This window comes from Proteus myxofaciens ATCC 19692 (assembly GCF_001654855.1).
GTDB classification, from domain to species: domain Bacteria; phylum Pseudomonadota; class Gammaproteobacteria; order Enterobacterales; family Enterobacteriaceae; genus Proteus; species Proteus myxofaciens.
Genome location: NZ_LXEN01000154.1, coordinates 1 through 57,671 on the forward strand (window position 1 = coordinate 1; position 57,671 = coordinate 57,671).

Below are 57,671 nucleotides of genomic sequence, written 5' to 3' on the forward strand. Positions count from 1 at the left end.
GAATTATTTCTTTATTAATAATCAAATATTGTTATGTCGCTAGCATATTTCTATATCGCTTTTTATTTTTATTGTAAAAATAAATTTGATTGATATATTTAATTGGAGATGAATTGTTACGTTCATCTTATTGTAATTACAGGGCGTGATTATAATATTAAAGATGCATTAAATTATTTTGACAAGGATGTTATATGTATAATATATCAAAGTTATTAGAAATGTGGGGGGCATGGATTGTTAATAATCCTAATATACTAATTTTATTTATTGATATTAATAAAGAAATAATTCCTGAGCGCATCAGAAAAAGAGAGGTATGTAGTATTCATCAATTATTAATTATAAATTCTTTAATATCTAAACTGATGAAAAAGAATAAAAATGATTATAATCTTCTTATTGATTACTATGTTAATGGAAAAACATTTATTCAATTATCGAAACTACACAATTGTTCGGATACTTACATTGGAAAGAAACTAAAAAAAATTGAAGGTGTAATTGAAGGTATGCTGATTTTTTTAGATATCCAACCTGATTTTTATAATATATGAAAATAAAGCTTTACGATCGTAAATAAAAGATTAATCTAGCAATGACTCTCTAGAAAGATATATAAGAAACATATTTTTCTTTATTAAGAGTACAAGTTAGCAGGAAGCTAACATAGTAATGATTAATATCAAATCCAAGGAGTGGAATTATGTCTACAAAAAATCCTATCGTTTTAGTACACGGTTTAGCTGGCTTCGATGATCTTGTTGGTTACCCTTATTTCTTCGGTATTACAAAAGCATTAAAGAGAGATGGGCATCGCGTTTTTACAGCGTCACTTTCTGCATTTAATTCTAATGAAGTGCGCGGTGAACAGCTATGGGAATTTGTGCAAAAAGTATTAAAAGAAACGAAGAGTAAAAAAGTAAACTTAATTGGTCATAGTCAAGGCCCATTAGCTTGTCGTTATGTTGCAGCGCTTCATCCTGAAAGTGTTGCCTCAGTAACTTCTGTTAATGGTGTTAATCATGGCTCTGAAATTGCTGATTTAGTGCGTCGTATTTTACATAAAGATAGCATGCCTGAATATATCGCTAATACAGTAACGAACGCCATTGGTACAATTATTTCTGTATTTTCAGGTAAAGCAAGTAATTCACAAAATGCAATTGCTTCACTAGAAGCACTCACAACAGAAAATGTAGCAGCATTTAATAAAAAATATCCACAAGGATTACCAACGGTACGTGGTGGTGAAGGCCCAGAGATAGTAAATGGTGTTTATTACTATTGTTTTGGCAGTTATATCCAAAGCTTTCTTGCAGGAAATAAAAGCAATCTTCTAGACCCAACTCATGCCGCAATGTGTGTATTAGGTGCTTTTCTTAATGAGAAGCAAAATGATGGTTTAGTAGGGCGTTCAAGTATGCGATTAGGTAAGTTAATTAAGGACACTTATAACCAAGATCATATTGATATGGTTAATCAAGTTGCAGGTGCTGTTAGTGGAAGAGAAGATATTGTCGCAATTTATACTCGCCATGCTAAATTTTTAGAGAGTAAAAATCTTTAAAATAGAATAAAATTTTTAAATAAATATTATTTATAGATGTAATTTAGTGGCACTTAATAATATATTAAGTGCCACTTTTTATGTTTATAATTAAGAATTATTTTCATTATAAACGGAAACAGAAATGTTATATCCTAATAAATAAAGTGCTTGTTCTAAATTATCTATTTTAGAGCTTTGATTAATATCGACTAATCGCTCAAGCTGAGCACTTGTTAAATTCATTTTTCTAGCAAGTACCGATTTTTTTGTTTTTGTCTCTAATATTGCATTGTGTAATGCTATTTTTAAGCAACTAACAACAGGTAAATAAACAATAAAGTCACCAGGTTGTGCGGGTGATGGAGAAGGAATAAGCGTTTTACCAGAAATAAACTCATCAAGACCTGCATGTAAAATATCAGAAGCCTCTAGTTCTATATCGTCCTCTGTATAAGCAACAGCATGTACATTATCAAAATCACGATAAGTGATTTCATAGGTTTCACTTTCTTCATCAAAACTTGCTACTGCAGGATAATTAAACATAAATGACCTTGTTAAGTGAAAATATTGTATAACGTATAAGAACATTTTATTAATAATAATGCAGTTTTTGTAATTAGTATAAAAAATCAGCACAATTATCTAATTGATATTCAATAATAAGTTTATGATTAAACCATACTTAGCAGATTTTATCTTTATTTCTGCTTAAAATTAAAAAAATGAAAATATGAATATGTAGCCATAATAATAGATAAATTGAGTTTTTGATTAAAAATAAGCCAGTATTATTGGTTCTATTCAATGTCTTTTAGGAAGGAATATTTATGTACCCTGTTGATTTACATGCCCACACTATTGCAAGCACTCATGCCTACAGTACGGTTAGTGAATATTTTCAAGAAGCGAAGCGTAAAGGGATTAAGCTATTTGCTATTACTGACCATGGCCCTGATATGGATGATGCACCACATGAATGGCATTTTTCTAATTTACCTGTGATCCCAAGAATTGTTGATGATGTTGGTATTTTATATGGTATAGAAGCAAATATTAAAAATATTAAAGGTGAAACGGATTGCAGTGAGAAAATGGCAAGTAAATTAGATATTGTACTTGCTGGATTTCATGATCCTGTAATGAAATCTCTTGGCCTCGCTGATAATACAAAAGCATTAATTGCAACAATAAATAGTGGTTTAGTGCAAGTTATTACACACCCTGGTAATCCTAAATACCCTATAGATATAAAAGCAGTGGCTAAAGCCGCCGCGAACAGTAATGTCGCCTTGGAAATGAATAACTCATCTTTTATTCATTCAAGAGTAGGGAGTGAGAAAAACTGCATTGAAATCGCAAAAGCAGTAAAAGAGGTAGGTGGTTTTATTGCACTAGGCTCTGATTCTCATATTGCGTCTTCATTAGGAAATTTTGATCGAGTACTTGATGTATTAGCACAAGTCGAATTTCCTCATGAGCGAATTTTAAATAAAACACCACAGCGATTACTTGAGTTCTTACAATCTCACGGTAAAAAAAATATTCCTGAATTTAGTGATTTTTAATTGGAGCTATTTATTTAATATCTTATCAATGAGTTAATTTCTCGCCCAAGAAAGGGCGAGATTATCAAGCATTAATAATTTGGTAAAGGGGTAACATAGCTGCTCCCCATGATGCGCTTTCAGCTCCCATATTTGAATGCGTTAACTTAACTCGAGGTCTTTCTTTATCAAGTCGCTGATCAAGATATAATTCAATATCTTGTACTAAACGTTTTGTAATGAGTTTTGGCATTGAGCCACCAAGAATAATTAATTGCGGATCTAGCCATGCTAAGCATCCCATTACAGTTTGTTCAACTTGTTGTTGTGCGCGTTTATACCAAGTTTCGATAATGGGATGATTATTTTTTATTAATTCAGGGAGTTTTTCTTCTTCAAATCCAGCCTCGTTGATAGCACCAAGTAGATCTTTATAAGAAGGGCGAGGTTCTCCTGTTGGAAATGCCATGCCAACTTCACCTGCATTTTTAAAACCACCTCGTAAAATCTTGTTATCTGCAATTATTCCTGCACCAATACCATATCCTAATTCTATTAAGGTAATATCTTGATATTCATTCCATTGACCAGAATATAATTCACCGATGGCAGAGGCATTAGCATTATTTTCTATCCATGCTGACCAAGGTAAATTTTCTTCAAAGGCCATTTGTAGATCGATATCTCGCCAGCTTTCAAGCCATGTAACACACTGCCTTTTTTTACCATCTTGTTTTAAAAAACCAGGAACTGCATAGCCAATACCAAGAATACGTGCATGTTGTAATTTTAATTTTTTGAGTGTTTTATCAACCATCTTTTTTATTTGTGTAAGTGTAATATCAAGAGGTTGATTTTCTCTATGTATCTCTGAGTGACTAAAAAGCTTTTTTCCACAAAAATCAACAAGTGTGATATCAATAAATCCTGCACTAAAAGAAATACCAATTGAACAGGCACCGCCAGGATTAAGCTTTAGGGGAAGTGAAGGCTGGCCTCGTTGACCCATATTTTTTTCACCTTCAATAATTAAGCCTGAAAATAGTAATTCTCGACACTGTTGTGTTATAGCGCCAGGTGTTAGCCCCGCTAATTTTGATAATTCAGCTCGTGTAATAGGAGCATGACGTCTGATTAATTCGAGTAATAATTGTTGTGTCGGTTTTAAATCGACTATTTCAGGGCTCGTTGTCATTGTTATTTCCGTAAATTAGCTAATATTATTCCCAACGTAATCCAGCATCTTCAATAATTGACTGTAAATAGGGTATATCATCATGACTGATAATATCGATAAGTCCATATTGGAGCCAATTTATAATTTCACTTCGACAATCATGTCCAAATTTAAGAAGATAATTTTCTAGAGGAAATATACCATTTTTGCATTCATGTAAATATAACCTTACACCAAGACCGGCTTCTTTATAACGAACAAGATCATCAATATGTGTATATTCATATTCAATACAGACACAACTGGCGTTAGATCCTTTTACTGCTGCAAGTTGATCGTTATATCTTTCTAATGTCACCACTTGTAAGGCTAATTCTGGAATTTGTTTTTTTACTTGGTTAATTAAAACATGATTAAACCCCAATAACTGAATGTAGGATATAGCCTCAGGTATTGAGTTTAATAGTGTAACGAGATGATAAATAAGATCTTCGGTGCGTCTTCTTTGTTTTATTTCAACAATTAAACCGACATCATGATGAATAGCCCAGAGTAGTACATCACTTAATAATGGTATAGGTGTACCAGCAAAATTAGGATGAAATTTAATACCAAAATCATAACGTTGCAATTGTGAGTATGTCATTAATTCGACATATCCAGTGCCTGTTGACACTCTATCAATACGATCATCATGTATCACTACAAGCTGATTATCAGCAGTTAAACGGATGTCTATTTCAATACAATGCGTACCAGCATTTAAGGCGCCAACAAATGCTGGCATGGTATTTTCTGGGTATTGACTACTGTAGCCTCGATGACTATTGGCCAATATAATACCTTGATCTGCACGATGAAAATCAAAAGTCATAAAATATATCCTTTTTTTGTTAATTAAATTTAGCATTTAAATTTAGTTATCTAAAATGATATTTTCGATGGATTTCTATTTTATTATTAACTATATGAAATTAAATGAAATATAATTTTATTTTTTCTCTATTTTCATTTTAATGGGTTTTGTCACATTTTTTTAATATTTAATGTGTAAATTTAACTTGGTTAATTTCATTTAGGAATGCTATGCATGTCTACGTTAATACTTAATAATATTACGAAGCAATTTGGTGACTTTTATGCTGCTCGAGATATTAGCTTTAAAGCTGAGGAAGGGGAGTTTGTCACGTTATTAGGCCCTAGTGGCTGCGGAAAAACGACGCTTTTAAAGATGATTGGTGGATTTCATCAACCTGATAAAGGAGAGATTATTCTTAATGGCAAACAAATTAATCATTTACCACCAGAAAAAAGAAATACAGCAATGTGTTTCCAGTCTTATGCTTTATTTCCACATTTAAATGTTTCTCATAATATATGTTTTGGTTTGAAACAAAAAAGGATCTCGATAAAAGAACAGCAAGAACGATTAAAAATAGCGTTAAAACAAGTAGGGTTAGAAGATCAACGTCTTAAAATGCCAGCGCAACTTTCAGGAGGACAACAACAAAGAGTGGCTTTAGCAAGAGCGATGATTATTAGACCTGATTTAGTATTATTTGATGAGCCATTATCGAATTTAGATGCAAAATTACGTGAAAGTGTACGTTTTGAGATAAAAGAGTTACAGCGTTTATATGGATTAACGTCTATTTACGTTACACATGATCAATCTGAAGCATTATCGATGTCTGATAAAATTATTGTTCTAAATCAAGGAGGTATTGCTCAAATTGGTTCACCAGAAGATATTTATTATCACCCCGCTAATCGGTTTGTCGCTGATTTCATTGGTGCAGCTAATATTGATATCGCAGATATTTTTCCTGCCATTCAACCAAATTATTATCATGTAAATTGCACTTTAGGGAAGTTTTATGTCAAATCACTCACGCCACCAGCATCAACAAAATGCTATATCTGTTGGCGACCTGAAGATGCCCAATATATTGCTAACCCATCACAATTAGAAAATACGTTTTCTTTGTTTATAAATAAAATCGATTTTCTTGGTAATTTAACGCAAGCATGGGCTTCTAATAAAAACAACACATTATCAGTTCGCTTGCAGTTGATAAAGAAACCACCAATTATCTTAGATTCATGTGCCACATTCTACCTCCCTGAAGAGGCAATTCATTTCCTTGAACCTGTTAAGGAGAATTTATCATGAATTGGCGCAATGAGATAAAAGCATGGCTGCTCCTTTTAAGTGGTTTAGGTACTATTTTGTTATTAATGGGGTCAACTTTTTATGTTGTAATCGCACAAAGTATTGGTTATTTCAATATGACTGGAGATAGTCAGTTTTCGTTAGAGTACTGGCTAAATATTATCTCTGAACCTGTTTTGCTTAGCGCTTTAATTTATACCGTTAAAGTATCTGTTTTAGGCTCGTTTGGCGCTGTATTACTGTCTTATCCCATTGCATTATGGTTACGAAAACCGCTTTATGCCAAAGAAGTTGTTATTGGCATACTTCGAGCGCCCATGTTTATTCCTGGATTAGTGGCTGCCTTCTTATTTGTTAATATTATTGCCTATCATGGTGTTATTAATGGCGTGTTACAGTCATTAGGTATTATTGATGCACCTTTACGCATGCAAAATGATGATTTTGGATGGGGTGTTATTATATTACAGATTTGGAAGAGTCTGCCTTTTGCCTTGATATTAGTTGGTGGTGCCGTTAATTCTATTCGAGATGATATTTTAGATGCAGCAAGTAATTTTGGTGCTAACCGTTGGCGTCGCTTCATTGATGTAATTTTTCCTCTAACCTTACCTGCTGTACAAGTTTCCCTTATTTTAATTTTTATTGGTGCTGTGGGGGATTTTGCCTTTTTCTCTATTGCTGGTCCTCGAAATACGTATTCTCTTGCGCGTTTTATGCAAGCTAGCGCAATGGAATATGGTGAGTGGAATAATGCCGCTGTTATTGCAGTGATTATTATGGTTATTTCTGCAATAGGAACATTGCTGATTGCAACTGTTTTAACACCTTTATCTAGGAAAAAGGGAGAGGTGAAATGAAAACAGTAAACGGTAATAAAGTGATAAAAATTTCTCTGATCTTCTTCCTTATTGTCAATATTATTTGGTTAGGTTTACCTTTTTCGATGGCAATTCTTTGGTCATTAGTGGATCCTCAACACCCTTGGAGTTATCCCGATTTATTTCCACCAGTACTTTCATTTGAACGTTGGCGATTAATGTGGGAACAAACGTCACTTTCTCAAGCATTATTTAATAGTTATACCATTGCACCTACCGTTTCTATATTAAGTGTTATTTTAGCAATACCAACTGCATATGCTTTTGGTCGAATTCAATTTCGCGGAAGAGCTATTGCACAGATGCTAACGCTTATTCCATTAGTGATGCCAGGAATGATTATTGGCATATTTTTTAGTGCAATGTTAATTACTCTGGATATCAGTTCTCCTTTTATTAGTATTGTTATTGGTCATACTGTTTTAACGTTACCTTATTCAATCCGAATTATGTCAGCTGGATTTCAGTCTATTCCGCAAGATATTATCGATGCATCAAGAGATATGGGTGCTAGTTATTGGCGGACTTTTTGCCATGCCTTTTTACCGATGTTAAAGCCTAGCTTATTGGCATCACTCATTTTTTGTTTAGTACGAAGTCTTGAAGAATTTAGTATTTCGTTTGTATTAGGCTCCCCAGATTTTATAACCGTACCAACAATTCTTTATTCTTTTTTAGGCTATTCCTTTGTTAGGCCTGATGCGGCCGTCGTTTCAATGATCCTTGTTATTCCTAATGTGATATTAATGATAATTATTGAATTACTGTTGAAAGGAAATTATCTGTCACAATCGACTGGCAAGGCATAAAGCAACTTGGAGTAATGAATATGAAAGTAAGTCATTTAGTCTTATTGCTAGGAATATTTGCTTGTCGTGCTGTTTATGCTCAAGAGAATACAACCTCAGCACAAACTACATCTTCTTTAGAGAAATCCGATTGGAATGAAGTGGTTAAACAAGCACAAAAAGAAGGGGGATTAGTATTTAATATCTGGTATTTACAACCACAATGGCGTGCTTTTGTTAAGCCATTTGAAGAGGAATATGGAATTAAAATTACTATTCCTGAAGGCACTATCGACGGCAATATGAATAAGTTGCTAGCTGAATCTAAAAGAGAAACAGGAAAAATGGATGTTATGGCTCTCTCTGTTTCGCAGTTACCGATAATAATAAAAGCAAATGCTATTAGACAGTTAACTTGGCTTCCGGGTTATGAATCAAGTATCAATTATATACAAAGCATTGATACACAAGGTTATGCCGTTGCTTTTTGGGGTAATCAAACGGGTTTTGCTTATGATCCACAACAAATAGGCAATACTCAATTACCGCAAACACTTAATGAATTACAGCAGTTTATAGAGACTCATCCGCGACGTTTTGGATATAACGATCCTAATAATGGTGGTGCAGGAGAAGCGTTTATTCAACGTATTGTCACGCTAAAAAGTGGTGAGTTTGATAGTCATGCAAAAGACATTGATGCAAATGTTATAAAAGGTTGGTCTAAAGGATGGTCGTGGTTTGTTGATAATAAAGACAAGCTAACACAAACCGCATCAGGTGCCGATAGCCTTACACGTTTAAATGATGGTGAGCTGATACTTGTGCCAGCTTGGGAAGATCACTTAAGAGGGCTACAACGGAGTGGTGCAATTACATCAAGATTAGAGTTTTACATACCGCAATTTGGTATGCCAGGGGGCGGAAATGTGGTGGTGATGGCAAATAATAGTCCACATCCTGCTGCTTGTGCTGTTTTTATTAATTGGCTCATTCAACCTAGTACTCAACTCGCTTTAAAAGAGACATTTGGTACAGTGCCAATGATAAAAGAAATGCCTGAAACACGTCGTAATAGTCAGGCAGAAGAAGTTCAGTTTTATGGTAAAGAGTACAGTATGCAGTTTAGAAAAGAGTTTGTGCGTAACGTAACGATGAAATAGTGCACTCGCGTTATAAATATTAAATCATCATTAAATTAATCATTTTTAATTTTTATATTAAGACACATAAAACTTAATGGGTTTTAGTGGTTTTATGTACGCGCTATTTATTTAGCATGTACTCACATTCTTAGTCTTCATTTATATGAAAAGGATATTTTAATAATGAAAAAGATAAATCGTTTTAAATGCCAATCTGTCGCATTATCGATGATTTTGGCAACAGGCCTATGTTATGTAGCACAGGTAAAGGCGGATGTTAGTGATTGTATACCATGGGAAAGACAGTACGATGAATTATTTTTAGTTGGTAAAGAAGACCGAGTTATTACCGTTCGACATCGTGGTGATTTTACGACAACAGTTCCTGAAAATAGCTTGGCTGCATTTCGTCTTTCTTATGATAAATGTCGTGCAGCTATTGAAACGGATGTTCGAATACTTAATGATGGCAGCTTAGTGGTTTTTCACGATGTTAATATCGGAAAAATGCTAGTGCCTGGATATAATGCAATTGATAATACACCGAGTAATCCCCTGTTAAAAACGATGTCACTCGAAGAATTACAGAAATTAAAGCTCGTAAATATTGCAGGTAAAGTCACAGATCAATCGGTTCCTACTGTTAAAGAAATGCTTGAGGATTACCTTAAATATGGTGGTCGCTCTTTAATCTATCTTGAAGTGAAAGATCCTGCCGCTATTTTAAAAACAGCAAAAGTTGTAACTGATCTTTCTAAAAAAGATAATTCAATTTTAAAAAGAGTCATTATCAAATTTAATATGGCAGAGTTTCCTACACCTAATTTATGGATTGCAGGATTACAGTCTGTGGGTGCAGATGAAAGGATCATGGCTAACCCCGTTATTAGTCCAGGTGCGATGAAGAAAATTGATCAACTGCCACGTATTCCTGAAATACCAAATCGTGGATTCTCGGATAATACCAGTCGAGCCGTTGCTTGGTGGGCATTAAGTGATATTCAGCGTTGTCCGACAATTGAAGTTGTTATTAAAGATTCGTCAGGGTTTGATAAAGTGATGCTGAAAACCTCTAAACAGGGTGGATACTATGCTCCAACAGAGGTGTCGATAGGAAATACTTATTCAGGTATCACAACGACTATGGCACGCTTGGTTGCGATTGTTAAAGAATACAAAAAGCCACTGGGAGTTTTTGTTCCGGTTCCTGATTATATTCTTTGGAGTAATGGTGTCATTATGGGAACGACTGTACCAAGCTTATTTACTAAAAAGCAGTTTGATATCAATGCTGCTTTTTATCATAACACTTCAGAATGTTGTTATGCACTTACAGATAGGTTTGCACCGGGTGAAACGGATGACTATAGAGAAAATGTTGCTTGGCAACAAAGTTTAAAAGTCAATATTATCACAGCAGATGATACAGATAGTATTGATACTTACTTTGAAGAAGAGGGACTCCTTGATACTTTTGCGATACCCCATCCAACAAAGCCAAGCCCTAAAATGCATTCTAAACTTTCTTGGGATCTTGGATTTGTCGAAAAACCTAAAGAACAATTTGTTCGTATAAAAGTCTGGAAAGGTGAAAATGCGAGTGAAGATAAATGGGGGAAAGGATATCCTATTTGTTTATGGGACAATCCACATTCAGACTCATATGCTTGGATTTATACCTGTGAAACAGATGCCGCTAATAAGGCTATTGAAGCAGGGTATTCGCGTGATTTAGTCACCCGTGTTGTACAAAATGATACTTGGAGTAAAGAATACGGTGATCTTATTCAAATTACTTCACCGCGAATAGAAATCGTTGATGGTAAAGAAAAAAATGTACTTTGGTGTCTAAATGGTCGATTAGACTACGAGAAAAAAAGTATGAGTTGGGTTAAAGAGTGTGATCCTGCAAATAAGAATACACTTTTTATTCGTACAGATTCAGTTAGTTATGGTTCAATCGCATCTTCAACGATGCATGAAGTTCCCATATATTTGGCAGGCGCTACTTTTGGATGGAAAGAATATAATGGTCTTCTTTATAGTAGAGTCACGGCTTCATATTTGGGTGATGTTGGTAAATGGGGTGAATGGAAAATAGATCCATCTCCAGTTGATGAGGTAGAAGAGTAAGTTACTTACTAAATATTTATTCGGCCACCGGTTTAAATAAGGTGGCCGAAACCAATACTACTATTGGTTGATATTACAGACTAAAAATTGTTAATGCCTTTTTTAATCTATCAGACTGAGTTTGCAATAAGTCTAATGAACTCACTAAATCTCTAGTCATTGTTGAATTTGCTTGTGTTGTTTGATCAAGTTGATTAATGGCATCTTCTATTTGAGCAATGCCGTTTGATTGTTCATTAGTAGAGGTAGAAATATCGTTAATTGTATGATTAATCTGCTCAGTTTTTTGTGATATATCAACCATATTATCATTGGCATCAGCGGTTAACTCAAAACATTGATTAATTTTTTTACTTGAATTAGCGATAAGCACTTTAATTTCTTTAGAGGCAAGATTACAGCTTATTGAAAGCTCGCGCACTTCTTTGGCAACGACAGCAAAACCTTTACCATGTTCACCCACTCTTGCAGCTTCAACGGCAGCGTTTAATGCTAATAAATTAGTTTGAAAGGCAATATTATCAATAGTGGAGGTAATATCATTAATTTTTTCAGCAAATGCGACTACATCATGCATATTTTCAACAACATTTGATAATTTTTCATGGCTTTGATGAACCATAGCATCTGTTTTTGTCACTAGTTCACATGAACTATGTGTATTTTCTGCATGTTGTTTTGAAGTAACACTTAGTTGTCTAATGCCTGCTGATGTTTCAAGTACTGCGGCTGATTGTTGTTCTACACGTACAGCTAAATTGTTGTTCATTACGGCGATATCATTGAGTTCGGAATTTATATTGTTCGCACTTTGGCTGATATCATGAACAATAACTTTTATCTGATCCTTCATTTTATCAATATTAAAAATCAGTTGTTTAATTTCACTTAGCCCTTTGATATTAATGTTAGTTGATAGGTTTCCATCACTAATATCCTTTATACCTTGTATTACCTTATCTAAAGGTGAAATGAAATATTTACGCAAAATTATCTGAACTAACAAAGAAACAATAACAATCAAAATGGCGATAATAATTAGGCTATAGATAATTTTTTTATACAAAGCCTCGCTATGCTCAAGTGATATCGTATAACGATTTTTGAGTTGCTGGTGGTAATTATGATAAGCATTTTCAAAGTCATCTTGAAAAGATTGAGTTGGCTGATTTAAATACTCATAAGTCATGCCATTTTCAAGAAAGCCTAAAAATTCAATGAGTGCTGAATTCAGTGCATTATATTTTTTTTCTAATTGTTCAATATAATTTTTGTCTTCAGCAAGATAGGGGGCTGTTTTAAATGCATTCCAGCTAGAGGTGACTTGTTCTATTTTTTCTTTACTTTTGTCTAATAAAGCTGTGATATCAGTATCTGCGGTTGCCATTTTATTTATTATCAACAAATGACGAGAGCTTGCTCTATTTAATGTATTACGAGTCTGAAGTAAGTTTTCCCATGTACCATTTAAAAGTGAATCTTGTGTATAAATGAGATCTAACTCATTTAAATTTTTTCTATAATCGTTGATTGAAGAGATAAACAATATACAGGCTAAAATAAGTAATCCGATCAACGAGCTAGTCATTAGCCAAACTAAAGTAGTTGTTTTCAAACTAGATATATTAAAAGAATGGTTTAGCAAATAACGTTGTTTTAAGATCTTAAACATAAAGAGTTATTTCCTTTTATCATAAAAATACAACGACTAATTTATTGATTTTTCTATGTTATATTTTTACTTCCTGTAAATTTGATGGATAAAAAAAAGAGTAAAAAAATAATGGTAGGGTAGAAAAACTCTTTAATTTAGTACCATATATCCTTTTTCAAATACTAAAAAATAGTATCGGCATTTTATAAATATTCTTTATGGTTATTTATAAGTCTGATTAATTTATATTCTATATAAAAAATGTGTGAGAAATATTTTCATATTAATCATCATGTTATGATTTATTCCATAGTGAAAAGAAAAAATCAACTTATAAAAAATCATATAAAAATTATGATAAAGAAGGCTTATTGTTGTAGTGAATAAGAAAACAATAAGGAAATATGAGGAGATAAAGCGGAAATAAAATAATTTCCGCTTTGTTAATTTCTTTATATTTGTTGTATGGAGGATGTTATGTTAATAAAAAGATAAAATTTAAATAACTCAATATAATTAAAGAGAAATACCTGAAAATGACATAAAACCAAGTGACATTAATCCAACGGTAAGGAATGTCGCACCTAATCCTCTCAACCCTTTAGGAATATCGGAATATTTCATTTTTTCACGTAGCCCAGATAAGGCAACAATAGCAAGCAACCACCCAATACCACAACCTGCACCATAAGTAATAGATTCAGTGAAAGTATAGTCTCGTTCAACCATAAAAATAGTTGCACCAAAAATAGCACAATGTATTGTTAATAAAGGTAAAAATATTCCTAACGAATGATAAAGAGAAGGAATAAATTTATCTAAAAACATCTCTAGTATTTGAACTAAAGCGGCTAAAACACCAATAAAAGTAATATATCTTAAAAAGCTAAGATCAATGCCTTCAACAATAGCATCTTTTTTTAAGATAAAATGATAGATTAAATTATTAATAGGTGTCGCAATGACTAATAAAGCGGTCACTGTTAAACCTAATTTAAATGAGGTTTTTACTTCTTTAGAGACAGCTAGAAAAGTACACATACCTAAAAAGAAACTTAAAGCCATGTTTTCAATAAACGTCGCTCTAATAAAGATATTTAGGTGATTTTCTATCATAAATCCTCCCTTATGTATGCTTTTTTATTAATTCTAATAAAAACATTGTGTTAATGTAAGGGTAATATTAATTATATTTCTATTTTTATAGTAAATATTTATTTATTCACTATGAAAATATAAAATAAAATCATTACTTATCAGTGTGTTATGATGAGATAGATATGAAAATAAGGCATTTAATTTATTTTTATATTAGAAAATATAAAAATATGGGTTTATGTTAGTAAAAATATTTCTATTTGAGTCTTGTTTAGATGATTAAACTATTTTTTTCATATATTTTAATTTTTATTACTGGAAAATATAATAAAATATAACATATTTAATTTTATGTGAAATTGAAAATAATGAGTCAAAAAAAATTTATTACTGCTTCTGAGCGTAATCATAAAAAACACATTAGATGGGAATAAAAAGATAGGATAAATTCAAAAATTAAGAAGAAAGGGGCTAATTGCCCCTTTTTATTAGAAAATACCGGTGAACGGATTCCAAGTTTGGTCACCTTTCAATTCTTTTCTATAATATGCATAGTTCGCGGTAATTGCCCATAATGCATTTAGAACAATACTAATTGCGTTAATAATATTGTCATTAATGCCTAAGGATTCGATTATAAGGCTAACAACAAGAATGATGACGACATTAACGGCAAATAAGGTTAATCCTTTTCTCCATAAGCCTAGAATAAGGAAATAAATAAAACCAAAGAAAAATGCCCAAATATTAAATCCAACTAGGATACGTTTTCCAAATGGAAGACTTTTATAAGCTGCTTTGTATTCAGGGGATTTAGGACTGCCATTTTTTTCAAAGAACTCAAAGCGCTCTTGCCATTTAGCTGAATATTCTCGATTTTGATTCATCATAGTTTCTTTTAAATATGTTAAGAAAAGTAGGGTAGCTTTTAATGTTAAAGTGGCATTTTTACATAAATAGTAATCCCAAACAATATAAATTTATTAAGATCAAATCAAAAATTATATCTCTATAATATTAGATTAAATAAATACTTAACTTTAAATTTTAACAATAATCTTATAGTAAAAATATTATTTTATGTTGATGTGCTAAAGGGGATATTTTAAACATTATCTTCTAAGATATGAGGAAAATGATATGAATATTTATCTAAAAATGAATGGAAGATAAGAAATCTGAATTACGCTTTATTTCAGATTTCTTATTTCTAAATGATATAAAGAAATTAACGTACAACTAATACTGATGTATTAGCGTAGCTAACAACAGACGATGCTGTTGAGCCCAATAAATAGCTTTTCATTCCTGGATTGCGAGAGCCAATAATAATAAGTTCAGCTTGTATTTTTTGGGCTGTTTCTAAGATTTTTTCACGAGGATTACCAATGGCAACATAAAATTGTATAGTGCTATTTGGAATTTCAACATGAGAAACTCCCTCTTTTAATGTTGATAATGCAATTTCGATACGTTGTTTATCGCTTGCTAGTCTATCTTGACCAACAAAGGCAAATCCTACAAAGGATTCATAACTTGGAATAACAGATAAAAAATGAATGTTAAGTTCATCAGCACAAGATAGCGATTTCAGATGTGAAACTACTTTGTCTAATAGACCAAGTTCTGTAAAATCCACAGGTACTAAAATAGTTTTTGTCATAGTGGCTCCTAATTTACCTTATATTATGATTAGGACTTTTAATTTCTATTCTGTATAATGTTCACTTGATCAATTTTATCAGCTAAATTCGAAAACGACACAAAAACACTATAAAAAAACAATTATTTTTATAATTTGAGAGATAAACACTATTTTTATGAAATAATTGAAATGTTTCAATGGATTGCACCCAAAAAAATGTTATTAAATTTAATAAAGATAAGTGAATAATAAAGTAGCAGATAAGCTTAGTAATCATTTGAAAATAATTAATTGCTTTGTTTGTTTTAATTTATATTTAAAATTAATTACACTAAATTTATCTTTAACATACTTTTATTGTTATATAATTTATTATCATTATTTATTACAAAGCATAAATAATTAAAAATAAAACGATGAACAAGATGTTTTTTTTATAAATTCATCTATATCAATAGGTTATGATATTTTTGTTATTATTTGCAATAAAGAGTATTCTTAATGATAATCAATCTTATTTTGTTTTAAATTACAAAAATAATTATTGGAAATGAGAGTTGTTATTATTTTTATTTAAAGTCATTTAAAAGAAAAAATAAATTAATTTGTAATGAAAAAGCTATATTTTTATTTTTAAGTATGCATAATGTCGGTAATGTTAATTTTGGTTACTAGGAAAGTTAAATATGTTACATCAAGATATGATTAATAAATTAAATGAACAGCTGAATTTAGAGTTTTATTCAGCAAATCTTTACTTACAAATGAGTGCTTGGTGCGATGATAAAGGATTTGAAGGCGCAGCTAATTTTTTAAAAGCACACTCTAAAGAAGAAATGGAGCATATGCAGCGCTTATTTAACTATTTAAGTGATACTGGCGCTATGCCATTACTTGGTGCAATTGATGCTCCACCATCAGAGTTTTTATCGTTATCTGATTTATTTGAAAAAACATACGAACATGAAAAGTTTATTACTGCTGAAATCAATAAACTTGCACATCTAGCAATGACAACACAAGATTACTCAACATTTAACTTCTTACAATGGTATGTTGCAGAGCAACACGAAGAAGAAAAATTATTTAAATCTGTTCTTGATAAATTTGCTATGGTTGGTGAAAGCGGTAAAGCATTATTCCTGTTAGATAAAGATTTAAATAGATTATCAGTAGAAACGCACATTTAATAATTGATAACTCATTGATTAGTAATCTTTAATTAATTTGTAGTATTGATAATACTTTATGCCTCGCTAAATTTAAATAGCGAGGCATTTTTATATTTGTCATTACTAACAAAATCTATATAAATAGATATTAAATCGTAATTTACTAATAAAATATTTATTATTCCCATATTTATTAAGGTTATTTTTTTGCTTGTTATTTGAACGCTTTTTAATTTGGCTTATGGCGTGATTTTGCAGTGTATTGAAGTGTTTAGAGTGTCAATAATCGTATTATCTTTTTTCGAAGTGTAAAAGAGGGTGATATTTGAAACAGAACTTGCTTTAAATAAGATATATTTGAGTGCTAGTTCACAACCTTTTATTTCTACTCAGGATAAACCGAGATCTTGAAATAAAATTATTATAGAATATTTAAACAAATAAAATAATCACCTGTAATTTGAGAGGACATTATGTCAATTAAAAGAATTAAAACATCATGGGGTAAATTATCTGCTATCGCAGTTTTATTCCTAGGTATGTCATGCCAACAAGCTTTAGCTCACGCACATCTAAAATCACAATTACCAGCAGAAGGTGCTTCTATTGAACAAGCTCAAGCACCTAAAGTTATCACCTTAGATTTCTCTGAAGGTATTGAACTTGCATTTAGTAAAGTCAAAGTGATGGATTCTAAAGGTAAAGAAATTACTGTCGGTAAATTAAGTTTAGATCCTGTAAATAACACCAAACTGTTATTACCTTTAGAAAGTAAATTAGCAGAGGGTGATTATTCAGTGGATTGGAGTGTTGTTTCTGTTGATGGGCATAAAACAAAAGGTTCTTATCAATTTAGCGTAAAATAATGACTCCTGAAGACGTTTATATTTTATGTCGTTTCTTCCATTTTGTGGCAGTCATGTTTATGTTCGGACTGAGCTTATCGGCTGCCATTCTTGCAAAAGATAATTTTGTACCTTTAATACAGGTTCGTCTACGTCCAGCACTTGCAATTAGCACAGTTACTGTTTTTATTACGACTTATTTATGGATGATGACGCAATCTGGCATGATGGGTGATGGATGGAGCGATTCATGGTCAGCTGATATATGGAAAGCAGTATTAGGGACCGCTTTTGGTCAAATTTGGCAATGGCAGTTACTATTAGCAACGCTTGCTTTGCTCACTCTTTTTATTCGCCAGCGTAATATCCGAAACATCGGCCTATTATTAATTGCAACTTGCATGCTGATTTTACATGCCTTCACGGGGCATAGTGCTATGTTCAATGGTGCTGAGTCTGTCATATATAAAGTCAATCAAAGCATTCATCTTTTAAGCGCAGCATATTGGTTTGGTGGCTTATGGCCGTTTGTCGTCTGCTTACAGTTTTTAAGAAATAAAGAAGAGCTTGCTGAAGGTATGATAAAGCCAATTATTGGCACAATGAAACGATTCTCTATTTTTGGTCATATCGCTGTTTTACTGGTTATTGTCAGTGGCATTGTTAGCGCTGTGATGTTGATACCAGGTTGGCCTAAATTCCAATCTATTTCCGATTATCAAAGCATGCTGTGGTTGAAGATAGCTTTTGTTGGTCTAATGCTAATCCTAGCAGTAGTTAATCGTTATATTCTAGTTCCTCATATTCGCAAAAAAAATAATTTTCAGTGGTTGTTAATTAATAGTTGGTTTGAACTATTACTTGGCACTATGGTTATTTTTGTTGTTGCTATTTTTGCGATTAACTCTCCTACCTAGAGTGTTATATAATCGTAAGAAATCAAACTGATTATAAGTGAGAAATAACATGAAACGTTTATTTTTAACGGGTATGTTAATGTTTTTTTCGTTTCAAGCTTTCAGCGCACCGATTTCAACGGTAAGTAAGCTTCAATTTGGTGATAATTGGCCCTTTACTCGAGAAGAGGTGATGCTTAATTGCCGTAGTGATGGTGCATGGTTTGTCATTAATCCCGCAACATTAGTTCAGTATCCCCTCAATGATATAGCCATGGAGCAAATGAAAAGTGGCAAAGTTAATGCCCAGTTAATTGATATTATCGTTTTACCTGATCCTAATAACGCTGAAGAGAAAAAATCGCTAGATCCTATCAAACGTGAATTTAGCTCGTTGTGCACTAAAAATTAAACAATTGTTTAATTTTTGCGTATGTTGATTTTTTTCTTTTATTACATTGAGTTATAAAAATCGATGACAGATGAAAGAATTTTTTTAGTTAAATATGTGCAAATGTTAAAAGTTTACTGGAATTTTACATATTGTTAGCTATTCTTTAACAAGATAGATCGAGGAAGTTATAGGGAAGATAAGTATCAGTATTGTTTATATCTTTCAATCGATAATCTAGCATAAGTAACATCCAGCAGTAATTTTAGCGCACGGCTCACAATATAGAGCCTTTTCCCTAAGCCAGGTAAATGATTTACCTGGCTTTTTTTATCACTTAACATCGTATCAAGCCACTTTTAAGATCCAGTGATGATTTTCTTTATCATAAGCATGGCGATAAAGTAGGATATTTTTATCCTTCAATTGCGCTGGAATACTTGTATTATCATCCCATCCATCTAATTGCATACAAAATTCTTTGTCATAATCGCATGGGATATGGATATAAATTAGTTGGTTATCACCAGAATGTTTTAATGTCACATCTTCGATTTCATAATTCGCAATCTTTAATATAGTCTTATTCATAGCTAAGCTCCAATGCAGGTTTTTTATTGAGTTATGTTATATATACAGCAGGTTGTCGTGAGTATTGAGTTGTAAGGTACTTTTATGAAATGGTAAAAATACGTTGCACTGAATATTTCTCGAACGACCATTTTGAAGCATAGTATAAATGGAAACTATTTCCAAAATATTTTTGTCGAATAAAAAAAGCGGATCATTTTTTGTGATCCGCTTTAAATAAACTAATACTAAATAGCTACTTATTTAAGGTTTTGGAATTGCAGTTCCCCATTCATCCCAATCTTTAGGCTCTTTACTATTTAAAATAAAGTTTTGCTCTTGTTCCGCTTTGGCTTGCAATGGTGTGGATGGCGGTGTTGCAAAGGTAATACCTCCACGAATAAATTGCTTGAAGGTACCACTACGGATAACGCCACCAGTTAGGCCAAATGAGAAGTTATAGCCAGAAGAGAGCCAGAACTCGCTATTATTACGTACAAGATACTTATATTTATTACTAATTCTTATATGAATAAGTACTCTATCAGACATATTACCAAGCTCTAAACTGGTCACTGCACCCACTTCGAGACCTCGATAATAAATAGGTGTACCTATTTGTACTGAGCCTGCTTCTGTTGCATTTAAAATAAGATTTAGCCCATCGAGATAGCGAGAGTCCGTAATATTTGCGGTCTGTAATTCAAATTGACGATAAACAGCCCCATGACCAGGCTCTGCTTTTATATAAGGTTGAATTAACGAGTCTAAATTGTCTAAACCAGAGGCCGTTAATTCAGGTGTTACTACTGCAAAGCGACTGCCTGAGCGTGCAAAATTTTTCACGTATTCAGGATATAGTACTGCGGATACGCTAACCGCTTTTCTATCAGGAGTGAGTGCTAGAGATTCAACTTGCCCAATATCGATACCTAAATAACGGATTGGCATACCTTCTGAAAGTTTACTTGCATCATAAGTTTTCAAAGTGATTTGTGCGCCAATTGCTCTTGCACTAGTTTCTGAAGGATAAAGCTTATATCGAGAGGCATTGTTATTAATATTCTCGAAATTATCAAAGCTAATAGCGCCTTTTAATGCTCGGTTGAGTGGTGTTGCTTCAACAGTAACTCCTGAGCCGTTGACGGAAACTTTTGCAGCGCCTTCAGTCCAAAAAACGCTTTTTTCTGTTACCAGATGACGATAAGGTTTAGAAATATAGACATCAATATCAAATTCATCAATTAAAGGGCGTACATCCGTTATTTCACCAACCTGGAATTTGTTATAAAGAACAACAGAGCCTTTTTGAATACCAGGAAGGCTTGATGCTTTCAAAGTGAGTGTAACAGGGAGCTCATTTCCTTCAATACTTGCTTTTGCATAAAAATCATTACGATATAGACGATATTGCTCTTTGGCTTTTCCTTTGTTTCCTTGAATTAGATGAATTCCACCTTCTAACCATTCTTGAGGCGTTGCGCCTTGTATATCAATGCCATTTAGTCCCATATTGACGTTAATTCGGCTATTGGCAACGAACTTACTATTTTCGTAGATGTAATCTTTATATTCAGGTGAAATAATTGCATCAAAAATAACGCCATCATCACTAATATTTCTCTGAATAATTTGCCCAATAGTAATTCCCCTAAAGAGAATAGGTTGACCGGCATCCACTCCCCAGCTTTCTTCGCTAGTTAGAGAAAGAATGAGTCCGTCATCGCCATACAGTGCTTTTCCTGCCTCAATTGATGTTGCTGATTGCAATACAAATTGCTGATCTTTTTGTGCAATTGGACTATTTTCAGGTGAGTCAAAAGCAATTGCGCCATTAATTAAAGCAGAAACGCTTTCCATTTTAATAGACATACCACTTTTTAAGTTAAAACTACCTTGAAAACCTGATACGTTCCAAAAGTGGCTATCTTGACGAATGAGGTGTGTATATTGTTTATCGATACTTAACTCAATAAAAATACCTTGGTTATCAGGGCGAATAGTATAGCTATATACTTTTCCTACAGGTACTTTACGATAGTAAACTTGAGAATCGATATTTAAAGAACCCAAATTTTCAGCTGTTAATGTCACTAATTGCTGGTTTTTATCAATGTTAGCTTGAGGGCGAACCTCTTGTGCGACAAAGTTAGTTTCTTTTGCGCCATCGCCAGGAAGCATACTGATATAATTACCTCCCACTAGTGCATCTAAACCTGAAACACCTGATAAACTCGCTTTTGGCGTTACTAGCCAAAATTGAGTATTTTTTCTCAGTGCTGTAGCAACATTTTTACGTACGTTTGCAGTGACAATGACACGCCGTAAATCATTGCTTAATGTCACATCATTAACTAAGCCAACATCAACACCTTGATAGCGAATAGGCGTACGGCCTGAAACAATGCCTGATGCAGACTGAAAATCAATAGTTATTTCAACGCCTTTATCTTGCCAATGTTGAAAAACTAACCAGCTGGCAATAAAGATAGCAATAACAGGCAGTAGCCAAAATGCAGAAATTCTACGCTTGCGTCGTATTTCTGCTTGTGCTTCCTGAACGTCGTTTTCTTCTTGTTGCATAAATATCCCATAGTAAACGACTATCCAGCCATTCTACGGCAAGGATAGTAAGAATAACTGCTGAACCAAAGTAAAAAGCAGCAGGCCCCATAGTAAAGGCCATTAGTTGGTCTCTGTTAATGAGTGTCATCATCAGGCCAATAACAAACAGATCAAGCATTGACCATCGACCTATCCACGAAACAAAACGATATAATTTCATACGTAGCAATGGATGAATTCGTAAGTTAAATTGAATGCTGATTAATAAGAAAAGCATAATAATAACTTTGAAGAAGGGAACAAAGATACTGGCAATAAAAACAATAATAGCGATTGGCGTATTACCAGATTCTATCAGGGAAATAACACCTGAAAAAATGGTATCTTCATGTCTCTGACCATTTAAATAAAAAATGGAAATAGGTAATAGGTTTGCAGGAAGAAGTAAAAGCATCGAAGCAATAAGTGCGGCCCATGTTTTTTGTAAACTCATTGGTTGTCGTACGCTGTAACCAGAATAGCAGCGAGGGCAAGACGTATGCATAGATGGTGCTTTTTTAAAGTGATAATGACAAGCATGACAGGTTGCAGGGCTAGTAACAGATTCATTTTGCGGATAAAAGCGCTGCCAAAGCGAATCCATATTAATGTGAATCAGCATAAGAAGGCTTAAGACCATTAATGAAACAAAAGCGATTAAGCCATTGCCTATATAAACTGTTGCGTAATCACCTAGCTTAATGGCTGCAACGCCAAGCCCAATAACATAAACATCAAGCATTACCCATTCTTTCAATTTCCCTAGCATCAAAAGAACAGGGCGTAAATTAAAACGTAATCGTGCGCCAAGATGAAGATATAAAATGGCGATAGGTAGGCTAAGTGGTGCCGCTATAGCACAAAAGGCAACCATTGTTGCAGTAAGAGGTGAGCCTTGTTCTGACATTAATCGAACACCATCAATAACATTCGCTGTTATCATAGTACCTAATAAATGGATTTTAATAAGTGGTTGAGTAAATGCGATGGAAGCTAATATCAGCATAGTGATTGATAAGATTAATAATCGTGTTAATGACCAATCTCTAGAAGAAGCGAGTTTTGCTTGGCACTGTGGGCAATAGGCATCCTCTGCGCGTTTTAACAAGAGAGGGAGTGTAACTAAACAGTCACATTCTGGACAATGTATGGCTCTTTTTACTGTTGCCTTTACTTTACTCATTAATTGCCTATGCTGTTTTCTTAAGACTTATCGATTGATTAAATTAAAAAAAAGTATCTATACTCAAGCATTAATACGTTATCATTTTTATCATCTTAGTGCTTTTATTTTGTGAAGCGAGATAGTCTATTTTTTACTTATACTAGAAACAATTCGCATTTTTTTGTCTGTGTATTGAAAACTGTATATTCAACCACAAGATAAAATAGGCTAAATTACAAGTATGTTATCTATTTTAGTTAGACGAATAGGGTTTTATGATGCCAAAAACACTTTTTTATCAGGAACTCACTGATAATTTGTCAGCATTGTTGTCTGGTGAAAATGATCTCATCGCATCACTTGCTAATACCAGCGCGCTTCTTTTCGAGAAGCTAGAATCGATAAATTGGGTGGGATTCTATCTTAATGATGGCGACTCACTCGTTCTTGGTCCCTTTCAAGGTAAAATAGCTTGTGTAAGGATTGGTTTAGGAAAAGGAGTTTGTGGAACAGCATTCTCAGAGAACAAAATTTTAAGAGTAGATGATGTTCATCAATTCAGTGGACACATTGCATGTGATAGCGCAAGTCAGTCTGAAATTGTGCTGCCTTTAGAGGTGAATGGACAAATAATCGGCGTTCTCGATATTGATAGCCCTATTTTTACACGTTTTGATAAAAAAGATGAAAATGGGCTGAAAGCGTTGTGTGACGTGCTCTGTGAGCATTTAAAAACTTGTCATACAGCAAAATATTGCGAATTTTATGTAAGTTAACAGGCGTTTGCCATAGAAATTGTTGGCAACACTATTATAATGTCGCTTGTTCATGCCTGCGCTGGTTGGCAAAACCGTTGTAATCAGGAAATTTCATGGAAAATCAACCTAAGTTGAACAGTAGTAAAGAAATCATCGCTTTTTTAGCGGAACGTTTCCCTAAGTGTTTTATCGCTGAGGGCGAAGCTCGACCTTTGAAAGTCGGCATTTTTCAAGATCTTGTTGAACATCTTAAAGATGAAACTCAACTGAGTAAGACACAGTTACGTTCTGCCTTACGCTTGTATACCTCAAGTTGGCGCTACCTTTATGGAGTTAAAGAAGGAGCAAAACGTGTCGATTTGGAAGGTAATGACTGCGGCGAGCTGGAAGTTGAGCATATTGAACATGCTCGTACACAATTAGCTGAAGCTAAAGCACGTGTTCAAGCTCAACGAGCTGAACAACGCGCTAAAAAGCGTGAGGCTGAAGGTGATAAGGAGACCAGTAAACGTCCGGCAGCGAAAAAGCCAAATTCTCGTCGTCAGCCACCAAAAGATGGTGAAAAACGACAAGCTCGCCCTCAAAAGCAAGCTACTCAAGCAAATCGCAAAGCACCGCGCCAAAATACCGAAAAATTAATTCCAGTGAAAGATACATCAGTATTAACTGTTGGCCAATCACTGAAAGTTAATGTCGGTAGTAGCGTGATGGATGCGACCGTGCTAGAGATAGCAAAAGAGGGTGTACGTGTACAATTGCCTAATGGTTTGGCAATGAGTGTACGCACGGAACATTTAAAGTTCTGATACGGAGGCCAACCAGAGCATGAACAAACTTTTAAATGTGGCTTTTGCTATCGGATTAACGTTAACAGGTACTTCCGTTGTGATGGCTGAAAAAACAGTCACACCTGCTGTCGTAACCATTGATCAGTTACCCAAGTTAAAGCAAGAACCACAACACTCTACCGTTAGTGAACGAGTAACTGCTCGTTTTGAGCGTTCTCATTACCGTCAATTTTCACTTGATGCGGATTTTTCACAGAAGATTTTCAATCGTTATCTAAATTTATTAGATTATAGCCATAATGTATTCTTAGCTTCAGATATTGCCCAGTTTGATAAAGAAAAAAGTAAAATTGGTGAATATTTGAAGAAAGGTAACTTAGAGCCTTTATACAATATCTTTAATCTTGCGCAAAAAAGGCGTTTTGAGCGCTTTCAATATGCATTAAACCGCTTAAATCAGCCTATAGACCTTACTGGGCAAGATAAATATCAAATTGATAGAACCAAAGCGCCTTGGCCTACTACTCAGGCTGAATTAGATAAGCTTTGGGACGAAAAAGTAAAATACGATTGGTTAACACTAAAACTGTCTGATAAAACAGATAGTGAGATTAAAGAAACATTAACCAAGCGCTATAAAGCTGCTTTACGTCGCTTAACACAAAGCCAAAGTGAAGATGTATTTCAAATCATCATGACGGCATTTGCACGCGAAATTGACCCACATACAAGTTATTTATCGCCAAGAAATACAGAAGCCTTTGATTCAGAAATGAGCCTTTCATTAGAAGGTATCGGTGCTGTATTACAAATGGATGATGACTATCCCATGATTAACTCTATGGTAACAGGTGGTCCTGCTGCTAAAAGTAAAGAGCTTAAAGTGGGTGACAAAATTATGGCTGTTGGTCAGCAAAACAAACCAATGGTTGATGTTGTTGGTTGGCGCTTAGATGATATCGTCGCTTTAATCAAAGGGCCTAAAGGAAGTAAGGTTAAGCTAGAAGTTCTTTCTGATGAAAAAGGTGCGAAACCTAAAACAATCACCATAGTGAGAGAACAGATTCGCTTAGAAGATAGAGCTGTTAAACTAACTGAGAAAGACGTTAATGGTGATAAAATTGCTGTTTTAGATATTCCAAGCTTTTATGTTGGTTTAACTAATGACGTAAAAACGCAATTACAGAAAGTGGCTAAAGATAATGTCTCAGCATTAGTTATTGATCTACGTGGCAATGGTGGTGGTGCATTAACAGAAGCTATCTCATTATCCGGATTATTTATTCCAAGTGGTCCTGTGGTACAAGTACGTGATAATAACGGGCGAGTACGCCAAGATTACGATCGCGATGATGTTGTCTACTATAAAGGACCTGTTGTTGTCATTGTGAATCGTTTTAGTGCTTCTGCTTCTGAGATTTTTGCTGCTGCTATGCAAGATTATGGAAGAGCTCTAATTGTGGGTGAGCCTACCTTTGGTAAAGGAACGGTGCAACAATATCGCCCATTAACACGTGTTTACGATCAAATGCTAAGTCCTGAATGGCCTGGATTAGGCTCTGTACAATATACTATTCAGAAATTCTATCGAATTAATGGTGGGAGTACACAGCTAAAAGGTGTGACACCAGATTTATTATTACCAAGCTTTGATAGCTCAGAAATGGGTGAAAGCTTTGAAGATAATGCATTACCTTGGGATAGTATTTCACCTGCAAATTATCAGCTATCTGAATATGCCGATAAATTAAAAGAGGCATTAAAACCTTTGACTGAGCAACATGCAAAACGTATTGAAAACGACAGAGAGTTTTCATATATCTTTGATGATATTAAGCGTTATGATGAAGCGAAGGCAAAAGGTGAGGATAAATTCGTGATTCTTAACTTTGCAGAAAGAGAAAAAGAAAATAAAGAGCTGGAGACTATAAAACTCAATCGTATTAATGAGCGATTAAAGTTAGAAGGTAAACCACTCTTGAAATCTCTTGATGATTTACCTAAGGATTACGAAGGTCCTGATCCTTATTTAGATGAAACTGCAAAAATTGCAGATGATCTCTCAAAGAGAGTACAACCCAAGAAGTTATTAAACTAAAAAATAAATCAAAAAAACCGGCTGAAAAGTCGGTTTTTTTTGGTTAAATGTAAAGTTTTATCCATTTTAAGGTTAATTAAGTTAAAAGGCTTGAAAATATCATAAAAAGCCTTATTTATAAGATTGTTTTGCAATGTGTTATTTCGATAAATAGGAACTGTATCAATATGATGAGAATTGCCTTATTCCTTCTTACAAACCTAGCCGTTATGTTTGTTTTTGGGATAATCTTATCTCTAACAGGAATTCAAGGCCGCAGTGTTCAAGGTTTAATGATCATGGCGGGCTTATTCGGCTTTGGTGGTGCATTTGTATCATTATTAATGTCGAAATGGATGGCTTTACGTTCAGTCGGCGGACAAGTTATTGAAAACCCAACTTCAGAAGTTGAACGTTGGTTACTTGATACAGTAAGACGTCAGTCTGAACAAGTGGGCATTAAAATGCCTCAAGTTGCAATTTATGATGCTCCTGATATCAATGCGTTTGCAACAGGTGCACGACGCGACGCATCTTTAGTGGCGGTAAGTACCGGCTTATTAGCGAGCATGAGTCGCGATGAAGCAGAAGCGGTTATTGCTCATGAAATTAGCCACGTTGCTAATGGAGACATGATTACCATGACGTTATTACAAGGTGTAGTTAATACCTTTGTAATATTTATCTCGCGTATTATTGCTCAATTTGTTGCTAACTTTATTTCAAATGATGAAGAAAGTGAAAGCAGTAATGGTAATCCATGGGTATATATGGGTGTTTCTATGGTACTAGAAATTGTCTTTGGTATTCTTGCCAGCATCATTACGATGTGGTTCTCACGTTATCGTGAATTCCATGCAGATGCAGGATCAGCAAAACTTGTTGGTCGTGAGAAGATGATTGCGGCACTACAACGCTTAAAGACCAGTTATGAACCACAAGAAGAAAGCAGCATGATGGCTTTCTGTATTAATGGTCGTAATAAGTCATTCAGCGAATTATTTTTATCACACCCACCATTAGATAAGCGCATTGAAGCATTACGCAGTGGTGAGTATCTAAAGTAGTTTGGATGATAAGAAATAACAATTTAAATAGAGCGCTAGATATTTTATATATCTGGCGCTTTTTTATGAGAAAAATGCTAAAGAATAAAAGCCTTTTATATTAATTATATGTTTTATAATTTTGTTCATTACCTCATTACCTCATTACCTCATTACCTCATTACCTCATTACCTTACATACTGTAATCGACTAGATTAAATAACAGGCTTCTTTATTGCTCTTTTCTATGTGTACTAATAGGCTTGAACTGATTCTCATCGTGATTATTAAGCTACTTATTTATTTTTATTAATGATGTGTGAAGATATTAGATACAAAAAAAGCCAGTTCGAAAATTGAACTGGCTTCTTTATATAAAGATAATGCAAAGAAGAAATTATTTGATAGTTAACTCAGCTTCTTCTTCTTGGTTAAAAATATCTTTATCTGTTTCTTTCATTAACTGGCTTGTGATTGTTCCTGCTGTCATTGAACCACTAACGTTTAAGGCAGTTCGTCCCATATCAATTAATGGCTCTACAGAGATTAAAAGAGCAACTAATGTAACTGGTAAGCCCATTGCCGGTAATACGATTAGGGCCGCGAAAGTAGCACCACCACCAACACCAGCAACACCGGCTGAACTAATAGTAACAATACCTACTAACGTTGCAATCCATAATGGATCAAATGGATTAATACCTACAGTAGGTGCAACCATAACTGCGAGCATTGCAGGATAAATACCGGCACAACCATTTTGGCCAATAGTTGCACCAAAGGAAGATGAAAAACTTGCTATAGATTCAGGAACACCAATACGACGAGTTTGTGTCTCGATATTCATTGGAATACTTGCTGCACTTGAACGGCTTGTGAATGCGAAGGCAAGTAGTGGACCTGCTTTTTTAAAGAATTTAATTGGACTAAGACCTGTAAAGGTGACTAATAAACCATGAACTAGGAACATTAGACCGATAGCAACATAAGAGGCAACAACAAAGCTACCGAGTTGGATAATGTCGTGCATATTAGAACTCGCAACAACTTTAGTCATGAGCGCCATAACACCGTAAGGCGTTAACGCCATCACGATACGTACTAATTTCATTATCCATGCTTGTAAACAATCAATTGCAGCTAATACTTTTTCACCACGAGGTTTATCATCTTTTAGTAGCTTCAATGCAGCCATACCTAAGAAAACGGCAAAGATAACAACACTTATAATAGATGTAGAGCTGGCTCCTGTTAAATCAGCAAATGGATTTTTAGGCACAAATGAAAGTATTAACTGTGGAACAGTTAAATCAGAAACCTTACCAATATAATTTTGTTGAATAGCGACTAAACGCTGTGCTTCTTGCTCCCCTTGAACAAGACCTTCTGCGGTTAAACCAAAGAGGTTGGCAATAACGATACCAATCAATGCAGAAATAGCAGTAGTAAAAAGTAATGTACCAATGGTTAATCCACTGATTTTACCTAAAGAGGAAGCTTGGTGTAAGCGCGAAACAGCGCTTAAAATTGATGCGAAGACTAAAGGCATAATAACCATCTGTAACAGCTGTACATAGCCATTACCAACGATATTAAACCAAAGAATAGATTCTTTAATAATAGGATCGTGTGAGTCATAGAATGCGTGTAGCGCTAATCCAAAAGCTACCCCGAATACTAAACCAACAATAACTTTCTTTGACAGGCTCCACTGACGTTGGCTTAATTTTGCCAAGATGAGCAATAGCACCACAAAGACGAGTACGTTAATAATTAACGGAAAATTCATCTTAACTCTCCAACGAGATCTTTATTTATGTAATTTCAGCGATTGTATGCGGTATGAGTTCTTAAGTTATAAGAAAGGGAATAACAGCAACAATTCGCTATATAGTAACAGTATTGTTAATAACTTTTTATAATTAATTATTATTTTATATAGCTGTTTGGTTATAAAAACAAGAGTGATACATCTAAAAGAGAATATTAGTACTAAATATATGAGTCATAACATAGTTAGATAGGCAAGTATAAACGACTAAGTTTAGACACGTTTATCGTGATACATCTGTAACCAGTTATTAATTTGTGCTGGAAGTGAAATGGCAAGGTGAGGGGGGATAAATAATGCACCAATAAGAATAAGAACAGAAATAAAACGTTCTCCTTTTTTATTATTTTTTTTATTTAAAATAGGAAGTGTAAAACGTGCTTTTAAAGGCCATAAAAGAGGTACTCCAGAAGGAGTCAGTATATCTGCAATAAGATGGCTTAAATAGCCTAACAATAAAGCATGAAAAATATCAGCAGAGATATCCCAACGAGGTGTAATTTGTGTTTCCCATAAAATAGCTAGGCCACAAAATGCTAATAAGCTATGTGTGAAGCCCCGATGACCACAAAGTTTAGATAAAGGTAGCGAAATAATACGAAATAATCGCCCAAGAATGGAGCCTGGATGATCTAAATCGGGTAAAAGTGAGCCTAATAAGACAGCCGGTATCATGTGAAACCAATCACCCTGAGCAAGAACGGGAGTAATATTTAATTTCTGTGCCAATACCAATGTGGCAACTGAAAAAAGTAAATGTCCTTCTGCTGTCATTCCATTTCTGATTCTGATTATTTGCTGTTCATTTATACAGTGATTTAGTATAAAGGTTTTTTTGTTAACTTACAGCCATAAAAGAAAGAAATTGTCTTAAATATTAATGGATAACAGGAAGATTTTATTTTGTTGAGTTAAAAATGAACGTATTTAAGATAAGTAACTGAAAAAAGAAAGCAGATATACAGTTATTGAATAAAAAAGAAGGGGATATTGGTAATTTTTTTAGTCAACATCCCCATAATCAATAAAGGTTATCCTAATAAATCTTCGCGAGTTAACTCATTTAATGAAGATAATTTAACATCGGCTAATCCCCATTGCTTATCATTGTATTGCTCAGCAGATGGCACAACGATAGAGCGCATTCTTGCTGCTTTACAAGCAATCATGCCATTTCTTGAATCTTCTAATGAAACACAAAAAACAGGATCGACATTTAAGGCTTGAGATGCAAGAAGATACACTTCTGGATGTGGTTTACTATGAGGTAATTGATCAGCAGAAATAAGTGCAGAGAAATAGTGGCGAATATTAAATAACTCAAGCACTCGTTCTAGCATAAATAAAGGTGATGCTGAAGCTAACGCCATTTTTAATCCCATGGATTGGCAAAGAGAAAGTGCATGTTCAACGCCAGGGAGTAGTGGTTTTGTTTCTTCAATAAGACCAACAACACGTGCAACCATTCGTTGTTTGGCTTCTTCTTTTGAAACACCTTGCCATGGCGATGCGGTATACCACATATCAATAACTTCGTTAATTCTTAGGCCAACCATATCTGGCATACTTGATGCGAGAGATAAATCAACACCTAATTCAGCAAAGATCTCATGTTCAGCTTGCTTCCAAAACGGCTCAGAGTCGATTAATAAACCATCCATATCAAAAATAGCAGCTTCAATTGGGAACTTAAAAGGCATGTTACTCTCCGTAAATAAGGTCTATATTCTTGATATATGATTGTATCAAGAGTCAGCAGGAAAATCTTTTAATCAGTTTCTTATTTATTTTTTAAAATAAATAAGGACAATAGCGACACTTAATTTATTACGGTATTAGCCACTAATTAGGCTACGATAAAGAGATAGATATTGAAGAATTCGACTAGTGAGGATGTGATGAATTATCAACATGCGGGACTTTATGCCATAGCAAAGCGAATTTTGGGATGGCTGATTTTTATTCCTGCCTTTATTTCTACGGCTATTTCATTAATAAAACTAGCGATACTACCTCGTCCAAGCGGTGAAGGCATTCACGCTGTTATTAATGATTTTTTTCGCGTTTTAGCAGAGATGGTGCAATTTAATACTTCATTTCTTAATTTCTTCTGGCGTAATTCTCCTACCCCTAATACACAAATGGGATTTAGCCAAGAAAATATTCTCTTTTTTGTTATCTTCTTTTTAATGTTTGTAGGTTTAGCCTTTAGCGCATCAGGGCTAAGAATGTATCGACAAGCAAAATACTTAAAAGAAAATGTGCAAGACCAGTTAATTATAGAAAGAGCGATGAAAAGCGGTGTAACAAAGGAAGAGCTACAACAGAATATTCAATTACCACGGCACACTATTTTTACACAGATTATGGTGCTATATCTTTCACCCATTATCGTGATTGCTATTGGTTATTTTCTATTACAATTCTTAGGCTGGTAGAACTAGTATTTCATTTAATGAAAGGCATATTAAATAAAAAAACCTCGCGCCATTTGGTTAATGTTAGCGAGGTCGTTTTTTACAATTCTATTGAGATATAAAGGATTGATTATTAATCTGACGCTAATAATTCATCAATAATTTTTCTTGCTGCCAGATAATTTTTTTCATCGCCAAATAAATTACAACGGTTGAGAAAATAATAAAGCTGATAAAGAGGTTGGCGAGCTAAAAATTTGTCTGCTAAAGGCCAAATATTCTGATAACCATCAAAAATTGTCGTTGGAACTGATGAATATAACGGCAACATAGCGATATCACATTCTCTATCACCCCAATAACATGCGGGATCAAAAACGGCACCTTCAGATTGACCGATAGCAGCACAATTTTTTGGCCATAAATTGCCATGTAATAGAGAAGGCTGTGGATTATGGCCAGCAAGACGTTGCTTAACAATACTCACAATTTCATTGATATCGCCAAAAACCATCCCTTTTTCTGAAGCAAGCTGTAATTGAATACCAATACGTTTTTCAGCGTAGAATTGATCCCAGTGTTTTTCCCAACGATTTGATTGTGGCGTAGTATCTATTTGTGTATCAAAGTCAAAACCATAGCTAGGCTGCTCTTCCCATTGATGTAATTTTGCGAGCTGTTGACCAAAACAATAGGCATTATGAGGAGTGAAAGACTGAATAGGTAAAAATTCAAGAAGTAAAAAACTGGCATCTTTGCTTTTACCAATACCCAATATACGAGGTGTCTTAATTGTTTGGCTTTTTGCTAATATTTCTAACTGTTCTGCTTCATTTTTAAAATTAGGCAGAAATTCACGTAAATTGGATTTTACGAAGATGGGAGTATCACCATAATGAATTTTCCACGTATGATGGATATCACCATTAGAAAGGTGGAGCTTATCTGTTATTTTTGCTGAAAATCCTAAGTTAGAATCCAGTAAACGACCTATATTCTGCCACATAGATTACACCTCGCAAAGTTGTTTACTTAGTAGTCCCAAATAGTAACGAGCGATGTTTATACTATGACAATAACACTTTAATTAAATCAATAAAATATAAAGCTAAAAAACGGGATGATTATCCCGTTTTTATTAGAATTGCTAATACTATTCAATATTAAGCATCAGCAGGATGAGTTTGTCTTTTTATTTTTGCTAATTTAACTTGATTACATAATAGCGCAATAATAAAGAATACGGCTTGTGTTAGTACAATACAAGGTCCTGTGGCGCCATCGATATGGAAGCTAATTAATGTACCAATAACACTAGAGAGAACAGAAAAGAAAATCGCTAATGAAATCATACGAGGGAAGCTACGCGTTAACAAATAAGCTGTGATACCCGGTGAAATTAGCATAGCAACAACTAATATAATTCCCACTGCTTGCATTGATGCCACAATGGTTAATGCTAAAATAGACAGTAAACCATAGTGTAATAACGTCACAGGCAAACCGACAATTCTAGCTTGGTTAGGATCAAAACAATAAAGCATAAAATCTTTTTGTTTTGCCAACATGATACTGATTGTAATCAGGCAGATAATACCAATTTGGATTAAAACCTCAGGTGTTATACCAAGAATATTACCAAATAAGATATGCATTAAGTGTTGGTCTGTATCGACGCTAGCAAAAATTACTAAACCTATTGCGAACATACCTGAGAATACAATTCCCATGACAGTATCTTCTTTAATACGGCTGTGTTCTTTTAAATAACCGGTTGCCACAGAGCATAACAGGCCAGAAAGAAAGGCTCCTATTGTTAATGGGATAGCAGTAACATATGCCAAAACCACACCCGGTAAAACGGCATGAGAAATAGCATCTCCCATTAGTGACCAGCCTTTCAATACCATATAGCAAGACAAAATAGCGCATGCGATACCAATAATTATCGCAGCAATAATTGCCCGTTGCATGAAAGGGTATTGAAAAGGTTCAATGAAGAAATCGATGAATTCACTCATAGTTGCACCTCTTCTTTCTTAGCAACATCGCTTGATGAATTAGATTGCGCCATCAATTCTTGTGATGTTCGATGTGCACGACGACGAGCGGCTAACATGCCATGCTTAGGCGCAAATAAGAAGGCGAGTAAGAAAAGGAGCGTTTGCATGGTGACAATAACACCACCTGTAGCACCATCGAAGAAATAGCTGAGATAAGCGCCTACACCACTGGTTACTGTACCGATACATATAGCGATAATAGCAAGGCGCTTAAATTGATCTGTGAGTAAATACGCTGTTGCTCCTGGTGTGACTACCATGGCAATAACAAGAATAGCGCCCACAGTTTGTAATGCGGCTACAGTACAGGCACTTAATAATGTAAAAAAGATAATTTTTAATTTTAGTGGCGATAAACCAATGGAACGAGCGTGAATTTCGTCGAAAAAAACCACCAATAAATCTTTCCAAATACAAAAGAGCACTAAGAAAGATATTCCTGTGATAATAACAACTTGCCACACGTCTTCATCAGCAATACCGAGAATATTACCAAGAATAATGGTCTGAACATTGACAGATGTTGGATTTAGCGATACTAGCAACAGACCAAATGCAAAAAAGGTTGAGAAGATAAAACCAATAACAGCATCTTCACGTAGACGCGTGATATGACGAATAAAGGTCATTGAAAGTGCAGCAAGTAAGCCTGTGAAAAAGGCACCAACGGCATAAGGTAACCCTAAAATATAAGCACCGGCAACACCAGGAACGACAGAGTGAGAGAGCGCATCTCCCATTAAAGACCAACCTTTAAGAATAAGATAGGAGGAAAGAAAAGCACAGACAGCACCTACTAAGGCACTTACCCATATGGCTTTTACCATATAATTATATTCAAAAGGTTGAAGGAGGACATCTAGCATGGCTAATCTCCTTGTTTACGTTGGCTTTGATGTGCTGGAGTATGTTTCTCTTTATGACCATAGAAAACAGCGGCTCTTTCATCATCGGTAATAACAGTCAGAGAACGAGGATCATCATCATCATGGAGATCAGGACCAGATAGACTGATATGACGCAATACACCGCCAAAAGCGTGTTCTAAGTTCTTTTGCGTGAAGGTTGTTTCAGTTGGACCACTGTCTAATACAGTACGGTTAATAAGAATAACGTGATCGCAAAATTCAGGTACACTACCTAAGTTATGTGTGGAAACTAAAACAAGGTGGCCTTCTTCACGTAGATTGCGTAGAAGCTCAATAATGGCATTTTCTGTTTTAACATCGACACCCGTAAACGGCTCATCAAGTAACAAAACAGTGCCTTCTTGTGCCATTGCGCGAGCAAGGAAAACACGTTTTTTTTGACCGCCTGAAAGCTCGCCTATTTGACGATGACCTAATCCTGATAAACCAACACGCTCTAATGAGGCTTCAACAACATCATGGTCCTCTTTTGAGGGAATACGAAAAAAACCCATTTTTCCGTAACGTCCCATCATTACAACATCAGAAACGAGAACGGGAAAGTTCCAATCGACTTCTTCAGTTTGAGGCACATAAGCAATCATATTTTGCTTTAAGGCTTGCTGAATAGGACTATCGTTTAATGTCACTTTACCTTTTGAGGGCTTTACTAACCCCATAATGGTTTTAAATAACGTTGATTTACCACTACCATTAATTCCCACTAGGGCACAAATTGTGCCACCAGTGATAGAAAAACTTGCGTCATAAATTGCCGTATGGCCGTTATTATAGGTGACTGTTGCATTATCAACAGTCAGTGTTGGATTCGCTTTCTTATTACTCATTGTCCAAATCCTTTAGCAATTGTATCAACAGTGGTGTTGAGTAGATCAATATAAGTTGGTACTTCACCGCCTTCAGCTGATAAAGAGTCGACGTAAAGTACACCACCATATTTTGCACCCGTTTCTTTGCTCACTTGTTTTGCTGGCTTATCTGAAATTGTACTCTCACTAAATACAACGGGAATGTTATTTTTTCTAACTGTATCAATAACATATTTAACTTGTTGAGGCGTGCCTTGCTCTTCTGCGTTAATTGGCCATAAGTAAACTTCTTTAAAGTCATAGTCATTAGTTAAATAACTAAAAGCACCTTCACTAGTGACTAACCAACGCTCTTCTTGTGGAATACGAGACAATCTTTCACGTAAAGGTGCATCTAGTTGTTTGATTTGGTCTGCATAACGTGCAGCATTTTGATTATAGATGTCTGCATTTTCAGGATCATGTTCAACTAACGCTTTACGAATATTTTCAATATAGATGAGTGCGTTATTAGGTGACATCCACGCATGTGGATTGGGATTATTTTTGTATGCACCTTCACGAATTGGCATCGGTGTTATACCTTCTGTCACAACAACAGCGGGTACATTACGTAATTCATTGAAGAAACGCTCAAACCAACGTTCAAGATTCAAGCCATTCCATAAAATAAGATCCGCTTTTTGTGCTTTAACGATATCTTTTGGAGTAGGTTGATAATCATGAATTTCAGCGCCAGGTTTAGTAATTGACTCAACAACTGCGGCATCACCGGCGACATTTTGTGCAATATCTTGAATAATAGTGAAAGTTGTGACAACTTTAAGCTTTTCTTTTGCTTGCGCAGGGGTAATAAAAAAGACGGAAGCCATAAGACAGACGGCAGTAAGTGAAATTTTATTTACAGAACGAATTATATCCATATTATTATTACCTTATAGTTGTAGAGAGTTTTAATTGATAATGATTATCAATATCATTTCAAAAAAGTCAAGCTATCTCTGCCGTAAAAGCTTTAATTGATAACACCATGTATTTCAACAAATGTTAAGTAGATTATCGCGCTTTATCATAAAAATTAACAATAGAGTGTAACTATTTGTGTAAAAGGTTACTTAAATATTCATCATTCCATATCAATAAGTTACTTTCATCTGCTCACAAAAGCTCACTATTGGGCCACAATTCAGCACTTTTTCTTCTTCATAAAGTCTGGTAGATAGACTTCTTATCTCATGAAATGTAGGTTTATTTTCACTTTCTGGCGATGCTGGCAAAAACGGTTGCGTAAAGAGGTTTACTTACGTCAAAGAGGGTGTCTTCATTTTTATCAATACTATCCAGAACCTCTCTTAATAACCAGACAATTGCATTCAGTTTTAAGTCTAGAGGTATCGCTATCTTTGCGCCTGTTTTTATTTATGTAACATATAGACGATCATTTCTTATATCTTCATATTTTATATTTGTGATACCGCTTATCTTCAGTGCCGTTAACAGAGATAACAAGAAGAACAGATGATACTTCTTCCTAATGTTATTCAGTGTATATTTAAAATCCTCTAGTGATAAACCAGATCTTTGTACAGTTATTTTTTGTGACCGTGTAACGGATATAAAATCGGTTGTTAGAACTCCTTCAACTATTGCTGATGATTTATTTAAACCAACGCTTAATTCTCGTGATAAATTTCAGGAGTTATATTAATAAATTTTCCATACCTGGCATTAATTATAAATCTTTTTAATGTTTTCTGTTTCTTTAATACATTGAAAACTGATGTTTTTCTTTTTTTATAAATATGTTTAGCTGCTGTTGATTTTTGCAAAATAAAGATTATGAGCTATCATATAAGATAATCTAATGATTTTTTTCAATTCACAATAAGAAGTATTTATGACAGCTAAAGTTTATGGAGAACCATATTACGACTTTCCAGTTAAAGATGGTCAAGAAATTACGGCTAAAGAGCTAAAAGCTGCTTATGATGATGGTCATCAATTTATTAGAATTAAGTTAACGGATGGACATTTTTCACCAAAAATTACTTTATTTCCTAGTGATGAGTTATCTGAAGTGAATGGTGGATTGGTTTATGTTGATAATGCTTCATCTAAAAGTACACTTTTTGTTGTTTACGGGGATAATGATAGCCCTATAAAGATGACCCCCGGTGAAATTCGTAGTGCATACGGAACCAGCAAGTCAGGTTGGAAGGTCTATATTCACTAATATTCCTCTTTATTTCATAGGCAATGAATAATTTGGATCGTTATGTGATTAGGGACACCAGATATCCATCGACCAAAATATAATCTGATGTCTCTTTCTATTCTAATTTCCCGAATCGAGGGAATCATTTTTTGACATTTTTCCGTACAGTAACCAGTCAGTTATCTCGCCAGCAAACCATCACAGAAAACGCCAATCGAATATTCAGGATTATCAATAATGATTGGGTCAATACAGCTATTCTTAGTGATACTCTTATTGAGCAATTCAAATATATATCAGGATGGGGAGCTAAGATGAAAGGAAAAGAAGTTTAATTAATATCCCCTCCTAAGAGTATAGGAAGGGAGGAAGTTCATATTATTTTTTTGCAATCAAATAACCTATTAAAAATCCAACTCCAGCAGAAATTGTAGCAGCTGTCAGCGGATTTTTTTTAATATGCTTATGTGCAGTGTGTGCACAATCTTGCACTGCATCTAGAGTATCGGAAGCTGCTTGCTTCCCTTGTCCATAAGCTTCTTTTGCTTTACCTTTCACTTCGTGTTCTGCATTACCTGTAACTTCACCGTATTTATTTTGAACTTTGCCTGTAACTTGCTCGGTTTTGCTTTCAGCTTTATCAAATAATCCCATGATATACCTCATTTAATTTGTTAAATACATTCAGGAGACTTATTCCTACTTTTGCATTTATTACGATGTTATTTATTTTTCAAAAGTTATTCTTTTTGAAAAAATATTTAATTATATAAAAATAGCCTTACGGTGATGTTGATAACGAAAAGCCTGAATAAAGAACATCATATAATTAATTAGTATCAGAACAATAAATGACCTATCTTAAAAAGTAAGTAAAGAAGAGGGTTATGTCAAGTTTTGACTTTTATTAATAATAATTAAAATGAAGTATACCGGATATTGTCTCTGTCACGGGTATAGCTATGATCCATTATCTCACTAGAAGGTGCATAGCGAGAATCAAAAATAATAAATGCATTATCCATCGGCAATTTCAGTAATTCCTTGAATACCTGACTTGTGACAGGATGTATGAGGGCAGGATAGTTGCTGAAATCGTTGAACGTGAGTTAGGTAAGTTAGTCAACAAACAAAAAATCAAATAGACCCTAGTGGCTTTTTTATAGGGTGGGATAGGTCAGAAAAATATCACATAATAACAACTAAGAAAGACGGCACTACCTACGAAGGTATGATGACCACTAAAGAGCCTCGTGTGACTAACGCATAGTGAATATATTTTATATGCAACTACCTATGTAAAAGGTTATCAGCTTTTCTTTGTTAACACTCATTACGCTAATACTTAATATATCTATTGTTTTGGTTTATAAGATTATGGATATCTATCAACGTTAAACACGCAAGCCGACTGTTGATTTTATGTCTATGTTTTGTCATATTTCGGTTGTAGCATTATATATGATGGTAATAGTTATAAAGTAATAGTATTACTTTATAATATGTACATATTTAATATAAATAGATTTTTATATAACTATTTATGAAGAGGATAAAGCGTGAAGATAAAAGTTCTATTGTCACTTGGCCTTTTGGTACTTGCAGGTTGCGCAGATAAACACCATCAATCACATCGAAATGAATCACCAAGATTTTTAAGTGATAATGCTATTAATAATCGGGTTGATAATGCATCTATATCAACAGCTAAATGGCAAGCAACACCGTTTGATTCTCATATACAACAGGCTTCAGCACGCTATAACGTAGATGAAACATTAATTAAAGCCATTATACAGGTTGAATCTAATTTTAGGCCTGAGGTAATTAGTAAATCGAATGCAGTTGGGTTAATGCAAATTAAAGCATCAACAGCGGGACGAGATATTTATCAATATAGAGGTCGTTCAGGTCAGCCAACAACAGCACAATTAAAAGATCCCGCAACGAATATAGATTTAGGGACGGCTTATATTCAACTATTAAGAGAGAGGCACCTTTCAGGTATTATGGATCCTGAAACGCTATATTATGCCACTATTCTGGCTTACGTAAATGGTGCGGGTGCGTTATTAAGAACGTTTGATAATAATAGAGATAGTGCAATTGCAAAAATAAATGCGATGAGCGCAGATGATTTTTATCGTTATGTCGAAAAAAATCATCCAGCAACTCAAGCACCACGTTACTTAGCGAAAGTTAGGGCAGTTTATCATTCAAATGATCATTTGTTTGGCAAACTAGCGTCAGATTGAACTTGTGCTAATAATTCAGGTAAATGTGCAATTATTTCTAACACACCATTTATCATAAACTGAATACCCATACAAATTAATAAAAATCCCATAACACGGGCAATCGCATCAATACCACTATGGCCAAGGTATTTCATAATGCTAGTTGAACCGCGTAACGATATCCAAAGAATAAGGCTAGTAATTAAAAAGACAGCGACAGGTGCAACATTTAATACCCATGGTGCAAAATCAGAACGAGACGGAATAGATGCCGCTGTACTGATAATCATGGCAATAGTACCTGGGCCTGCTGTACTTGGCATTGCTAAAGGAACAAAAGCAATATTAGGTGTTTGTGTGTTTTTATGCGGATTATCTTCGTCAGATACTGTATCGTCTACATTTGGCGTGTTAGGAAACAGCATGCTAAAGCCAATAAAGGCAACAATCATTCCACCTGCGATACGAAGACCAGGAATTGAAATACCAAACGTTGTCATAATGGCGCGACCAGCATAAAACGCGATGGTCATTATAATAAAAACGTAAACACAGGCCATTAATGACTGCTGGTTACGTTGTTCTTTTGTCATATTCCCAGAAAGACCTAGCCAAAGAGCAACCGTCGTCAATGGATTAGCTAACGGGAGTAATAAAACAAGACCAAGACCGATAACCTGAAATAGCTGGTAAACAGAATGCATATAATTTTAAGGCTCCAATTAACAAGTATTTAAGAATAGAGATCATACCAAATTAAATATGATAAAGGTGGTTACAATATTATTTATTAATATTTTATCATTAACCATTCTAAATGTGCTTTAACAGCAGGCCAGTCATAATCAGTAATACTATATATACAAGTATCTCTTTTTTGACCATTTTTTGCTAATCTATGATTACGTAAAATACCATCAAGTTTTGCACCAAGTCGTTCAATTGCTTTACGACTTATTTGATTCAATATATGTGTACGAAATTCAACAGCAATACAATTTAACTCTTCAAATGCGTATTTTAATAAAAGATATTTAACTTCCGTATTTATTCCAGTTCGTTGTACTTCTTTTGCATACCAGGTTGATCCTATTTCTAATCGGGGTATTTGATTATCAATATTCATATATGTTGTTATGCCAATAACATTCCCTGTTAACTTGCAAAGAATAACGAAAGGTATCATTGTCCCTTTCTCTTGTAATAAAAGTTTATGTTCAATATCTTGCTCTAATTCAGATGCTGAAGGTACGGTGGTATACCATAGTTCATCTGGTCTATCTTTTTTTATAAGCTCGAACAATTCTGAGTAGTATTTCATGCTTAGCGGAGCTAAACGAACTTGATAGCCTTCTAGCATTACCCAATGAGTGATTTTTTTCATAGGTTAATCTCTGTTATGAGCCATTTGTTGTATCATTTATTGTATATAAATATTGTGTTTTACAACCTTTTTATACATAACAACGCTACGCATTACTATTTAATATCAGCTTTAGAAATAAAGTAAATTAAGAGTGTGCAGAAAAAATAAAATTAGCAATAAATGTTCAATGCTTTTCTCTCGATAGAAGATGATTATCTAACGACAGGTCATTATTACCATGACATGCTAATCTACAAAAATAGATAGGGTGTCTAAAGATAAAAGATGAAAATAAGTAGGTGGTAACAATGTCAGAGATAATTGAATGGAATGATTTTGAGCGTATAGAAATGCGAGTAGGTACAATAATTAGCGCAGAAATCAATAAAAAAGCGAATAAACCTGCGTATGTTATGGAAGTTGATTTAGGTGACTTAGGAATAAAACGTTCAAGTGCACAAATTACCGTTAATTACACTCTAGATGATCTCATTGGTCGACGTATATTATGTGTGTGCAACTTTCCCGTTAAACGTATTGCCGGCATAAAGTCAGAAGTATTAATTACAGGCGTACCTGATGAAAATGGAGATATTGTGTTAGCGGAATTTAATTTGCCTGTGCCAAATGGCGCTCGCTTAGCTTAGCACAATACAATCATTTAAAATCTGCTCTTATATAGTGATAAGTTATTAAGTTTTGCTATAGTTGTCATAGTCAGTGCTTAATCGCAGTGAATAATATGTAGGAGCATTTTTTTGTTATTACCTGAATTGCATTTACGATGCTATGCACAAGAAACGGTATCACATCAACACGACAATTTATGGCAGATTATTTTTGGTCTGACAGGCTCGATGGAAGTCAATTTTAATCGGGAAGATTTTCTTATTTCTAATCAAGATTGCCTAATTATTCCTCCTACGGTTAATCATGCTTTTTCTGGGTGTATTGATAATAAAAATCTGATTTTAGAATTACCTGTTACCTCACAATGGCAACTAAGTGAAAAGGGGGGGAAATTCGCTTTATCACCAGCCGCTATCGGCTTATTAGAATGGTTACGCCAATATCCCCAATCCCCAGAAAACTATCCGACGATAACGCGTCTTTTATTAGCTCAAATGAAACAACAAAAATATTGGTATGATGAATTGGATCGTTGGCTAGATAATAAATTACATACCCCGTTAACAACAAAAGATATTGCTATTGCATTTAATACGTCAGCAAGTACTTTACAACGAAAAATAAAAGCAGAGTTTGGTTTATCTGTCATGCAATACGTGACACAAAAACGCCTTATTAAAGCTGCTGAATTACTAAAAGGAAACTGTACCAATACCATTGAGAATATTGCGCTAGCAGTAGGATATGAATCGCACTCGGCATTTAGCCAAGCATTTCGTCAATTTTTTAATAAAAGTCCTACTGAGTATCGAATCACTCAATAATAGAGGATCGTGTTCATGAATAGAGCCGAATTAATAGAGTATATTCAAAATAAATACACTTGTACTGCGGAATACTTGTGGAATAAATACCCTAATTATGTTGTTTTTCGCCATCAGTCTAATTCCAAATGGTTTGCAATTATTATGGATGTTCCATCAAGTAAATTATCTAACGATAGTAATGATAATAAAGAGATATTAGACATTGTTGATGTAAAAGTAGCACCTGAAAATATTGGGTCATTGAGATTACAAGAGGGTTTTTATCCCGCATATCATATGAACAAAGAACATTGGGTGTCTGTATTGCTATCTAAAAAAGTAAGTAAAAATGAAATAAAATTATTAATTGATGACAGTTACCATTTAACTAAATAATAAAATCTTATTGTTTTTAAAAGATTATCTTAACAATTAACGTCGATATAATCGATTGTCAAGCTCAGTAATTGATTGAAAATAGCAGTACGAGTCATTATGAATGACTAGCCAAATTAAACGTAGAAAAAAGTAATATATTGATAGTTATTTGCGCAACTTAAGGATATGTAATTTTTTCTCACTATGATAATATCGCCAATGAGTTACAGCAGTGCACTAGGCGCTTTGTATAATGTGTGCATCTCAGTGTACATAACTTGCAGTGTAAAGTAAGTAAATGCTGTCAACGTATTAAATTTTATAGAAAAAACAATAATACATGTGATCTTGCGTATGGGTCACCACTGTAAATAAGGATTTTAAATGCCTATTATTACTCTTCCTGACGGGAGTCAACGTCAATTCGACAATGCCGTTTCTGTAATGGATGTAGCAGCAGATATCGGCCCTGGTCTCGCAAAAGCATGTATTGCAGGCCGTGTGAATGGTGAGCTGGTAGATGCTTGTGAATTAATCGAACATGATTCAGAGCTTGCTATCATCACCGCAAAAGATGAAGAAGGCCTTGAAATCCTTCGCCATTCATGTGCTCACTTATTAGGGCACGCGATTAAACAACTTTGGCCACAAACCAAAATGGCGATTGGCCCTGTCATCGAAAATGGTTTCTACTACGATGTAGATTTAGACCATTCGTTAACACAGGAAGATTTAGACGCTCTAGAAAAAAGAATGCTAGAGTTGGCAAAAACAGATTATGACGTTATTAAAAAGCGCGTAAGCTGGGCTGAAGCACGTGAAACATTTGTTGCTCGTGGTGAAGACTATAAAGTTGCTATTCTTGATGAAAATATTAGCCAAGATTCACATCCTGCGCTTTATCATCACCAAGAATATGTTGATATGTGTCGTGGTCCTCACGTTCCTAATATGCGTTTCTGCCATAATCTCAAACTACAGAAACTTGCAGGTGCATATTGGCGTGGTAATAGCGACAATAAAATGTTGCAACGTATTTATGGCACAGCTTGGGCTGATAAAAAACAGTTAAAAGCGTATTTAGAACGTCTTGAAGAAGCCGCTAAACGCGATCACCGTAAAATCGGTAAACAACTTGATTTATATCACATGCAAGAAGAAGCGCCGGGTATGGCTTTTTGGCATAATGATGGTTGGACAATTTTCCGCGAATTAGAAACATTTGTGCGCTGTAAATTAAAAGAATATGATTACCAAGAAGTAAAAGGTCCGTTTATGATGGATCGTGTTCTTTGGGAAAAAACAGGTCACTGGGAAAATTACAAAGAGCATATGTTCACAACTTCTTCTGAAAACCGTGAATATTGCATCAAACCAATGAACTGCCCTGGTCACGTACAAATTTTCAAACAAGGACTACGTTCATACCGTGATTTACCGTTACGTATGGCTGAGTTCGGTAGTTGTCACCGTAATGAACCATCAGGTGCATTACATGGTTTAATGCGTGTTCGTGGCTTTACACAAGACGATGCTCACATCTTTTGTACAGAAGATCAGATATTAAGTGAAGTAAATGACTGCATCAAATTGATTTATGATGTATATTCTACTTTCGGATTTGAAAAAATCGTTGTTAAGCTGTCTACTCGTCCTGAAAAGCGTATAGGCGAAGATGCTTTATGGGATGTTGCAGAAGCCGATTTAGCAAAAGCCTTAGTTGATAATAATATTGAATTTGAATATCAACCAGGCGAAGGTGCCTTTTATGGCCCTAAAATTGAATTTACACTTTATGACTGTTTAGATCGTGCATGGCAGTGTGGTACAGTACAGCTGGACTTCTCTCTTCCAGGCCGATTAGGCGCTTCTTATGTAGCTGAAAATAACGAGCGTAAAGTTCCTGTTATGATTCACCGAGCAGTGTTAGGATCGTTAGAACGCTTTATTGGTATTCTGACTGAAGAATACGCAGGATTCTTCCCTACTTGGTTAGCACCACAACAGGTTGTCGTGATGAATATCACGGATGGACAAGCTGATTATGTACAAAAACTCGTCAAAGAATTGCAGAATGTCGGAATTCGTGCAAAAGCGGACTTGAGAAATGAGAAGATTGGCTTTAAAATTCGTGAACACACTCTACGTCGAGTTCCGTATATGCTTGTCTGTGGCGATAAAGAAGTTGAATCAGGCAAAGTAGCGGTTCGTACTCGTCGAGGAAAAGACCTTGGCAGTATCGACGTTAACGAATTTAAAGAAAAACTTCTGCAAGAAATTAGAAGCAGAAGTCTTCATCAGTTGGAGGAATAAGGTATTAAAGGCGGAAAAAGAATTCAATCAACGCGTCAGAATCGTATCAATGGTGAGATTCGCGCTCATGAAGTTCGTTTAACAGGTTTAGAAGGCGAGCAGATTGGAGTTGTTAGTCTGAAAGAGGCTCTTGAGAAAGCCGAGGAAGCAGGTGCTGATTTAGTTGAAATCAGTCCTAATGCCGAGCCGCCGGTTTGTCGTATTATGGACTACGGCAAATTCCTCTATGAGAAAAGTAAGACTCTCAAAGAACAGAAAAAGAAACAAAAAGTTATTCAGGTTAAGGAAGTTAAATTCCGTCCTGGTACAGATGAAGGCGACTATCAGGTCAAACTACGCAACCTGATTCGTTTTCTTGAAGATGGCGATAAAGCTAAAGTAACACTACGTTTTCGTGGTCGTGAAATGGCACACCAACAAATCGGTATGGAAATGCTTAACCGCATCCGTCAAGATTTGGAAGAATTGGCAACTGTCGAATCTTTCCCTAATCGGATTGAAGGTCGTCAAATGATCATGGTGTTAGCGCCTAAGAAGAAATAGTCGGGCAACTCAAGTAATGGCGCCAGCCTTTAATGGCTGGCTGCTATTCGCCTAATTATTTTATATTATTAACAATGCGAAGTGGATTATAGAAATGCCAAAGATTAAAACAGTACGCGGTGCAGCTAAACGCTTTAAAAAAACTGCAGGTGGTGGGTTTAAGCGCAAGAATGCTAATCTCCGTCATATTCTGACTAAAAAATCAACTAAGCGTAAACGTCATTTACGTCCGAAATCTATGGTCTCTAAAGGGGATCTGGGTCTGGTCGTAGCTTGTTTACCATACGCTTAAGTATTATTTTTTTTAACAGAATTTTAGACATTAGGAGTGTTATATGGCTCGCGTTAAACGTGGTGTTGTTGCCCGTGCTCGTCACAAAAAGATTTTAAAGCAAGCTAAAGGTTACTACGGTGCACGTTCTCGTGTATATCGTGTTGCTTTTCAGGCTGTTATCAAAGCTGGTCAATATGCGTACCGTGACCGTCGTCAGAAAAAACGTCAATTCCGTCAACTGTGGATCGCGCGTATCAACGCAGCAGCTCGTCAGAATGGCATGTCTTACAGCCGTTTCATCAATGGATTAAAAAAAGCATCTATTGAAATCGACCGTAAGATCCTGGCAGACATCGCTGTATTCGACAAAGTAGCATTTACTGCTCTTGTTGAAAAAGCGAAAGGTGCTCTGGCTTAAGTTGTAAGTCAATGGAAGAGGGAGTTTTCTCCCTCTTTTATTTTGTCTAAATTTGTGGCTTAATAGTATCAATTCAATAAGTTACTTCTTATAGAGACATTACTCATGTTAAATATCGCTTTTTTCCGCTTCTTTTTTTACTTTAGCGCCTAATCTAGGGGGCTTTGCGCGTAAGAAAAGAAACGAAAAGTAGCGCCTGAGCCTCCTCTTTGGAGGCTTTTTTGTTTTCAGTTCTCTAAAATGGGCAGAAACCAAAAAGGGCAATTTTAATCGTCATCAATGATAACAACTAATAGACCTCATCAGGTCAAAGGAAGAGGAAACGATGCCACATCTCGCTGAACTCGTTGCTCAAGCTAAAGCAGCTATCGAAGAGGCACAGGATGTTGCTGCGCTGGATTCGGTTCGTGTTGAATACTTGGGAAAAAAAGGTCATTTAACGCTTCAGATGTCCACGTTGCGCGACTTACCCGCTGAAGAGCGTCCAGCTGCCGGAGCTGTCATTAATCAGGCTAAACAAGAGGTTCAACAAGCACTGAATTCTCGAAAAGATGAAATGGAATCAGCGGTATTAAACGCACGTTTATCTGCTGAAAAAATTGATGTTTCTTTACCGGGCCGTCGTATTGAAAACGGTGGATTACACCCTGTGACGCGGACTATTGAGCGTATTGAAGCTTTCTTTGGCGAATTGGGCTTTTCAGTAGAGTCTGGGCCTGAAATTGAAGATGACTATCATAATTTTGATGCTTTAAATATCCCCGCTCACCATCCTGCAAGAGCAGATCACGATACTTTCTGGTTTGATGCTAAACGTCTATTGCGTACTCAGACATCGGGTGTGCAAATTCGTACTATGCAAGAAAAACAACCACCAATCCGTATTATTGCACCGGGTCGCGTTTATCGTAACGACTACGACCAAACACATACACCAATGTTTCACCAAATAGAAGGTCTGATTGTTGATAAAGATATTAGCTTTACCAATTTAAAAGGCACATTGCATGATTTTCTGAAAAACTTCTTTGAAGAAGATATGGAAATTCGCTTCCGTCCTTCTTATTTTCCATTTACAGAGCCTTCAGCAGAAGTGGATGTTATGGGTAAAAATGGGAAGTGGCTTGAAGTATTAGGTTGTGGCATGGTTCATCCAAATGTATTACGTAATGTAGGTATCGATCCTGAAATTTATTCTGGATTTGCATTCGGTATGGGTATGGAACGTCTAACCATGTTACGTTACGGTGTCACTGATTTGCGTTCATTCTTTGAAAATGATCTTCGTTTCCTCAAACAGTTTAAATAAGGTGGGATTATCTCATGAAATTCAGTGAACTTTGGTTACGTGAGTGGGTAAACCCAACAATAAGTAGCGAAGAACTTTCAGAACAGCTGACTATGTCAGGCTTAGAAGTCGATGGTATTGACGCCGTCGCGGGTGAATTCCACGGTGTCTATATTGGTGAAGTCGTTGAATGTGGTCAACATCCTAATGCCGATAAACTACGTGTAACAAAAGTGAACGTAGGTGGTGACAGATTATTAGATATCGTTTGTGGTGCACCAAATTGTCGCTTAGGTTTAAAAGTTGCAGTTGCAACCGTTGGTGCTGTTTTACCGGGTAATTTCAAAATTAAAGCGGCTAAATTACGTGGTGAACCTTCAGAAGGAATGCTGTGCTCATTTTCTGAATTAGCAATTTCAGAAAACCATGAAGGTATTATCGAATTGCCAGCTGATGCCCCTGTTGGCATGGATATTCGTGAATACCTAAAACTTGACGATAATGCAATTGAAATCAGCATTACACCAAATAGAGCGGATTGCTTAGGAATTATGGGGGTTGCTCGTGATATCGCGGTGATTAATAAAATGGAATGTCAAGTTCCAGATATGTCACCCGTTGCTGCTACATCTAATGCAACATTCCCTGTACGTGTTGAAGCACCACAAGCTTGTCCTCGTTATTTAGGTCGTGTTTTCACCAATGTTAATGTCAAAGCGAAAACACCATTATGGATGCAAGAAAAACTGCGTCGTGGTGGTATTCGCTCTATTGATCCTATTGTTGATATAACCAACTTCATTTTATTAGAAATGGGGCAACCTCTTCATGCATTCGACCTTGATCATGTTGAAGGTTCTGTTGTTGTTCGCATGGGTAAAGAGGGTGAAAAATTAACATTACTTGATGGCAATGAAATTACATTAAAAGATGACGTTTTAGTTATTGCTGATGAAAAACATGCATTAGGTATGGCAGGTATTTTTGGTGGTGAGTCATCTGGTGTTAACGAAGAAACGAAAAATGTTTTCTTAGAAAGCGCATTTTTCTCACCGTTAGCCATTACAGGACGTGCTCGTCGTTATGGATTACATACAGACGCTTCACATCGTTTTGAGCGTGGTGTCGATTCTGAGCTCCAATATAAGGCAATGGCACGTGCAACTCAGCTTCTGCTTGAGATTTGTGGTGGTGAAGTGGGTGAAATTATCGATGTTACAGATAAATCTCAATTACCAAATATTGCACCTATTAAATTAACGCGCAAAAAATTGGATCGCTTATTAGGTCATGTTATCGATGATGCGCAAGTTCAAGACTCTTTAACTCGTTTAGGCTTCGCTGTAACAGTTGAAAATGATGGCTGGTTAGCGACAGTGCCTTCATGGCGTTTTGATGTACAAATCGAAGAAGATTTGATTGAAGAAGTGGCTCGCATCTACGGTTATAACAATATTCCAGATGTGCCATTACGTGCTGATTTAGTGATGACTCATCATCGTGAGGCTAATTTATCATTAAAACGCGTGAAAACGATGTTAGTGGATAATGGCTTCCAAGAAGCAATCACGTATAGCTTTGTTGATCCAAAAGTACAGCGTTTACTGCATCCAAATGAAGATGCATTAATTCTTCCTAATCCAATTTCAGCTGATATGTCGGCGATGCGTTTGTCATTATTGACCGGATTATTAACAACAGTTGTTTATAATCAAAACCGCCAACAGCCTCGAGTTCGGTTATTTGAAGCGGGTCTGCGTTTTGTTCCTGATAATCAAGCAGAATATGGAATACGCCAAGAACTTATGTTATCAGGCGTCATTGCAGGCAATCGTTATGAAGAACATTGGAATTTAGAGAAGCAAACTGTTGATTTCTTTGATTTGAAAGGTAATATTGAATCAATTCTGGAATTGACAGGCCAGCTAGATCAAATTACATTTAAACAAGCCAACAATCCTGCGCTTCATCCGGGACAAAGTGCTGAGATTTATCTGAGAAATGAATATATTGGCTGTGTTGGTGTTGTTCATCCAGAGCTTGAACGTAAACTTGATTTAAACGGCCGTACGGTAGTATTCGAATTACGTTGGGACGCTATTGCTAATCGTACTTTACCACAAGCAAAAGCTGTTTCTCGTTTTCCTTCGAATCGTAGAGATATCGCTGTAGTTGTTCCGAATGATGTGGCTGCAGAAGATATTTTAGCTGAATGTAAGAAAGTTGGCGGAAATCAAATAGTTGGCATAAACTTATTTGACGTGTATTGTGGTAAGGGAGTAGCAGAGGGCTATAAAAGCCTCGCTATTAGCTTAATCTTGCAGGATATCGAGCATACTCTGGAAGAAGATGAGATTGCTGCAACAGTTAATACCTGTGTGACAGCATTGAAACAGCGATTCCAAGCATCCTTGAGGGACTAGACCTATGGCGCTTACAAAAGCTGAAATGGCAGAAAATTTGTTTGAAAAACTTGGTGTTAGCAAACGCGATGCAAAAGACCTTGTAGAAGCCTTTTTTGAGGAAGTGCGTCGTTCTCTTGAAAATGGGGAACAGGTGAAGCTGTCTGGATTCGGAAACTTTGACCTGCGTGATAAAAATCAGCGCCCAGGTCGTAACCCGAAAACAGGGGAAGATATTCCTATTACAGCTCGTCGTGTTGTTACATTCCGCCCTGGACAAAAATTAAAGAGTCGGGTAGAGAGCGCAACACCTAAAGAATAGTATTATATAACACCCAAAACGGCTTTCTTTAGAAAGCCGTTTTTTTATCTTTAAAGTAAGTAGCATTATTTCATTCATATAATGTGTATAAATAGATGATGTTATAAATAGGCATTGTGTTATTAAGAATATTATTCCTTTATTTCTTTTTTCCTTTTTATTGCTGATATAAAATACGGAATATTGATTATTTAGTAATCAATAAATTGATGGTTAATTATCTTATAGTGGTTTTATATTGGTGTGATAAAAGAGATAGTTTACTAATAAGGAAATAAATGAATAACAATAATCAAAACCTACTTATTCAACTTCAAAAGAAGCAATATATTAGCGATAAAAAAAAATTACTTTTGATGATGTTAATATTATGTTTACTCTTTGTTTTATCTCTTTCAGCAGGAGAAATCTGGCTTTTTCCTAATAAATGGTTGACAGAAGAAGCAACATTATTTGTGTGGCAAATCCGCTTTCCAAGAGTGCTTGCTGTTATGATTGTCGGTGCTAGTTTGGCAATCTCTGGTGCTATCATGCAAGCCTTATTTGAAAACCCCCTAGCAGAACCTGGATTATTAGGCGTGAGTAGTGGTGCAGGGGTTTGTGTTGTTTTATTGATGACCTTAAATATTAATGCAACGTATTGGCTTATATGTATGAGCGCAATACTCGGGGCATTAATGATAACGCTGTTATTACTCTTTTTTGTAAAAATAAGAAATTTTTCCAATGCTCAATTATTATTAATTGGTGTTTCTTTGGGGATTATCGCCAGTGCGTTAATGACGTGGCTTGTTTATTTTAGTTCAGCACTGGATTTAAGGCAGTTAATGTATTGGTTAATGGGAAGCTTTAGCGGTATTGATTGGCGTCAAAAATCACTATTTTTTGCACTTATTCCACTTATCTTTATTCTTATTTGGCAAGCAGATATCCTTAATTCTTTATCGTTAGGAGCATTTAGCGCTAAGCAATTAGGTGTATCTATTAACCTATGGCGAAATAGATTTATATTAGCTATTGGGTTACTCATTGGTCTAAGTGTTGCGCTATCCGGTGCAATTAGTTTTATCGGATTAATTGTGCCACATTTATTACGATTATGCGGTATTACTCATTATAAAATGTTGTTGCCTGCCTGTGCTATTGCTGGTGGTAGTTTATTAATGCTTGCCGATCTCTTATCTCGCTTACTCTTAAATGGTGCAGAAATACCTATTGGTGTTATTACTGCAACTATTGGTGCACCGTTATTTATTTGGCTATTAGCCACAAAAGGATCAGGGCGCTAATTCTATGAGCTTATTGAGATTAAATAATGTCAGCGTAAAAAAAAGGTTATATGCCTTTTCTGAAGAGATCCATTATGGTGAGCGTATACATATTATTGGTGCTAATGGCGCAGGAAAAAGTACTTTATTAATGGCAATATCTGGCGATCTGAGATTTGATGGAGATATCGTTCTAAACGGAATTTCTATAAAACACTATAAATATCGCGATCTTTCTAGAATGCAAAGCATTGTTGTACAACAAATAAATGCTTTGCCATTTATGCCTGTATTTCAATATCTCTTGTTATATCACTCGCTATCAGCAATGAATAACATACGATTGAATGAACTTTTAAAAGACTTTCAAGTCGATAATTTATTAACTAAAAATGTTCAGCATTTATCTGGTGGTGAATGGCAACGGGTAAGAATTGTTGCCGCATTAATACAAGTATGGTCAAGCGATCAATTGAATGGAAAATTACTCCTACTTGATGAACCAACAAATAATCTCGATATCGTTCAATTGGCAATATTAGATAAATGGCTTGATAAATTTTGCCAGCAAGGGGGGGCTGTTATCATGAGCACTCATGATTTACATCATTCCTATATAAAAGCGCATAAAATTTGGCTAATGTTAGAGGGAAAATTAATCAATTCGGGTTCATCTACGTTTTTATTAAATGAAAATTTATTATCATTGATATTTAATGCTAAAATCAGATGCATCAAGAGTAGTAAAAGTATTAATTGGCATGTTTTTACTTAATCAAAGTAATTTGAATAGAACCGTAAAGTATTATTAAGTCTTATTTAAGACTTTCTTAATAAGAACGGGTGCTGAAAAACAGCAAATTGTATATAATTCTTTTTTATTCATTCATTAATTAGGCTACATTTTTATGAGTCATTTTCTTCCATTTTCTCGCCCTGCAATTGGGAATGAAGAGATAAAAGCAGTTGAAGGTGTTTTGCGTTCAGGTTGGATAACAACAGGCCCTCAGAATCATCAGCTAGAGCAGGACTTCTGTGAGAAATTTGGCAGTAAACATGCTATTGCGGTTTGCTCTGCTACCGCAGGCATGCACGTTGTTCTTATGGCAATGGGAATTGGGCCTGATGATGAAGTGATTACTCCATCTCAAACGTGGGTTTCTACTATTAATATCATCACATTGCTAGGTGCTGAACCTGTTATGATTGATGTTGATCGTAATACATTAATGATAAGTGCTGAGGATGTGAAAAAAGCTATTACACCAAGAACTAAAGCGATTATTCCTGTCCATTATGCAGGTGCGCCTTGTGATCTTGATGCATTAAGAGCGATAGCTGATGAAGCAGGTATTCCTCTTATTGAAGATGCGGCTCATGCAATTGGTACTCGCTATAAAGATGAATGGATTGGCGAAAAAGGGACCTCTATTTTTTCTTTTCATGCAATTAAAAATGTAACTTGTGCTGAAGGTGGTCTTGTTGTTACTGATAACGATGAGTTAGCCAATAGAGTACGTTGTTTAAAATTCCACGGTTTAGGTGTTGATGCATTTGATCGCCAAATTCAAGGACGTAAGCCACAAGCTGAAGTTGTTGAGCCTGGCTATAAATACAATTTATCTGATATCCATGCTGCTATTGCGGTTGTACAATTAAGTCGTTTGGATGAGATGAATGCGAAACGAGCAGAATTAGTTGCTCTTTATCGCGAAAAATTAAAAGATTCTCCATTAGAAATGCTAAGTGTTCCTGATTATTCACATTTACATGCAAATCACCTTTTTATGGTAAGAGTTGATGAAAAAGCATGTGGGATTGATCGTGATACTTTTATGGAGAAATTAAAACAAAAAGATATTGGTACCGGTCTTCACTTCCGTGCCGCGCACACACAAAAATATTATCGTGAGCGTTATCCATCCTTATCCCTTCCTCAATCAGAATGGAACTCTGCAACGTTATGCTCGCTGCCTTTGTTTCCTGATATGAGTAATGATGATGTTATTCGCGTTGTAGATGCGATCAATGAAATTCTTTCGGAGCATATCTAGTGTCGACATTTGATAAAATCAACAAAGTTTCTGTTGTTATTCCTGTTTATAATGAAGAGGAAAGTCTTCCTATTCTTTTAGAACGCACGATAAAAAGTTGCAAACAGTTAGAACAAGAGTATGAACTAATCCTTGTTGATGACGGTAGTAGCGATAATTCAGCAAAAATGCTGGTAGAAGCCGCTGAAATTGAAGATAACCATGTTATCGCTATTATTTTAAATCGTAATTATGGGCAACATTCGGCTATTATGGCTGGATTTAATCAAGCAGAAGGTGATCTTGTGATTACACTCGATGCTGATTTACAAAATCCACCAGAAGAGATTCCTCGCTTAGTGAAAACAGCAGAAGAGGGATATGATGTAGTTGGAACTCGTCGCCGTAATCGCCAAGATTCCTGGTTTCGTAAAACTGCCTCAAAAATGATTAACGCGATGATCACCAAAGCGACAGGTCGTTCAATGGGCGATTATGGCTGTATGCTAAGAGCTTATCGTCGTCATATCGTTGATGCGATGCTGCAATGTCATGAGCGCAGTACATTTATACCTATTCTTGCCAATACCTTTGCTCGTCGTACTATCGAAATTGAAGTTGCCCATGCAGAACGTGAATATGGTGACTCCAAATATAGCTTCTTAAAGCTAATTAACTTGATGTATGACTTATTGACTTGCTTGACTACTGCGCCTTTACGTTTATTAAGCGTGGTAGGTAGTGTGGTTGCTATTGCCGGATTTTTATTAGCTGTTTTATTGATCGTACTACGTCTTATTTTTGGTGCGATGTGGGCAGCAGAAGGCGTATTCACACTCTTTGCTATCTTATTTATGTTTATCGGTGCGCAGTTCGTTGCAATGGGCCTATTAGGTGAATATATAGGCCGAATTTATAATGATGTAAGAGCGCGTCCTCGGTATTTTATCCAAAAAGTGGTTGGTGTTAAAAAACCCAACGAAAATCAGGAAAAAAACTAATGAAAGCAATAGTATTTGCCTATCATGACATTGGCTGTGTCGGTTTAAAAGCACTTGAAAAAGCAGGCTATGATGTTCAAGCTGTATTTACTCATACTGACGATCCTAATGAAAATCATTTCTTCTCATCTGTAGCACGCGTTAGTGCGGAAATGGGGTTGACTGTATTTGCACCAGAAAACGTCAATCATCCTCTATGGATTGAGCGTATTCGTGAAATGAAGCCTGATGTTATTTTCTCTTTCTACTATCGTAATATGTTAAGTGAAGAGATCCTGAATTTAGCACCTAAAGGTGCATTCAATTTACACGGCTCTTTATTACCAAAATATCGTGGTCGTGCGCCAATTAATTGGGCGATTGTGAATGGTGAAGCACAAACAGGTGTCACCTTACATAAAATGACTGCAAAAGCAGATGCAGGTGATATTGTTGCTCAAGAAAAAGTAACAATTGAAGATAACGATACTTCTCTTATTTTACATGAAAAAGTCAGAGAAGCGGCAAGAACTCTTCTTGATAATACATTACCGCATATTGCTTCAGGACATTATTCAACAACAGCCCAAGATGAAAGCCAAGCGACTTACTTTGGTCGCCGTCGTGCTGAAGATGGTTTAATTGATTGGAATGCAGATGCTAAATCTGTTCACAATTTAGTTCGCGCTGTGACAGAACCGTATCCAGGTGCATTTACTTTCTTAGGTGAGCGTAAGATGACTATCTGGCGTTCACGTCCTGTTGCTGATAACCAAGGTAAACGCCCTGGTACTGTAATTTCAACTGAGCCTTTAGTGATTGCATGTGCACAGGGTGCGATTGAAGTTGTAACGGGTCAAAGCGAAAACGGTTTATATGTTCAAGGTAGTCGCTTAGCGACTGAAATGGGCATTGTGACTGATGTTCGTGTAGGGCCTAAAGCAACAGCACAAGTAAAACGCCGTCAACGCGTATTAATCTTAGGTGTGAATGGTTTTATCGGTAACCACTTAACAGAACGTCTGTTAAAAGATGACAATTATGATATCTATGGTATGGATATCGGTTCTTCTGCTATCGAACGCTTTATTGGTAATCCTCGTTTCCACTTTATCGAAGGTGATGTAAGCATTCATACTGAATGGATTGAATACCACATTAAAAAATGTGATGTCATTCTGCCATTAGTTGCCATTGCAACGCCGATTGAATATACCCGTAATCCATTACGCGTATTCGAATTAGACTTTGAAGAAAACTTAAAAATTGTTCGCTATTGTGTTAAATACAATAAACGTATTATTTTCCCATCCACATCAGAAGTTTACGGAATGTGTGATGATAAAGAATTCGACGAAGATAACTCACGTTTAATCGTTGGTCCAATCAACAAGCAACGTTGGATTTACTCTGTGTCTAAACAGCTATTAGACAGAGTAATCTGGGCTTATGGCGCAAAAGAAGGCTTGAAATTCACGTTATTCCGTCCATTTAACTGGATGGGACCACGTCTTGACAACTTAAATTCAGCTCGTATTGGTAGTTCACGTGCAATTACTCAGCTCATTCTTAACTTAGTTGAAGGTTCACCAATTAAGCTGGTAGATGGTGGTGAGCAAAAACGTTGTTTCACAGATATTAATGACGGTATTGAAGCGTTATTCCGTATCATTGAAAACCGTGATAATAAATGTGATGGACAGATCATCAATATTGGTAACCCAACTAACGAAGCAAGTATTCGTGAATTAGCAGAAATGTTATTAGATTGCTTTGAAAAACATGAGTTACGTGATCAATTCCCTCCATTTGCAGGCTTTAAGAAAATCGAAAGTAGCAGTTACTACGGTAAAGGTTACCAAGATGTTGAACACCGCAAGCCAAGTATTAAAAATGCAGAGCGTTTATTAGATTGGAAACCAACCATCGAAACACGTCAAACTGTAGAAGAAACATTAGATTTCTTCTTACGTGGTGCAGTTGAAGAGTTAGGTAACAAATAATGAAGAAAGTTGGCTTGAGAGTCGATGTGGATACGTTTCA

At 35.3% G+C, this 57,671-nt stretch carries 57 protein-coding genes and 1 other annotated feature (1 of these 58 running past the window's edge); of the genes, 36 read left to right on the forward strand and 21 right to left on the reverse strand.

Translation table 11 applies throughout. The features are described 5' to 3' along the window. Positions 1 to 194 precede the first annotated feature (194 nt). Together M983_RS15310 and M983_RS15315 are read left to right on the forward strand one after the other, a co-directional pair. The gene (locus tag M983_RS15310) at positions 195 to 557 is read left to right on the forward strand and encodes an antiterminator Q family protein (protein WP_157091980.1); all 363 of its coding nucleotides are present in this window, start codon (positions 195 to 197) and stop codon (positions 555 to 557) included. A 149-nt stretch (positions 558 to 706) separates the two neighbouring features. Beyond that, positions 707 to 1,570, forward strand: coding sequence for a triacylglycerol lipase (locus tag M983_RS15315; protein ID WP_066752901.1), 864 nt, complete (start codon positions 707 to 709; stop codon positions 1,568 to 1,570). A 90-nt stretch (positions 1,571 to 1,660) separates the two neighbouring features. Here the strand turns inward: M983_RS15315 and M983_RS15320 are convergent, their stop codons facing one another. Then, positions 1,661 to 2,098, reverse strand: a complete 438-nt coding sequence (locus M983_RS15320) for a type II toxin-antitoxin system HicB family antitoxin (protein ID WP_066752904.1) — start codon at positions 2,096 to 2,098, stop codon at positions 1,661 to 1,663. 284 nt (positions 2,099 to 2,382) lie between these two features. Here M983_RS15320 and M983_RS15325 point away from each other — a divergent pair, with 284 nt between their 5' ends. Further along, positions 2,383 to 3,120 carry a phosphatase gene (locus M983_RS15325; protein WP_066752907.1) on the forward strand — a complete coding sequence of 246 codons (738 nt, stop codon included), beginning with the start codon at positions 2,383 to 2,385 and terminating at the stop codon, positions 3,118 to 3,120. A 64-nt stretch (positions 3,121 to 3,184) separates the two neighbouring features. Here M983_RS15325 and M983_RS15330 read toward each other — a convergent pair whose 3' ends face one another. Both M983_RS15330 and M983_RS15335 read right to left on the reverse strand, forming a co-directional pair. Continuing rightward, positions 3,185 to 4,294 (reverse strand): ROK family transcriptional regulator, encoded by a 1,110-nt coding sequence (locus M983_RS15330; RefSeq protein ID WP_066752910.1) that lies wholly within the window; start codon positions 4,292 to 4,294, stop codon positions 3,185 to 3,187. 25 nt (positions 4,295 to 4,319) lie between these two features. Then, complete coding sequence (locus tag M983_RS15335; protein ID WP_066752913.1) at positions 4,320 to 5,150, reverse strand: glycerophosphodiester phosphodiesterase; 831 nt, start codon at positions 5,148 to 5,150, stop codon at positions 4,320 to 4,322. A 216-nt stretch (positions 5,151 to 5,366) separates the two neighbouring features. Here M983_RS15335 and M983_RS15340 point away from each other — a divergent pair, with 216 nt between their 5' ends. The 5 genes from M983_RS15340 (at position 5,367) to M983_RS15360 (ending at position 11,396) form a co-directional block, all read left to right on the forward strand. Further along, on the forward strand, positions 5,367 to 6,449 hold the full coding sequence (locus M983_RS15340; RefSeq protein ID WP_066752916.1) for an ABC transporter ATP-binding protein: 1,083 nt from the start codon (positions 5,367 to 5,369) through the stop codon (positions 6,447 to 6,449). Beyond that, positions 6,443 to 7,309, forward strand: coding sequence for an ABC transporter permease (locus M983_RS15345; RefSeq protein WP_210433255.1), 867 nt, complete (start codon positions 6,443 to 6,445; stop codon positions 7,307 to 7,309). Before M983_RS15340 ends, M983_RS15345 begins: the two co-directional genes overlap by 7 nt. After that, on the forward strand, positions 7,306 to 8,139 hold the full coding sequence (locus tag M983_RS15350) for an ABC transporter permease (protein ID WP_066752921.1): 834 nt from the start codon (positions 7,306 to 7,308) through the stop codon (positions 8,137 to 8,139). The genes M983_RS15345 and M983_RS15350 overlap by 4 nt, the downstream gene beginning before the upstream one ends. Before the next feature lie 20 nt (positions 8,140 to 8,159). Continuing rightward, positions 8,160 to 9,281 (forward strand): extracellular solute-binding protein, encoded by a 1,122-nt coding sequence (locus M983_RS15355; protein ID WP_066752926.1) that lies wholly within the window; start codon positions 8,160 to 8,162, stop codon positions 9,279 to 9,281. 165 nt (positions 9,282 to 9,446) lie between these two features. Further along, positions 9,447 to 11,396 carry a glycerophosphodiester phosphodiesterase family protein gene (locus M983_RS15360; RefSeq protein ID WP_066752928.1) on the forward strand — a complete coding sequence of 650 codons (1,950 nt, stop codon included), beginning with the start codon at positions 9,447 to 9,449 and terminating at the stop codon, positions 11,394 to 11,396. A gap of 73 nt (positions 11,397 to 11,469) precedes the next feature. On the opposite strand, the gene M983_RS15365 is transcribed toward M983_RS15360, so the two are convergent. The 4 genes from M983_RS15365 to M983_RS15380 all read right to left on the reverse strand — a co-directional run bounded on the left by M983_RS15365 (position 11,470) and on the right by M983_RS15380 (position 15,811). Then, the gene (locus M983_RS15365) at positions 11,470 to 13,068 is read right to left on the reverse strand and encodes a methyl-accepting chemotaxis protein (RefSeq protein WP_066752931.1); all 1,599 of its coding nucleotides are present in this window, start codon (positions 13,066 to 13,068) and stop codon (positions 11,470 to 11,472) included. Between the two features lie 498 nt (positions 13,069 to 13,566). Further along, positions 13,567 to 14,166 (reverse strand): NADH:ubiquinone reductase (Na(+)-transporting) subunit E, encoded by a 600-nt coding sequence (nqrE, locus tag M983_RS15370; RefSeq protein ID WP_157091981.1) that lies wholly within the window; start codon positions 14,164 to 14,166, stop codon positions 13,567 to 13,569. 470 nt (positions 14,167 to 14,636) lie between these two features. Further along, positions 14,637 to 15,035 (reverse strand): DUF2628 domain-containing protein, encoded by a 399-nt coding sequence (locus M983_RS15375; RefSeq protein WP_066752935.1) that lies wholly within the window; start codon positions 15,033 to 15,035, stop codon positions 14,637 to 14,639. Between the two features lie 341 nt (positions 15,036 to 15,376). Next, positions 15,377 to 15,811 (reverse strand): universal stress protein, encoded by a 435-nt coding sequence (locus M983_RS15380; RefSeq protein ID WP_066752938.1) that lies wholly within the window; start codon positions 15,809 to 15,811, stop codon positions 15,377 to 15,379. 668 nt (positions 15,812 to 16,479) lie between these two features. Between M983_RS15380 and ftnA the strand changes: the two genes are divergently transcribed. The 4 genes from ftnA to M983_RS15400 all read left to right on the forward strand — a co-directional run bounded on the left by ftnA (position 16,480) and on the right by M983_RS15400 (position 19,118). After that, a complete protein-coding gene (ftnA, locus tag M983_RS15385; protein ID WP_066752941.1) occupies positions 16,480 to 16,983 on the forward strand; it encodes a non-heme ferritin in 504 nt (167 codons plus the stop codon). Positions 16,984 to 17,438: 455 nt separating this feature from the next. Then, positions 17,439 to 17,831 carry a copper homeostasis periplasmic binding protein CopC gene (copC, locus tag M983_RS15390; RefSeq protein ID WP_066752944.1) on the forward strand — a complete coding sequence of 131 codons (393 nt, stop codon included), beginning with the start codon at positions 17,439 to 17,441 and terminating at the stop codon, positions 17,829 to 17,831. After that, positions 17,831 to 18,727 (forward strand): copper homeostasis membrane protein CopD, encoded by an 897-nt coding sequence (copD, locus tag M983_RS15395; protein WP_066752947.1) that lies wholly within the window; start codon positions 17,831 to 17,833, stop codon positions 18,725 to 18,727. Before copC ends, copD begins: the two co-directional genes overlap by 1 nt. Positions 18,728 to 18,776: 49 nt before the next feature. Beyond that, positions 18,777 to 19,118, forward strand: coding sequence for a YebY family protein (locus M983_RS15400; protein WP_066752950.1), 342 nt, complete (start codon positions 18,777 to 18,779; stop codon positions 19,116 to 19,118). Positions 19,119 to 19,445: 327 nt separating this feature from the next. Here the strand turns inward: M983_RS15400 and M983_RS15405 are convergent, their stop codons facing one another. The 3 genes from M983_RS15405 to yebS all read right to left on the reverse strand — a co-directional run bounded on the left by M983_RS15405 (position 19,446) and on the right by yebS (position 23,454). Further along, positions 19,446 to 19,688 carry a DUF1480 family protein gene (locus tag M983_RS15405; protein WP_066752953.1) on the reverse strand — a complete coding sequence of 81 codons (243 nt, stop codon included), beginning with the start codon at positions 19,686 to 19,688 and terminating at the stop codon, positions 19,446 to 19,448. Positions 19,689 to 19,931: 243 nt separating this feature from the next. Further along, the gene (locus tag M983_RS15410) at positions 19,932 to 22,250 is read right to left on the reverse strand and encodes a PqiB family protein (protein WP_066752956.1); all 2,319 of its coding nucleotides are present in this window, start codon (positions 22,248 to 22,250) and stop codon (positions 19,932 to 19,934) included. Further along, positions 22,192 to 23,454 (reverse strand): membrane integrity lipid transport subunit YebS, encoded by a 1,263-nt coding sequence (gene yebS, locus M983_RS15415; RefSeq protein WP_066752960.1) that lies wholly within the window; start codon positions 23,452 to 23,454, stop codon positions 22,192 to 22,194. The genes M983_RS15410 and yebS overlap by 59 nt, the downstream gene beginning before the upstream one ends. A gap of 260 nt (positions 23,455 to 23,714) precedes the next feature. On the opposite strand from yebS, the gene M983_RS15420 reads away from it, so the two are divergent. From M983_RS15420 to htpX, 4 genes are all read left to right on the forward strand, one after another. Continuing rightward, complete coding sequence (locus tag M983_RS15420) at positions 23,715 to 24,212, forward strand: GAF domain-containing protein (RefSeq protein ID WP_066752963.1); 498 nt, start codon at positions 23,715 to 23,717, stop codon at positions 24,210 to 24,212. Positions 24,213 to 24,307: 95 nt separating this feature from the next. Beyond that, positions 24,308 to 25,000 (forward strand): RNA chaperone ProQ, encoded by a 693-nt coding sequence (proQ, locus tag M983_RS15425; RefSeq protein ID WP_066752966.1) that lies wholly within the window; start codon positions 24,308 to 24,310, stop codon positions 24,998 to 25,000. 19 nt (positions 25,001 to 25,019) lie between these two features. Further along, positions 25,020 to 27,080, forward strand: coding sequence for a carboxy terminal-processing peptidase (prc, locus tag M983_RS15430; protein ID WP_066752969.1), 2,061 nt, complete (start codon positions 25,020 to 25,022; stop codon positions 27,078 to 27,080). 167 nt (positions 27,081 to 27,247) lie between these two features. After that, complete coding sequence (htpX, locus tag M983_RS15435) at positions 27,248 to 28,126, forward strand: protease HtpX (RefSeq protein WP_066752972.1); 879 nt, start codon at positions 27,248 to 27,250, stop codon at positions 28,124 to 28,126. Between the two features lie 377 nt (positions 28,127 to 28,503). On the opposite strand, the gene M983_RS15440 is transcribed toward htpX, so the two are convergent. The 3 genes from M983_RS15440 to hxpB form a co-directional block, all read right to left on the reverse strand. Continuing rightward, positions 28,504 to 29,895 carry an L-cystine transporter gene (locus tag M983_RS15440; RefSeq protein ID WP_066752976.1) on the reverse strand — a complete coding sequence of 464 codons (1,392 nt, stop codon included), beginning with the start codon at positions 29,893 to 29,895 and terminating at the stop codon, positions 28,504 to 28,506. Between the two features lie 255 nt (positions 29,896 to 30,150). Continuing rightward, positions 30,151 to 30,711: a metal-dependent hydrolase gene (locus M983_RS15445; protein WP_066752979.1), complete on the reverse strand. Its 561-nt coding sequence runs from the start codon at positions 30,709 to 30,711 to the stop codon at positions 30,151 to 30,153. A gap of 257 nt (positions 30,712 to 30,968) precedes the next feature. Further along, positions 30,969 to 31,637, reverse strand: coding sequence for a hexitol phosphatase HxpB (hxpB, locus tag M983_RS15450; RefSeq protein WP_066752982.1), 669 nt, complete (start codon positions 31,635 to 31,637; stop codon positions 30,969 to 30,971). A 198-nt stretch (positions 31,638 to 31,835) separates the two neighbouring features. Between hxpB and M983_RS15455 the strand changes: the two genes are divergently transcribed. Beyond that, positions 31,836 to 32,375, forward strand: a complete 540-nt coding sequence (locus tag M983_RS15455) for a YniB family protein (protein WP_066752985.1) — start codon at positions 31,836 to 31,838, stop codon at positions 32,373 to 32,375. 112 nt (positions 32,376 to 32,487) lie between these two features. Here M983_RS15455 and M983_RS15460 read toward each other — a convergent pair whose 3' ends face one another. The 5 genes from M983_RS15460 to M983_RS15480 all read right to left on the reverse strand — a co-directional run bounded on the left by M983_RS15460 (position 32,488) and on the right by M983_RS15480 (position 37,078). After that, positions 32,488 to 33,360 (reverse strand): fructosamine kinase family protein, encoded by an 873-nt coding sequence (locus M983_RS15460; RefSeq protein WP_066752988.1) that lies wholly within the window; start codon positions 33,358 to 33,360, stop codon positions 32,488 to 32,490. 157 nt (positions 33,361 to 33,517) lie between these two features. Next, the gene (locus M983_RS15465; protein WP_066752991.1) at positions 33,518 to 34,375 is read right to left on the reverse strand and encodes a metal ABC transporter permease; all 858 of its coding nucleotides are present in this window, start codon (positions 34,373 to 34,375) and stop codon (positions 33,518 to 33,520) included. Next, positions 34,372 to 35,283: a metal ABC transporter permease gene (locus tag M983_RS15470; RefSeq protein WP_066752999.1), complete on the reverse strand. Its 912-nt coding sequence runs from the start codon at positions 35,281 to 35,283 to the stop codon at positions 34,372 to 34,374. The genes M983_RS15465 and M983_RS15470 overlap by 4 nt, the downstream gene beginning before the upstream one ends. A 2-nt stretch (positions 35,284 to 35,285) precedes the next feature. Then, positions 35,286 to 36,173 carry a manganese/iron ABC transporter ATP-binding protein gene (locus M983_RS15475; RefSeq protein ID WP_066753001.1) on the reverse strand — a complete coding sequence of 296 codons (888 nt, stop codon included), beginning with the start codon at positions 36,171 to 36,173 and terminating at the stop codon, positions 35,286 to 35,288. Beyond that, a complete protein-coding gene (locus M983_RS15480; RefSeq protein WP_066753005.1) occupies positions 36,170 to 37,078 on the reverse strand; it encodes a metal ABC transporter substrate-binding protein in 909 nt (302 codons plus the stop codon). Before M983_RS15480 ends, M983_RS15475 begins: the two co-directional genes overlap by 4 nt. A 974-nt stretch (positions 37,079 to 38,052) precedes the next feature. Here M983_RS15480 and M983_RS15485 point away from each other — a divergent pair. After that, positions 38,053 to 38,388: a PDZ domain-containing protein gene (locus M983_RS15485; RefSeq protein ID WP_066753006.1), complete on the forward strand. Its 336-nt coding sequence runs from the start codon at positions 38,053 to 38,055 to the stop codon at positions 38,386 to 38,388. Positions 38,389 to 38,519: 131 nt separating this feature from the next. Continuing rightward, positions 38,520 to 38,705 (forward strand): hypothetical protein, encoded by a 186-nt coding sequence (locus M983_RS15490; protein ID WP_066753008.1) that lies wholly within the window; start codon positions 38,520 to 38,522, stop codon positions 38,703 to 38,705. A gap of 43 nt (positions 38,706 to 38,748) precedes the next feature. Here the strand turns inward: M983_RS15490 and M983_RS15495 are convergent, their stop codons facing one another. Beyond that, positions 38,749 to 39,024 (reverse strand): ElaB/YgaM/YqjD family protein, encoded by a 276-nt coding sequence (locus tag M983_RS15495; RefSeq protein ID WP_066753012.1) that lies wholly within the window; start codon positions 39,022 to 39,024, stop codon positions 38,749 to 38,751. 905 nt (positions 39,025 to 39,929) lie between these two features. Between M983_RS15495 and M983_RS15500 the strand changes: the two genes are divergently transcribed. Continuing rightward, positions 39,930 to 40,625, forward strand: coding sequence for a transglycosylase SLT domain-containing protein (locus M983_RS15500; RefSeq protein ID WP_066753015.1), 696 nt, complete (start codon positions 39,930 to 39,932; stop codon positions 40,623 to 40,625). Here M983_RS15500 and M983_RS15505 read toward each other — a convergent pair. Together M983_RS15505 and M983_RS15510 are read right to left on the reverse strand one after the other, a co-directional pair. Then, positions 40,595 to 41,311 (reverse strand): MarC family NAAT transporter, encoded by a 717-nt coding sequence (locus M983_RS15505; RefSeq protein ID WP_066753018.1) that lies wholly within the window; start codon positions 41,309 to 41,311, stop codon positions 40,595 to 40,597. The genes M983_RS15500 and M983_RS15505 overlap by 31 nt on opposite strands. Before the next feature lie 86 nt (positions 41,312 to 41,397). Then, complete coding sequence (locus M983_RS15510; RefSeq protein WP_066753021.1) at positions 41,398 to 41,991, reverse strand: GNAT family N-acetyltransferase; 594 nt, start codon at positions 41,989 to 41,991, stop codon at positions 41,398 to 41,400. A gap of 290 nt (positions 41,992 to 42,281) precedes the next feature. Here M983_RS15510 and M983_RS15515 point away from each other — a divergent pair, with 290 nt between their 5' ends. The 16 genes from M983_RS15515 to arnD all read left to right on the forward strand — a co-directional run. Then, positions 42,282 to 42,620: a tRNA-binding protein gene (locus M983_RS15515; protein WP_066753024.1), complete on the forward strand. Its 339-nt coding sequence runs from the start codon at positions 42,282 to 42,284 to the stop codon at positions 42,618 to 42,620. Between the two features lie 111 nt (positions 42,621 to 42,731). Then, a complete protein-coding gene (locus M983_RS15520; protein ID WP_066753027.1) occupies positions 42,732 to 43,427 on the forward strand; it encodes an AraC family transcriptional regulator in 696 nt (231 codons plus the stop codon). A gap of 15 nt (positions 43,428 to 43,442) precedes the next feature. Then, positions 43,443 to 43,805, forward strand: coding sequence for an MmcQ/YjbR family DNA-binding protein (locus M983_RS15525; protein WP_066753030.1), 363 nt, complete (start codon positions 43,443 to 43,445; stop codon positions 43,803 to 43,805). Positions 43,806 to 44,171: 366 nt separating this feature from the next. Continuing rightward, positions 44,172 to 46,100 (forward strand): threonine--tRNA ligase, encoded by a 1,929-nt coding sequence (gene thrS, locus M983_RS15530; protein ID WP_066753033.1) that lies wholly within the window; start codon positions 44,172 to 44,174, stop codon positions 46,098 to 46,100. Positions 46,101 to 46,103: 3 nt separating this feature from the next. Beyond that, a complete protein-coding gene (gene infC / locus M983_RS17170) occupies positions 46,104 to 46,643 on the forward strand; it encodes a translation initiation factor IF-3 (RefSeq protein ID WP_074388191.1) in 540 nt (179 codons plus the stop codon). A 94-nt stretch (positions 46,644 to 46,737) separates the two neighbouring features. Further along, entirely contained in the window at positions 46,738 to 46,935 is a 198-nt protein-coding gene (gene rpmI, locus M983_RS15540; RefSeq protein WP_066753039.1) for a 50S ribosomal protein L35, read from the forward strand. Between the two features lie 43 nt (positions 46,936 to 46,978). Beyond that, the gene (gene rplT / locus M983_RS15545) at positions 46,979 to 47,335 is read left to right on the forward strand and encodes a 50S ribosomal protein L20 (RefSeq protein WP_066753042.1); all 357 of its coding nucleotides are present in this window, start codon (positions 46,979 to 46,981) and stop codon (positions 47,333 to 47,335) included. 104 nt (positions 47,336 to 47,439) lie between these two features. Continuing rightward, positions 47,440 to 47,561 (forward strand) — a sequence feature (Phe leader region). Positions 47,562 to 47,660: 99 nt separating this feature from the next. Next, entirely contained in the window at positions 47,661 to 48,644 is a 984-nt protein-coding gene (gene pheS / locus M983_RS15550) for a phenylalanine--tRNA ligase subunit alpha (RefSeq protein WP_066753045.1), read from the forward strand. Positions 48,645 to 48,658: 14 nt separating this feature from the next. Next, positions 48,659 to 51,046, forward strand: coding sequence for a phenylalanine--tRNA ligase subunit beta (pheT, locus tag M983_RS15555; protein WP_066753048.1), 2,388 nt, complete (start codon positions 48,659 to 48,661; stop codon positions 51,044 to 51,046). Positions 51,047 to 51,050: 4 nt separating this feature from the next. Continuing rightward, complete coding sequence (ihfA, locus tag M983_RS15560; RefSeq protein WP_036937394.1) at positions 51,051 to 51,347, forward strand: integration host factor subunit alpha; 297 nt, start codon at positions 51,051 to 51,053, stop codon at positions 51,345 to 51,347. Between the two features lie 278 nt (positions 51,348 to 51,625). Beyond that, positions 51,626 to 52,636 carry a vitamin B12 ABC transporter permease BtuC gene (gene btuC / locus M983_RS15565; RefSeq protein WP_066753051.1) on the forward strand — a complete coding sequence of 337 codons (1,011 nt, stop codon included), beginning with the start codon at positions 51,626 to 51,628 and terminating at the stop codon, positions 52,634 to 52,636. Positions 52,637 to 52,640: 4 nt separating this feature from the next. Next, complete coding sequence (locus M983_RS15570; RefSeq protein ID WP_066753055.1) at positions 52,641 to 53,390, forward strand: vitamin B12 ABC transporter ATP-binding protein BtuD; 750 nt, start codon at positions 52,641 to 52,643, stop codon at positions 53,388 to 53,390. Between the two features lie 133 nt (positions 53,391 to 53,523). Beyond that, positions 53,524 to 54,669 carry a UDP-4-amino-4-deoxy-L-arabinose aminotransferase gene (gene arnB, locus M983_RS15575; RefSeq protein WP_066753058.1) on the forward strand — a complete coding sequence of 382 codons (1,146 nt, stop codon included), beginning with the start codon at positions 53,524 to 53,526 and terminating at the stop codon, positions 54,667 to 54,669. Then, entirely contained in the window at positions 54,669 to 55,649 is a 981-nt protein-coding gene (gene arnC / locus M983_RS15580) for an undecaprenyl-phosphate 4-deoxy-4-formamido-L-arabinose transferase (protein ID WP_066753061.1), read from the forward strand. The genes arnB and arnC overlap by 1 nt, the downstream gene beginning before the upstream one ends. After that, on the forward strand, positions 55,649 to 57,631 hold the full coding sequence (gene arnA, locus M983_RS15585; protein WP_066753064.1) for a bifunctional UDP-4-amino-4-deoxy-L-arabinose formyltransferase/UDP-glucuronic acid oxidase ArnA: 1,983 nt from the start codon (positions 55,649 to 55,651) through the stop codon (positions 57,629 to 57,631). The genes arnC and arnA overlap by 1 nt, the downstream gene beginning before the upstream one ends. Next, a protein-coding gene (gene arnD / locus M983_RS15590) for a 4-deoxy-4-formamido-L-arabinose-phosphoundecaprenol deformylase (protein ID WP_066753067.1) crosses the window boundary here: on the forward strand, positions 57,631 to 57,671 show its 5' end (the start). 853 nt of this gene lie beyond the right edge of the window; only the first 41 of its 894 coding nucleotides appear in the window; the start codon lies at positions 57,631 to 57,633; the stop codon falls past the right edge of the window. The genes arnA and arnD overlap by 1 nt, the downstream gene beginning before the upstream one ends.

Coding starts and splice junctions, on each gene's coding strand:
- M983_RS15320 (WP_066752904.1), bottom strand. CDS start 2,098: ATGTTTAATTATCCTGCAGTAGCAAGTTTTGATGAAGAAAGTGAAACC.
- M983_RS15460 (WP_066752988.1), bottom strand. CDS start 33,360: ATGTGGCAGAATATAGGTCGTTTACTGGATTCTAACTTAGGATTTTCA.
- M983_RS15380 (WP_066752938.1), bottom strand. CDS start 15,811: ATGACAAAAACTATTTTAGTACCTGTGGATTTTACAGAACTTGGTCTA.
- M983_RS15330 (WP_066752910.1), bottom strand. CDS start 4,294: ATGACAACGAGCCCTGAAATAGTCGATTTAAAACCGACACAACAATTA.
- M983_RS15365 (WP_066752931.1), bottom strand. CDS start 13,068: ATGTTTAAGATCTTAAAACAACGTTATTTGCTAAACCATTCTTTTAAT.
- M983_RS15475 (WP_066753001.1), bottom strand. CDS start 36,173: ATGAGTAATAAGAAAGCGAATCCAACACTGACTGTTGATAATGCAACA.
- M983_RS15525 (WP_066753030.1), top strand. CDS start 43,443: ATGAATAGAGCCGAATTAATAGAGTATATTCAAAATAAATACACTTGT.
- ftnA (WP_066752941.1), top strand. CDS start 16,480: ATGTTACATCAAGATATGATTAATAAATTAAATGAACAGCTGAATTTA.
- M983_RS15445 (WP_066752979.1), bottom strand. CDS start 30,711: ATGACAGCAGAAGGACATTTACTTTTTTCAGTTGCCACATTGGTATTG.
- nqrE (WP_157091981.1), bottom strand. CDS start 14,166: ATGATAGAAAATCACCTAAATATCTTTATTAGAGCGACGTTTATTGAA.
- M983_RS15325 (WP_066752907.1), top strand. CDS start 2,383: ATGTACCCTGTTGATTTACATGCCCACACTATTGCAAGCACTCATGCC.
- M983_RS15495 (WP_066753012.1), bottom strand. CDS start 39,024: ATGGGATTATTTGATAAAGCTGAAAGCAAAACCGAGCAAGTTACAGGC.
- M983_RS15400 (WP_066752950.1), top strand. CDS start 18,777: ATGAAACGTTTATTTTTAACGGGTATGTTAATGTTTTTTTCGTTTCAA.
- rpmI (WP_066753039.1), top strand. CDS start 46,738: ATGCCAAAGATTAAAACAGTACGCGGTGCAGCTAAACGCTTTAAAAAA.
- M983_RS15375 (WP_066752935.1), bottom strand. CDS start 15,035: ATGAATCAAAATCGAGAATATTCAGCTAAATGGCAAGAGCGCTTTGAG.
- btuC (WP_066753051.1), top strand. CDS start 51,626: ATGAATAACAATAATCAAAACCTACTTATTCAACTTCAAAAGAAGCAA.
- rplT (WP_066753042.1), top strand. CDS start 46,979: ATGGCTCGCGTTAAACGTGGTGTTGTTGCCCGTGCTCGTCACAAAAAG.
- M983_RS15505 (WP_066753018.1), bottom strand. CDS start 41,311: ATGCATTCTGTTTACCAGCTATTTCAGGTTATCGGTCTTGGTCTTGTT.
- M983_RS15485 (WP_066753006.1), top strand. CDS start 38,053: ATGACAGCTAAAGTTTATGGAGAACCATATTACGACTTTCCAGTTAAA.
- M983_RS15310 (WP_157091980.1), top strand. CDS start 195: ATGTATAATATATCAAAGTTATTAGAAATGTGGGGGGCATGGATTGTT.
- arnB (WP_066753058.1), top strand. CDS start 53,524: ATGAGTCATTTTCTTCCATTTTCTCGCCCTGCAATTGGGAATGAAGAG.
- M983_RS15405 (WP_066752953.1), bottom strand. CDS start 19,688: ATGAATAAGACTATATTAAAGATTGCGAATTATGAAATCGAAGATGTG.
- htpX (WP_066752972.1), top strand. CDS start 27,248: ATGATGAGAATTGCCTTATTCCTTCTTACAAACCTAGCCGTTATGTTT.
- M983_RS15335 (WP_066752913.1), bottom strand. CDS start 5,150: ATGACTTTTGATTTTCATCGTGCAGATCAAGGTATTATATTGGCCAAT.
- proQ (WP_066752966.1), top strand. CDS start 24,308: ATGGAAAATCAACCTAAGTTGAACAGTAGTAAAGAAATCATCGCTTTT.
- M983_RS15510 (WP_066753021.1), bottom strand. CDS start 41,991: ATGAAAAAAATCACTCATTGGGTAATGCTAGAAGGCTATCAAGTTCGT.
- pheT (WP_066753048.1), top strand. CDS start 48,659: ATGAAATTCAGTGAACTTTGGTTACGTGAGTGGGTAAACCCAACAATA.
- M983_RS15350 (WP_066752921.1), top strand. CDS start 7,306: ATGAAAACAGTAAACGGTAATAAAGTGATAAAAATTTCTCTGATCTTC.
- M983_RS15455 (WP_066752985.1), top strand. CDS start 31,836: ATGAATTATCAACATGCGGGACTTTATGCCATAGCAAAGCGAATTTTG.
- M983_RS15440 (WP_066752976.1), bottom strand. CDS start 29,895: ATGAATTTTCCGTTAATTATTAACGTACTCGTCTTTGTGGTGCTATTG.
- copD (WP_066752947.1), top strand. CDS start 17,831: ATGACTCCTGAAGACGTTTATATTTTATGTCGTTTCTTCCATTTTGTG.
- yebS (WP_066752960.1), bottom strand. CDS start 23,454: ATGAGTAAAGTAAAGGCAACAGTAAAAAGAGCCATACATTGTCCAGAA.
- M983_RS15515 (WP_066753024.1), top strand. CDS start 42,282: ATGTCAGAGATAATTGAATGGAATGATTTTGAGCGTATAGAAATGCGA.
- arnA (WP_066753064.1), top strand. CDS start 55,649: ATGAAAGCAATAGTATTTGCCTATCATGACATTGGCTGTGTCGGTTTA.
- M983_RS15465 (WP_066752991.1), bottom strand. CDS start 34,375: ATGAGTGAATTCATCGATTTCTTCATTGAACCTTTTCAATACCCTTTC.
- M983_RS15410 (WP_066752956.1), bottom strand. CDS start 22,250: ATGCAACAAGAAGAAAACGACGTTCAGGAAGCACAAGCAGAAATACGA.
- M983_RS15480 (WP_066753005.1), bottom strand. CDS start 37,078: ATGGATATAATTCGTTCTGTAAATAAAATTTCACTTACTGCCGTCTGT.
- hxpB (WP_066752982.1), bottom strand. CDS start 31,637: ATGCCTTTTAAGTTCCCAATTGAAGCTGCTATTTTTGATATGGATGGT.
- copC (WP_066752944.1), top strand. CDS start 17,439: ATGTCAATTAAAAGAATTAAAACATCATGGGGTAAATTATCTGCTATC.
- M983_RS15360 (WP_066752928.1), top strand. CDS start 9,447: ATGAAAAAGATAAATCGTTTTAAATGCCAATCTGTCGCATTATCGATG.
- pheS (WP_066753045.1), top strand. CDS start 47,661: ATGCCACATCTCGCTGAACTCGTTGCTCAAGCTAAAGCAGCTATCGAA.
- M983_RS15355 (WP_066752926.1), top strand. CDS start 8,160: ATGAAAGTAAGTCATTTAGTCTTATTGCTAGGAATATTTGCTTGTCGT.
- M983_RS15420 (WP_066752963.1), top strand. CDS start 23,715: ATGCCAAAAACACTTTTTTATCAGGAACTCACTGATAATTTGTCAGCA.
- M983_RS15570 (WP_066753055.1), top strand. CDS start 52,641: ATGAGCTTATTGAGATTAAATAATGTCAGCGTAAAAAAAAGGTTATAT.
- M983_RS15470 (WP_066752999.1), bottom strand. CDS start 35,283: ATGCTAGATGTCCTCCTTCAACCTTTTGAATATAATTATATGGTAAAA.
- ihfA (WP_036937394.1), top strand. CDS start 51,051: ATGGCGCTTACAAAAGCTGAAATGGCAGAAAATTTGTTTGAAAAACTT.
- M983_RS15315 (WP_066752901.1), top strand. CDS start 707: ATGTCTACAAAAAATCCTATCGTTTTAGTACACGGTTTAGCTGGCTTC.
- thrS (WP_066753033.1), top strand. CDS start 44,172: ATGCCTATTATTACTCTTCCTGACGGGAGTCAACGTCAATTCGACAAT.
- prc (WP_066752969.1), top strand. CDS start 25,020: ATGAACAAACTTTTAAATGTGGCTTTTGCTATCGGATTAACGTTAACA.
- M983_RS15340 (WP_066752916.1), top strand. CDS start 5,367: ATGTCTACGTTAATACTTAATAATATTACGAAGCAATTTGGTGACTTT.